Source organism: Oceanobacillus locisalsi (assembly GCF_042675985.1).
GTDB lineage: Bacteria > Bacillota > Bacilli > Bacillales > Amphibacillaceae > Oceanobacillus > Oceanobacillus locisalsi.
In genome coordinates this window covers 1-57,671 of record NZ_JBHTKK010000003.1, presented here as the reverse complement: position 1 = coordinate 57,671, position 57,671 = coordinate 1, and the positions used below count along the sequence as shown (strand labels likewise).

At 40.1% G+C, this 57,671-nt stretch carries 58 protein-coding genes (1 of these 58 running past the window's edge); 52 read left to right on the top strand and 6 right to left on the bottom strand.

From position 1 onward, the window contains the following. The 40 genes from ACFQ19_RS04455 to ACFQ19_RS04260 form a co-directional block, all read left to right on the top strand. Positions 1-373: the 3' portion of a genetic competence negative regulator gene (locus tag ACFQ19_RS04455; RefSeq protein WP_379590870.1), read on the top strand. Its footprint begins 215 nt before the window's first position; the window shows 373 of its 588 coding nt (coding positions 216-588); the start codon falls outside the window, past its left edge; it ends in the stop codon at positions 371-373. A 151-nt stretch (positions 374-524) separates the two neighbouring features. Then, a complete protein-coding gene (locus ACFQ19_RS04450; protein ID WP_379590869.1) occupies positions 525-1,808 on the top strand; it encodes a Glu/Leu/Phe/Val family dehydrogenase in 1,284 nt (427 codons plus the stop codon). A gap of 195 nt (positions 1,809-2,003) precedes the next feature. Continuing rightward, on the top strand, positions 2,004-2,975 hold the full coding sequence (locus ACFQ19_RS04445; protein WP_379590868.1) for a YpdA family putative bacillithiol disulfide reductase: 972 nt from the start codon (positions 2,004-2,006) through the stop codon (positions 2,973-2,975). Between the two features lie 104 nt (positions 2,976-3,079). Then, the gene (locus ACFQ19_RS04440) at positions 3,080-4,045 is read left to right on the top strand and encodes an asparaginase (protein WP_379590867.1); all 966 of its coding nucleotides are present in this window, start codon (positions 3,080-3,082) and stop codon (positions 4,043-4,045) included. Between the two features lie 109 nt (positions 4,046-4,154). Then, positions 4,155-4,832: a glutamic-type intramembrane protease PrsW gene (prsW, locus tag ACFQ19_RS04435; RefSeq protein WP_379590866.1), complete on the top strand. Its 678-nt coding sequence runs from the start codon at positions 4,155-4,157 to the stop codon at positions 4,830-4,832. A 413-nt stretch (positions 4,833-5,245) separates the two neighbouring features. Next, positions 5,246-5,968 carry a spore cortex-lytic enzyme gene (gene sleB, locus ACFQ19_RS04430; protein ID WP_379591071.1) on the top strand — a complete coding sequence of 241 codons (723 nt, stop codon included), beginning with the start codon at positions 5,246-5,248 and terminating at the stop codon, positions 5,966-5,968. A gap of 16 nt (positions 5,969-5,984) precedes the next feature. Continuing rightward, positions 5,985-7,328, top strand: a complete 1,344-nt coding sequence (gene ypeB / locus ACFQ19_RS04425; RefSeq protein ID WP_379590865.1) for a germination protein YpeB — start codon at positions 5,985-5,987, stop codon at positions 7,326-7,328. Between the two features lie 217 nt (positions 7,329-7,545). After that, on the top strand, positions 7,546-8,232 hold the full coding sequence (cmk, locus tag ACFQ19_RS04420) for a (d)CMP kinase (RefSeq protein ID WP_379590864.1): 687 nt from the start codon (positions 7,546-7,548) through the stop codon (positions 8,230-8,232). Between the two features lie 152 nt (positions 8,233-8,384). Continuing rightward, positions 8,385-8,966 (top strand): lysophospholipid acyltransferase family protein, encoded by a 582-nt coding sequence (locus tag ACFQ19_RS04415; protein WP_379590863.1) that lies wholly within the window; start codon positions 8,385-8,387, stop codon positions 8,964-8,966. Positions 8,967-9,083: 117 nt separating this feature from the next. Beyond that, on the top strand, positions 9,084-10,214 hold the full coding sequence (rpsA, locus tag ACFQ19_RS04410; protein ID WP_379590862.1) for a 30S ribosomal protein S1: 1,131 nt from the start codon (positions 9,084-9,086) through the stop codon (positions 10,212-10,214). A gap of 876 nt (positions 10,215-11,090) precedes the next feature. Beyond that, positions 11,091-11,987, top strand: coding sequence for a YIEGIA family protein (locus ACFQ19_RS04405; protein WP_379590861.1), 897 nt, complete (start codon positions 11,091-11,093; stop codon positions 11,985-11,987). After that, positions 11,988-12,173 (top strand): capping complex subunit for YIEGIA, encoded by a 186-nt coding sequence (locus tag ACFQ19_RS04400; protein ID WP_379590860.1) that lies wholly within the window; start codon positions 11,988-11,990, stop codon positions 12,171-12,173. It begins immediately after the preceding gene. Positions 12,174-12,371: 198 nt separating this feature from the next. Then, the gene (gene der / locus ACFQ19_RS04395) at positions 12,372-13,682 is read left to right on the top strand and encodes a ribosome biogenesis GTPase Der (protein WP_379590859.1); all 1,311 of its coding nucleotides are present in this window, start codon (positions 12,372-12,374) and stop codon (positions 13,680-13,682) included. Between the two features lie 16 nt (positions 13,683-13,698). Beyond that, the gene (locus ACFQ19_RS04390) at positions 13,699-14,739 is read left to right on the top strand and encodes an NAD(P)H-dependent glycerol-3-phosphate dehydrogenase (RefSeq protein WP_379590858.1); all 1,041 of its coding nucleotides are present in this window, start codon (positions 13,699-13,701) and stop codon (positions 14,737-14,739) included. Positions 14,740-14,796: 57 nt separating this feature from the next. Continuing rightward, complete coding sequence (locus tag ACFQ19_RS04385) at positions 14,797-15,057, top strand: stage VI sporulation protein F (protein WP_379590857.1); 261 nt, start codon at positions 14,797-14,799, stop codon at positions 15,055-15,057. 467 nt (positions 15,058-15,524) lie between these two features. Further along, positions 15,525-15,722: a DUF2768 family protein gene (locus tag ACFQ19_RS04380; protein ID WP_379590856.1), complete on the top strand. Its 198-nt coding sequence runs from the start codon at positions 15,525-15,527 to the stop codon at positions 15,720-15,722. A 16-nt stretch (positions 15,723-15,738) separates the two neighbouring features. Next, positions 15,739-16,458, top strand: coding sequence for a hypothetical protein (locus ACFQ19_RS04375; RefSeq protein ID WP_379590854.1), 720 nt, complete (start codon positions 15,739-15,741; stop codon positions 16,456-16,458). 222 nt (positions 16,459-16,680) lie between these two features. Continuing rightward, positions 16,681-18,159 (top strand): stage IV sporulation protein A, encoded by a 1,479-nt coding sequence (spoIVA, locus tag ACFQ19_RS04370; RefSeq protein ID WP_379590853.1) that lies wholly within the window; start codon positions 16,681-16,683, stop codon positions 18,157-18,159. 791 nt (positions 18,160-18,950) lie between these two features. Next, entirely contained in the window at positions 18,951-19,223 is a 273-nt protein-coding gene (locus ACFQ19_RS04365) for an HU family DNA-binding protein (RefSeq protein ID WP_080874364.1), read from the top strand. Positions 19,224-19,423: 200 nt separating this feature from the next. Next, a complete protein-coding gene (mtrB, locus tag ACFQ19_RS04360; RefSeq protein WP_379590852.1) occupies positions 19,424-19,648 on the top strand; it encodes a trp RNA-binding attenuation protein MtrB in 225 nt (74 codons plus the stop codon). A gap of 295 nt (positions 19,649-19,943) precedes the next feature. Next, the gene (locus ACFQ19_RS04355) at positions 19,944-20,711 is read left to right on the top strand and encodes a heptaprenyl diphosphate synthase component 1 (RefSeq protein ID WP_379590851.1); all 768 of its coding nucleotides are present in this window, start codon (positions 19,944-19,946) and stop codon (positions 20,709-20,711) included. A gap of 18 nt (positions 20,712-20,729) precedes the next feature. Next, positions 20,730-21,437 (top strand): demethylmenaquinone methyltransferase, encoded by a 708-nt coding sequence (menG, locus tag ACFQ19_RS04350; RefSeq protein ID WP_379590850.1) that lies wholly within the window; start codon positions 20,730-20,732, stop codon positions 21,435-21,437. 38 nt (positions 21,438-21,475) lie between these two features. Then, a complete protein-coding gene (gene hepT, locus ACFQ19_RS04345) occupies positions 21,476-22,447 on the top strand; it encodes a heptaprenyl diphosphate synthase component II (protein ID WP_379590849.1) in 972 nt (323 codons plus the stop codon). 88 nt (positions 22,448-22,535) lie between these two features. After that, positions 22,536-22,982 (top strand): nucleoside-diphosphate kinase, encoded by a 447-nt coding sequence (ndk, locus tag ACFQ19_RS04340; protein WP_379590848.1) that lies wholly within the window; start codon positions 22,536-22,538, stop codon positions 22,980-22,982. A 68-nt stretch (positions 22,983-23,050) separates the two neighbouring features. Continuing rightward, complete coding sequence (locus ACFQ19_RS04335) at positions 23,051-23,824, top strand: CheR family methyltransferase (protein WP_379590846.1); 774 nt, start codon at positions 23,051-23,053, stop codon at positions 23,822-23,824. Between the two features lie 189 nt (positions 23,825-24,013). Next, positions 24,014-25,183, top strand: a complete 1,170-nt coding sequence (aroC, locus tag ACFQ19_RS04330) for a chorismate synthase (RefSeq protein WP_379590845.1) — start codon at positions 24,014-24,016, stop codon at positions 25,181-25,183. Then, a complete protein-coding gene (aroB, locus tag ACFQ19_RS04325; protein ID WP_379590844.1) occupies positions 25,184-26,260 on the top strand; it encodes a 3-dehydroquinate synthase in 1,077 nt (358 codons plus the stop codon). Then, positions 26,257-26,631, top strand: a complete 375-nt coding sequence (gene aroH / locus ACFQ19_RS04320; protein WP_379590843.1) for a chorismate mutase — start codon at positions 26,257-26,259, stop codon at positions 26,629-26,631. Before aroB ends, aroH begins: the two co-directional genes overlap by 4 nt. Positions 26,632-26,634: 3 nt before the next feature. Further along, positions 26,635-27,738, top strand: coding sequence for a histidinol-phosphate transaminase (gene hisC / locus ACFQ19_RS04315; RefSeq protein WP_379590842.1), 1,104 nt, complete (start codon positions 26,635-26,637; stop codon positions 27,736-27,738). 4 nt (positions 27,739-27,742) lie between these two features. Continuing rightward, positions 27,743-28,846 (top strand): prephenate dehydrogenase, encoded by a 1,104-nt coding sequence (locus ACFQ19_RS04310; RefSeq protein WP_379590841.1) that lies wholly within the window; start codon positions 27,743-27,745, stop codon positions 28,844-28,846. 19 nt (positions 28,847-28,865) lie between these two features. After that, complete coding sequence (aroA, locus tag ACFQ19_RS04305) at positions 28,866-30,155, top strand: 3-phosphoshikimate 1-carboxyvinyltransferase (protein WP_379590840.1); 1,290 nt, start codon at positions 28,866-28,868, stop codon at positions 30,153-30,155. Positions 30,156-30,284: 129 nt separating this feature from the next. Beyond that, on the top strand, positions 30,285-31,544 hold the full coding sequence (locus ACFQ19_RS04300) for a tetratricopeptide repeat protein (protein ID WP_379590839.1): 1,260 nt from the start codon (positions 30,285-30,287) through the stop codon (positions 31,542-31,544). A 37-nt stretch (positions 31,545-31,581) separates the two neighbouring features. Then, on the top strand, positions 31,582-32,130 hold the full coding sequence (locus ACFQ19_RS04295) for a ReoY family proteolytic degradation factor (RefSeq protein WP_379590838.1): 549 nt from the start codon (positions 31,582-31,584) through the stop codon (positions 32,128-32,130). A 144-nt stretch (positions 32,131-32,274) separates the two neighbouring features. After that, positions 32,275-32,733, top strand: a complete 459-nt coding sequence (locus ACFQ19_RS04290) for a DUF2487 family protein (RefSeq protein WP_379590837.1) — start codon at positions 32,275-32,277, stop codon at positions 32,731-32,733. Positions 32,734-32,883: 150 nt separating this feature from the next. Further along, the gene (locus tag ACFQ19_RS04285) at positions 32,884-33,399 is read left to right on the top strand and encodes a QcrA and Rieske domain-containing protein (RefSeq protein WP_379590836.1); all 516 of its coding nucleotides are present in this window, start codon (positions 32,884-32,886) and stop codon (positions 33,397-33,399) included. A gap of 6 nt (positions 33,400-33,405) precedes the next feature. Then, complete coding sequence (gene qcrB, locus ACFQ19_RS04280) at positions 33,406-34,080, top strand: menaquinol-cytochrome c reductase cytochrome b subunit (protein ID WP_379590835.1); 675 nt, start codon at positions 33,406-33,408, stop codon at positions 34,078-34,080. 15 nt (positions 34,081-34,095) lie between these two features. Continuing rightward, positions 34,096-34,875 carry a menaquinol-cytochrome c reductase cytochrome b/c subunit gene (locus ACFQ19_RS04275; protein WP_379590834.1) on the top strand — a complete coding sequence of 260 codons (780 nt, stop codon included), beginning with the start codon at positions 34,096-34,098 and terminating at the stop codon, positions 34,873-34,875. A 106-nt stretch (positions 34,876-34,981) separates the two neighbouring features. After that, positions 34,982-35,560 (top strand): DUF1405 domain-containing protein, encoded by a 579-nt coding sequence (locus tag ACFQ19_RS04270; RefSeq protein ID WP_379590833.1) that lies wholly within the window; start codon positions 34,982-34,984, stop codon positions 35,558-35,560. A gap of 331 nt (positions 35,561-35,891) precedes the next feature. Further along, complete coding sequence (locus ACFQ19_RS04265; protein WP_379590831.1) at positions 35,892-36,146, top strand: sporulation protein YpjB; 255 nt, start codon at positions 35,892-35,894, stop codon at positions 36,144-36,146. Between the two features lie 53 nt (positions 36,147-36,199). Continuing rightward, a complete protein-coding gene (locus ACFQ19_RS04260; protein ID WP_379590830.1) occupies positions 36,200-36,874 on the top strand; it encodes a zinc metallopeptidase in 675 nt (224 codons plus the stop codon). Between the two features lie 1,025 nt (positions 36,875-37,899). Here the strand turns inward: ACFQ19_RS04260 and ACFQ19_RS04255 are convergent. The 4 genes from ACFQ19_RS04255 to ACFQ19_RS04240 all read right to left on the bottom strand — a co-directional run bounded on the left by ACFQ19_RS04255 (position 37,900) and on the right by ACFQ19_RS04240 (position 40,773). Beyond that, on the bottom strand, positions 37,900-38,265 hold the full coding sequence (locus ACFQ19_RS04255) for a hypothetical protein (RefSeq protein WP_379590829.1): 366 nt from the start codon (positions 38,263-38,265) through the stop codon (positions 37,900-37,902). Next, the gene (locus ACFQ19_RS04250) at positions 38,246-38,794 is read right to left on the bottom strand and encodes an acyl-CoA thioesterase (protein WP_379590828.1); all 549 of its coding nucleotides are present in this window, start codon (positions 38,792-38,794) and stop codon (positions 38,246-38,248) included. Before ACFQ19_RS04250 ends, ACFQ19_RS04255 begins: the two co-directional genes overlap by 20 nt. 131 nt (positions 38,795-38,925) lie before the next feature. Next, positions 38,926-39,825, bottom strand: coding sequence for a cidABC operon transcriptional activator CidR (gene cidR / locus ACFQ19_RS04245; RefSeq protein WP_379590826.1), 900 nt, complete (start codon positions 39,823-39,825; stop codon positions 38,926-38,928). Between the two features lie 81 nt (positions 39,826-39,906). Beyond that, positions 39,907-40,773 (bottom strand): YitT family protein, encoded by an 867-nt coding sequence (locus tag ACFQ19_RS04240; protein ID WP_379590825.1) that lies wholly within the window; start codon positions 40,771-40,773, stop codon positions 39,907-39,909. A 210-nt stretch (positions 40,774-40,983) separates the two neighbouring features. On the opposite strand from ACFQ19_RS04240, the gene ACFQ19_RS04235 reads away from it, so the two are divergent. From ACFQ19_RS04235 to nth, 11 genes are all read left to right on the top strand, one after another. Then, the gene (locus ACFQ19_RS04235) at positions 40,984-41,337 is read left to right on the top strand and encodes a nucleotide pyrophosphohydrolase (protein ID WP_379590824.1); all 354 of its coding nucleotides are present in this window, start codon (positions 40,984-40,986) and stop codon (positions 41,335-41,337) included. Further along, a complete protein-coding gene (gene dapB, locus ACFQ19_RS04230; RefSeq protein ID WP_379590823.1) occupies positions 41,327-42,124 on the top strand; it encodes a 4-hydroxy-tetrahydrodipicolinate reductase in 798 nt (265 codons plus the stop codon). Before ACFQ19_RS04235 ends, dapB begins: the two co-directional genes overlap by 11 nt. A gap of 34 nt (positions 42,125-42,158) precedes the next feature. Continuing rightward, a complete protein-coding gene (gene mgsA / locus ACFQ19_RS04225) occupies positions 42,159-42,560 on the top strand; it encodes a methylglyoxal synthase (RefSeq protein ID WP_379590822.1) in 402 nt (133 codons plus the stop codon). A gap of 73 nt (positions 42,561-42,633) precedes the next feature. Then, positions 42,634-43,770 (top strand): N-acetyl-alpha-D-glucosaminyl L-malate synthase BshA, encoded by a 1,137-nt coding sequence (gene bshA, locus ACFQ19_RS04220; protein WP_379590821.1) that lies wholly within the window; start codon positions 42,634-42,636, stop codon positions 43,768-43,770. 4 nt (positions 43,771-43,774) lie between these two features. Then, positions 43,775-44,962 (top strand): CCA tRNA nucleotidyltransferase, encoded by a 1,188-nt coding sequence (locus ACFQ19_RS04215; protein ID WP_379590820.1) that lies wholly within the window; start codon positions 43,775-43,777, stop codon positions 44,960-44,962. Further along, positions 44,938-45,918 carry a biotin--[acetyl-CoA-carboxylase] ligase gene (locus ACFQ19_RS04210; RefSeq protein WP_379590819.1) on the top strand — a complete coding sequence of 327 codons (981 nt, stop codon included), beginning with the start codon at positions 44,938-44,940 and terminating at the stop codon, positions 45,916-45,918. The genes ACFQ19_RS04215 and ACFQ19_RS04210 overlap by 25 nt, the downstream gene beginning before the upstream one ends. Before the next feature lie 77 nt (positions 45,919-45,995). Continuing rightward, positions 45,996-48,800, top strand: a complete 2,805-nt coding sequence (dinG, locus tag ACFQ19_RS04205) for an ATP-dependent DNA helicase DinG (RefSeq protein WP_379590818.1) — start codon at positions 45,996-45,998, stop codon at positions 48,798-48,800. A 156-nt stretch (positions 48,801-48,956) separates the two neighbouring features. Next, positions 48,957-49,472, top strand: a complete 516-nt coding sequence (locus ACFQ19_RS04200) for a hypothetical protein (protein WP_379590817.1) — start codon at positions 48,957-48,959, stop codon at positions 49,470-49,472. Between the two features lie 97 nt (positions 49,473-49,569). After that, positions 49,570-50,862 (top strand): asparagine--tRNA ligase, encoded by a 1,293-nt coding sequence (gene asnS / locus ACFQ19_RS04195; protein WP_379590815.1) that lies wholly within the window; start codon positions 49,570-49,572, stop codon positions 50,860-50,862. A gap of 355 nt (positions 50,863-51,217) precedes the next feature. After that, positions 51,218-51,913: a DnaD domain-containing protein gene (locus ACFQ19_RS04190; protein WP_379590814.1), complete on the top strand. Its 696-nt coding sequence runs from the start codon at positions 51,218-51,220 to the stop codon at positions 51,911-51,913. A gap of 4 nt (positions 51,914-51,917) precedes the next feature. Beyond that, positions 51,918-52,571 (top strand): endonuclease III, encoded by a 654-nt coding sequence (gene nth, locus ACFQ19_RS04185; RefSeq protein ID WP_379590813.1) that lies wholly within the window; start codon positions 51,918-51,920, stop codon positions 52,569-52,571. 72 nt (positions 52,572-52,643) lie between these two features. Here the strand turns inward: nth and ACFQ19_RS04180 are convergent, their stop codons facing one another. Both ACFQ19_RS04180 and recU read right to left on the bottom strand, forming a co-directional pair. Further along, positions 52,644-55,679, bottom strand: a complete 3,036-nt coding sequence (locus tag ACFQ19_RS04180) for a PBP1A family penicillin-binding protein (protein ID WP_379590811.1) — start codon at positions 55,677-55,679, stop codon at positions 52,644-52,646. A 17-nt stretch (positions 55,680-55,696) separates the two neighbouring features. Continuing rightward, entirely contained in the window at positions 55,697-56,275 is a 579-nt protein-coding gene (recU, locus tag ACFQ19_RS04175; RefSeq protein WP_379590809.1) for a Holliday junction resolvase RecU, read from the bottom strand. Between the two features lie 685 nt (positions 56,276-56,960). Here recU and ACFQ19_RS04170 point away from each other — a divergent pair. Beyond that, positions 56,961-57,176 (top strand): hypothetical protein, encoded by a 216-nt coding sequence (locus tag ACFQ19_RS04170; protein ID WP_379590808.1) that lies wholly within the window; start codon positions 56,961-56,963, stop codon positions 57,174-57,176. Positions 57,177-57,671: the final 495 nt, after the last annotated feature.

Below are 57,671 nucleotides of genomic sequence, written 5' to 3'. Positions count from 1 at the left end.
GCATATTTTTGTAACGCATCAATATGATGATTTGGATATAGAAGAAGATGATGAATATATTGAAATGAAAGTCACACTGGATGAAAGTAAAGAGCTAATATTCTCCTTTGACGATTTTGAAGATGTTATTGGAGTGGCAAGTTATTTATCAAATATGCACATTAAAGAGTCGAATGTATATTTTATGGAAAATCGTTACTTTATGATGCTGGATCCTTTTGTTCATACAATCAGTCATAAAGAAAATATCATTGGGCTAATGTCTGAATTTGCTCATCCGAGTATCATAACGTCATACCGTCTGCAGGAATATGGAAAAGTCATTTTTGAAAGAGACGCAATTTCTAAAATCAACCATTATTTTGCTTCTTAAAGAAAAGGTTATATCATGGAAATGAAAGGATTATTTTCTGTTATCACCTTATAGCTGTCCAGCCGCCTCTTTCATTGCATATTTTATACGAAAGTGTATACTGAATTTGGAGTGATTAAAACATTGATATCAAGGCAGGGGGTAAATATTGATGGCAAGCGATAAAGCAGAAGATGCTTCTCAAACAAAAAATCAAGAAAATACAGATGTGTTACATTCGACGTTATCCATTGTGGAAACCGCATTAAATAAACTCGGTTACCCTGAAGAAGTATTTGATTTATTAAAAGAACCATTACGTCTGCTTACTGTCCGTATTCCAGTCCGCATGGATGACGGGAAAGTGCAAGTCTTTACCGGCTATAGAGCGCAGCATAATGATGCAATCGGTCCGACAAAAGGAGGTATCCGATTTCATCCGGATGTTACAGAAACGGAAGTGAAAGCACTTTCTATCTGGATGAGTCTCAAAGCCGGTATTGTCGATTTACCTTATGGAGGAGCAAAAGGCGGTATTATATGTGATCCGAGAAAAATGTCCTTTAGAGAATTGGAATCTTTAAGCCGCGGATATGTTCGGGCTGTAAGTCAGATTGTCGGTCCGACAAAAGATATTCCGGCACCGGATGTATTTACAAATTCACAAATCATGGCATGGATGATGGATGAATACAGTAAAATTGATAAATTAAATAATCCCGGATTTATTACCGGAAAACCAATCGTTCTCGGCGGTTCGCACGGCAGAGAATCAGCTACTGCCAAGGGAGTAACGATTGCGTTAAATGAAGCGGCGAAAAAGAAAGGCATTGATTTAAAAGGAGCCCGTGTGGTTATTCAAGGATTTGGAAACGCAGGAAGTTTCCTGTCTAAATTTTTACATGATGCTGGTGCGAAAGTTGTCGCAATTTCAGATGCTTATGGAGCGTTATACGATCCAAAAGGGTTAGACATTGATTATTTATTGGATCGCCGGGATAGCTTCGGTACGGTGACGAAATTATTTGATCAAACAATTACCAATAAAGAGTTATTTGAACTGGATTGCGATATTATTGTTCCAGCAGCCGTTCAAAATCAAATCACAAAAGAAAACGCACATAATATCAAAGCTTCTATTATTGTTGAGGCGGCCAATGGTCCAACGACCATGGAAGCAACTAGAATACTTACAGAAAGAGATATTCTTATCGTTCCCGACGTGCTGGCTTCAGCAGGGGGAGTTACTGTCTCTTACTTTGAATGGGTACAAAATAACCAAGGCTTCTATTGGACAGAAGAAGAAATAGACAGACGGCTTCATGAAATCATGATGAAATCTTTTAATAGTGTATATAATATGTCAAAAACAAGAAAGATTGATATGAGACTGGCCGCTTACATGGTAGGCGTGCGGAAAATGGCAGAAGCCTCCCACTTTAGAGGCTGGGTGTAACCGAAACATCAAAAGACAATATATAAAAAACTCTTCCAAGCAAAGGGTTTTTTATTTTTGTAAACAACGGACCTTTTCTATTTGCCATGCCGTACGCTTCGTTGTACGATAGATAATGAAAAATTTTTATGTGATATATAATATAAAAAGCGAATGTACCGCATTTGCAAGCGATGGATGAAGGAAGGATAAACAATGCTGGATGAAAAAATAATTATTATCGGAGCCGGTCCATGCGGGATGGCATGTGCATTAGAGCTCCAGAAAAAAGGCGAAAACCCATTATTGATTGAAAAAGGAAATGTGGTACAAACCATTAGCAATTTCCCCACACACCAAACCTTCTTTAGTTCAAGTGACCGATTAGAGATTGGCGGTGTACCGTTTGTTTCAGAAAATAAAAAACCGGTGCGAAATCAGGCAATGGTTTACTACCGGGAAGTGGCTGAAAGAAATGCGCTTCGTATCAACGCATATGAAACATTAGTATCTCTTGAAAAAAACGGCGAAAGTTTTTTTCTAAGAACGGTTAAAAAAGATGGCAGCGAAAATGAATATCGTGCGGAGAAAGTCATTATGGCTACAGGGTATTATGATCAGCCTCATTACTTAGATATTCCTGGAGAATCTCTGCCGAAAGTTATGCACTATTTTAAAGAAGCACATGAATATTTTAATCAGAAGGTAGCCGTTATCGGCGGGAAAAACTCTTCTGTCGATGCGACGCTGGAACTGCATAAAGCAGGAGCAGATATTATCGTTATTTATCGCGGCGATGACTATTCAGAGAGTATAAAACCGTGGATTCTCCCCGAATTCGAATCCCTTGTTCGAAACGGGAAAGTAGATATGGTATTTAACGGAACAGTAACGGAAATCACTGACGCATATCTGACCTATGAAAAAAACGGGCAGGAAATGACAATTGAAAATGACTTTGTCTTTGCTATGACTGGCTACCGCCCGGATTACAGCTTATTGGAACAAGCTGGTGTCCAGATTAATCTTGAAAATGGCAAACCTGTTCATGACGAGAAAACAATGGAAACCAATGTACCAAACTTATATATCGCGGGGGTTGTAGCAGCCGGGTATGATAATAATAAAGTATTTATTGAAAACGGCCGTTTTCATGGCGAACAGATTGCTGCGTCTATTTTCTCTTAAACAGGCAGCGGAAGGTTTTATTTCCTCCCGCTGTCAGATATAATTTTGCAAATTAACACCAAGGCGGAATGATATTTACATAAACGGGTAAAGAAGGTATGTACATGAAAAAAATCTTGATGATTGCAACAGGCGGTACGATTGCAAGTGATAAAAACGAAAGCAGCGGGAAATTAGCATCCGGTGTATTGTCTGGCGAAGAAATTATTGAAAAGTGTGATATCCCGTCCGATATTCAAGTGAAAGTGGATTCTTTCGTTCAAAAAGCGAGCATGCATCTACATTTTTCCGATTTGATCCAAATCAAAGAAAGATTGGATGCGTACGTAAAAAAAGAACATGTTGATGGTATTGTTATCACACAAGGTACGGATACGCTAGAAGAGGCCTCTTATTTTATGCATCTTATTTCCAATTACCGTATTCCGATTGTATTTACCGGTTCACAGCGTTCTCCAAAAGAGATTGGTACAGATTCCTTTATCAATATTAAGAATGCGGTCTTGGCAGCCTGCAGTGAAGACCTAAAAGATGTTGGCGTAACAGTTGTATTCAATGAACGTATTTTCCATTCCCGCTATGTCCGAAAAGAACATGCTTCCAATATTCAAGGTTTTAATGCTTTCGGTTATGGCTATTTAGGGATTATTGACAATAATATGGTCCGCGTATTTCAGAAACCGACTTACCGCGAATATCTAGAAATAACTAAAGGTATTCCTCTTGTAGATATTATCAAAGTGTATATGGATGCGGACGGAAAATACATTCAAGCAGCGATAGACAGCGGTGTAGATGGTCTTATTTTGGAAGGCGTCGGCAGAGGTCAAGTGGCAAAAGAGATGATGCCTGCTATTAAAGCATGTATCCGCCAAGGGATAAAAGTAGTGATTACCACTTCAGCAGTAGAAGGTGAAGTATATCCGACTTATGATTATGAAGGAAGTACTTACGATCTGTTGGAAAATGGTGTTCTTTTAGGAAGAGATTATGATAGTAAAAAAGCAAGAATAAAACTGCTTGCTGGTTTGGCAAGTAACGTGGAGCTCAAACATTTATTTGATATATAATTTTTATCGGACTGGCCTGGAGGTATGTGTTTGCAACATGCGGTAAGATGTCTTTTGACATGCATGAGAAATGCTCCTGCCGTCGATGAAAGAAGAGGAGTAAGGACCCATGATAGCTGCTCTATCTGCCGGTATAGCCCCCGCTGTAGCTTTTATGACATTTATTTATTTACGTGATCGCATTACAGAACCGCTTTGGCTGATAGCGCGTATGTTTATTGCCGGTGCTTTAATTGTTTTGCCGATTATGTTTATTCAGTATGGTTTGCACGCGGAACTGGACCATATCCCGAATGTTATGGAAGCATTTTTGTTCAGTGCATTTTTAGAAGAATTTTTTAAGTGGTTTATGTTTATGTTCTTGATTTATCAGCATGAGGAATTTGATAATCATTACGACGGAATTGTATATGCAAGTGCAATCAGTCTTGGGTTTGCTTCCTTGGAGAATATATTTTATTTACTGTCCAATGGCATTGAATTTGCATGGATGCGGGCACTGTACCCGGTTTCTTCGCATGCTCTCTTTGGCATTATTATGGGATATTATTTAGGGAAAGCAAAAATGAATCCTCGATATAAACGCAGATACCTGACAGTTGCCTTTGTCATGCCTTTTTTATTACATGGTATCTATAACTACATATTGCTCGGATTAAATCAATTTATTATTATCTTATCCCTCTTTTTAATTGGTGTATGGACTTTCGCCATTTACCGCTTAAAGCACGCCAGAATGTATGATGTCCGATTTCCTATTCGGAAAATATATGAGAAAGATAGCTGAAAAGCTGATGGACCCTGTCCGTCAGCTTTTTTACTTGTTATAAAATCTTCGGTTGAAAGAAGTATCAAAAATAATCTGTTATCCGCAATCAATATGATTTCTATTGATCATGTATAAAAAGAAGAATTGCACAAAAAATAGCCTTAGATAAATATTACTCTCTTTATTCTTTTTATAGCAGGATGACTGATAAGGACTGGGGCTGCAATTACGCCCCACCGAAAACCATTGCGTTTAGTCGTCCCATTGAAGAGCTCTTGTAAGGTTCCTGCTTCAAGAAATACATGAAAGTAAGATTTCTAAGCGGAAGATTTAAAAAGAAGAAAAGAGGAAGAATTGGAGGCATCAATATGATACATCATCACAGATCCATGATTTACAGCTTCACACTCTTGGCAATTCTATCTGTATTTATGTTCACGAAACCAGAGCAAACAAATGCATTTAGTGATCAAGTGATTCAACAAGGAGCAGTAGGGGACGACGTCATTGAATTACAAGCCAGATTAAAACATATCGGTTTTTATAATGGCGAGATTGACGGTGTTTTCGGCTGGGGAACTTACTGGGCTTTAAGAAATTTCCAATATGAATTTGGTATGGAAATAGACGGCATGGCTGGACAAGCAGCAAAGGATAAGCTCACACAAGCGACAGAATTTGATAAAGAAAAGGTGCAGCAAGAAATGTACGGAACCGGAAATGGTTCTGCTTCATCAGGAGGAAATAATGGAGGCGGGGAAAGTACACCTACGAGTTCAGTAAACGTTCCTCAAGGATATTCTAATAATGATATCCAGCTGATGGCAAATGCAGTATATGGGGAAGCAAGAGGCGAGCCTTATGAAGGGCAAGTAGCCGTTGCGTCGGTTATCCTGAATCGGGTAAACAGCGAATTATTTCCTGATACCGTATCCGGCGTTATCTTTGAACCGAGAGCATTCACAGCCGTTGCAGATGGGCAAATATGGCTGGAACCGAATGAACAAGCCAGAGAAGCAGTGCTTGACGCGATTAATGGGTGGGATCCTTCCGGCAACGCAATCTATTACTTCAATCCGGATACCGCAACATCAGGATGGATTTGGACAAGGCCACAGATTAAAAAAATCGGAAAACATATATTCTGCAATTAGAAAGGTGTGAAAAAGAATGTATCGATGGATTACCATTACATTATTGACTGTAGCTCTTATTTCTGTTTCCATTTGGGGCTACTATACAAATAAACAAAAAAATGATTTATATGTACAAGCAGAAAATGAATATCAGAGATCCTTCCATGAGCTCACCTATAATATGGATGTACTAAACGATCAGATAGGAACCTCATTAGCAATGAATTCACCTGATAAATTATCACCGCAATTTGTGGATATTTGGCGTATCAGTTCGGATGCACACGCCAACACAGGCCAGCTTCCAATGGGATTGCTCCCGATTCACAAAACAGAACAGTTTCTATCTGAATTAGGAGATTTCACTTATCAGACTGCTGTTCGTGACTTGGATGATGACCCGTTAACGGATGAAGAAACAGCGCAACTAGAAGAATTCTACCAACAATCCGGGCAAATACGAGATGAACTTAGGGAAGCGCAGCATGTTTCCTTAAGTGACGGATCAAGGTGGATGGATGCAGAACAGACTTTATTAAATAAGGATGAAGCTGAAGAGAATGATATGGTGAACAGTTTCCAAACAGTGGAAGACTCTTTTGATACTTCTACGGAAGAAACACCAGAAGACAGTACAACCAGCACGAGAACAGAAGATCATTCTTATAAAAATGTAACAGGTGACGAACTCACAGAAGAAGAGGCATTAAAAGAAGCTGAAAAGATTTTTGGCAAGGAAAATGAGACGGATTGGTCGATTACGAAATCAGGTGATGGAGCAATAACACCGATGTACAGCGTTTCGTATGATGAAAATGGAGAAAGAGGCTATGCAGATTTAACCGTGCAGGGGGGTCACCCGCTTCACTTGTTAGTTTCCAGAGATATAGGAGAAAAACAGATCAGTTTGAATGAAGGCAATGACATTGCCGAAAATTACCTTTCCGAACTCGAGTTCAATGACATGGAGCTTTTCCAAAGCAGTGAATATGATCAGGTCGGTGTATATTCCTTTGTTTATGAAGATAATGGCGTGCGGGTATTCTCGGATGCTGTGGAAGTAAAAGTAGCTTTGGACAATGGAGACATTACAGGGTTGACGGCAAATAATTACTTTAAAAATCATACAGAACGGGAAATACCAGAACCTGATATTTCAGAAGAAGAAGCCCGTGAGGCAGTGAACCAGGACGTTACTATTCAAGAGAATCATTTAGCGATTGTTGATGATGACCAGGGTGAAGAAGTTCTCGTCTATGAATTTTTAGGAACCAGGGATGACGCGACATATCGAATATTTATTAATGCAGAGACAGGAGAAGAAGAGAAAATTGAGAAGTTGACGGATGCAGAAATTAATTATAATTCTGTGTTATAAAGGATTTACAATGAAACAGCTTTCGAAAAGGGATTTTTCTTATTTTCGAAAGCTGTTTTATCAATATTTTAGAAATGCCGGAGCAATGACGTCGGAATATTCCCATGTAATTCCTGTCATGCTCACGGCTGTTTAATCAATTGCAGATATGTTATGATAATAAAGTGAAGAACTTGCTTGGCATTCGTCAGGCTTTTTAATGGCAGGAGTGAAAAGAATGGAAAGTATTTCGATTGCAATTGACGGCCCGGCGGCAGCTGGAAAGAGTACAGTTGCCAAGCAGATTGCAAAAAAACTGGGAATTATTTATGTGGATACAGGAGCGATGTATAGAGCTCTCACTTATCAAGCGCTGCTAGATAATATCAATTTGGAAGATGAAAAAGCAGTGATGGAAATGTTGAAAAAAATCGATATCAGACTTGCACAACACGAAGAAGGGCAACACGTATTTATCAACGAAAAGGATGTCACCGAAGCTATCCGCTATCCCGATGTGACAGCATCCGTTTCAGTGATTGCAAAACACCCGCTGGTTCGAAAAGAGATGGTGACAGCACAACAGGAACTTGCACAAGATCATAGTGTAGTAATGGATGGACGCGATATAGGATCCCATGTTCTGCCGAATGCAGATGTAAAAATATTCCTTGTTGCTTCTGTAACCGAGCGGGCCAAACGCCGCTTCGAGGAAAACAAACAAAAAGGCATCCCCGCTGACTTACATACACTGGAAAAAGAAATAGAGAAACGGGATGAATTAGATTCTACCCGTGAAGCATCCCCATTAGTTCAAGCAGATGATGCGATTGAATTGGATACGACGTCCTTGTCCATTGAAGAAGTGACAGAGAAAATTCTCGGCATTTGCCAGCCATTTATCAAGAAACCTGGTGTCCAGTAAGCTCAAACAAATGTCTTCGATATACCTGTATGAACGCATATTGAGGTCCGGAGACTGCAATGACAAGTCGCCTGAATGTATTCGGGAGAGTTTCTTTCAACGTTAAGTCTGTCCTGTTAAACAGAAAAGCGTGAGAGAGCAGGAGGGATTAAATGTTATATCATCTGGCGAAAAATCTCATCATGATTCTTTTTTATCCATTATTCCGGATTAAAGTAACTGGAAAGCATCATATCCCAAAAGAAGGGCCGGTTATTATTTGTACTAACCATACTTCTAATCTGGATCCTCCTGTAGTAGGAATTACAGCTTCCAGGACCATTTATTTTATGGCAAAGGAAGAGCTTTTTGAAGGGAAATTTTTCGGAAGGTTATTACGAAAAGTTCATGCTTTTCCTGTTAAAAGAGGATTAGCTGATCGAAATGCTTTAAGAAGCGGCTTAAAATTTTTAAAAGACGGGGAAACACTCGGTTTATTTCCCGAGGGAACTAGAAGTAAGGATGGGAAACCGGGACAAGCGTTGCCTGGCGTCGGATTTTTTGCACTCCGGTCACAAGCAGAAGTTGTTCCTTGTGTGATTATCAGTGATTATAAATTATTTCGGCGGACGAAAGTTGTTTACGGAAAACCAATGGATGTAGAATCATTTCGAAAAAACAAAGCTTCTGCAAAAGAAATGTCAGAGGGAATTATGGAAGAAATCAGAAATTTATACGAAATTCATAAAAATTAATTGTCTTTACTTGACAAATAATACGAATTATTAGAAGTTATATGTAAGAGTATAATGAATCATCATTTTACTATTCGAATGTGTGAATAGGTGAACTGTAACTAGGAGGCTAAGGATATGAGTGAAGAAAATAAAGACCTTCAGGTGTTAGAAGTTGGCACAACGGTAACAGGGACTGTGGTGAAATTAGAAGAAAAGCAGGTTCTTGTAGATATCGGTTACAAAACAGAAGGTATTTTACCGATAAGCGAACTTTCCACACTTCATGTAGAATCTACTACTGATGTACTATCAGAAGGAGAAGAAGTGACTTTAAAAGTGAAAAAAATCGATGATGATGAAGTAGTTTTATCCAAAAAAGCGGTCGATGCAGAGCAATCCTGGGACGAACTTGAAAGAAAATATGAACAGGGAGAAGCTTTCGAAACAACCGTTAAAGAAGTTGTTAAAGGCGGTCTTGTTGTAGACGTCGGTGTACGGGGCTTTATCCCGGCATCATTAGTAGAAACGTATTACGTGGAAGATTTCAGTGATTATCTGGATCGTACTTTAAAAGTAAAAATTACAGATATTGACCGCTCTCAGAACCGTGTTATTCTTTCTCATCGTGCTATTGTGGAAGATGAAGAAAAAGAAAGAAAAGAAAAAGTGCTGCAGTCATTAAATCCTGGAGATGTGATTGATGGGGTTGTTCAACGCATTACCAATTTTGGTGTGTTTGTAGATTTAGGGGGCGTTGACGGACTTGTCCATATCTCTCAACTAGCACATGAACATGTTGAAAAAGCTTCAGATGTTGTTGCAGAAGGAGACACTATGAAGGTGGAGGTTATTTCTGTCGATTTAGACAGTGAACGTATCTCTCTATCTCATAAGAACACCTTGCCTGGACCTTGGGCAGAGGTAAGTGAAAAAATTAAACCTGGCGCTACGGCAGAAGGCGTTGTAAAAAGACTGGTCAGCTTCGGAGCATTCGTGGAACTGTTACCTGGAGTTGAAGGGCTTGTTCATATTTCTCAAATCGCTAACCGTCATATCGGTACGCCGCAGGAAGTCTTGGAAATCGGACAAACTGTGACGGTAAAAGTATTGGATGTAAATGAAGAAGAGCAGCGTATCTCCCTTAGCATGAAAGAACTGGAGCAAGAACAAGAAGAGAAAGATTATAAGCAATATGAAAAATCCGAAGATCAGCCAGGCTTCCAACTTGGTGATGTTATCGGCGATCAATTGGACAAATACAAATAAAGAAAAATCAAAAGCTGTACATGTCTATGTGCAGCTTTTTTTGATTAAAAAAAAGATTTAAATTCACTGACAATTTTTTATAGGAAGAGTAAGCGCAGCAGCGGTTTTAATAGACCGAGTAATCAAAGGTCTCAATGTTGTCAGGTTAATGAATTTTGTGAAATTTACTCAAATTATGCGCTTAAGAATAAGCATATAAACCTTGCTGTTCCAGGATAAACATGCTCTCTATTATTATGCTTGCTTTTGGTTAGAGCCTCCTTCTATTTTTTGAACAGGATATGGTGTATAGCTTCCGCTCCGGCCAAGCCCTACGCTTTCCGACGTACAACTCTTTTAGATGGAGCGAGTAAGCGCAGCTCCAGCCCCAGGACGTGCAAGTGCAGGCGTTGTGACAACTCTTTTAGATGGGGTGAGTAATCGCAACCCCAGGAGTCACGGTTTTAGCCTGCAAACTACTTAGGAGTCTACGTGGTTGGCCTGCGCTCTAATAGGATGCTACAGCGTTTGGAAGAAATAACATCCTAATGGAGTTAAATGATTTTATTTGTTCAACTATTTCATGTATAGAATACCCTACTAGCGGAGGCGGACCGTTTTGACTCCTGAGGGATCAGCACCCTCTGAAGATCCACTTTTGCCAAGCGATCTTCTTGGAAAAAGTTAGCTGAAGAGCGTGCCCCTAGGAAAGCAAAACGGTCCGCCGCAGCGGTTATACTAACCTAACAACATTGGTAAGCGCAATGGTTTTCGGTGGGGCGAGTAAACGCAGCCCCAGTCCCATCCAAGGAAAAGAATCATGCTTTTGCTAAGTTTTCTTTAAATAATCCGCTTAAAATGAGCCATACTAACACGTAAGAAAAAGAGGTGATATGTATGGAAATTGAATCTTACCTGAATGTTATTTTATTTGGGGTTGTTGCAGGGACACTGTCCAGGTTAATCACTTTGCGGAGCGATTACAGGCAGTATCCTACATATCTGCATGGGCGGATTATTCATGTATCATTAGGTTTTATTTCTGCAGCGCTAGGCGCGCTAGCTATCCCTGCGCTGTTAGAATTAGAATTTACCGCTGTTACTTTTTTAACGGTGGCCGCAACACAGTTTAGAGATGTCCGAAATATGGAAAGAACAACGTTAACGGAACTTGATCAATTTGAACTGGTTCCCCGAGGAAATACGTACATTGAAGGAATCGCTATTTCCTTTGAAGGAAGGAACTATCTTGTGATGTTTACTGCCTTTTTAACTTCTCTGGCTTATGTGACATGGGGATGGTTTCCTTCCACAGTGGTCGGCGTATTAGCAATCGTTGCGTCACTCAGCTTCATGAGCGGTTCTACATTAAAAGATATTGTCGAAATAGAAGAATCCGAGCTCTCTTTTGATGGAGCGGGCCTGTATGTCGATAATATTTACATTATGAATATCGGGCTGGATGAAAGGCAAGAGGAAATTTCAAAATATGGAATGGGCTTCATATTAAAACCAAAAAACTTAAATATTGTTACTACACTAAGTAATTTAGGGCAGCAACAGGCCATTTTACATGATGCTTCCGCTACGCTGGGAGTCTATAAAGACGCAGGAACTCCTGCATTAACTCCTTTAATAAAACGAGATCTAGACGATGGCAGATTGGGCGTTTTTATCCTGCCGCTTGTGCGGGATACAGAACTGGCTAAAAAGGTGATCGGCTCTGTACCGGTTTTGGAGAATGCCATTAAAATGCCTTCTGAAGCAACATTTTTAAAAGGAGGGAAAAAGTAAATGATTGTCGAAAAAGCAATTTTGGCTGTGGTTACGACAAAAGAAGAAAGCGTTGGAGGAGGCGCCCCTATTTTTATCTGCTCATCAAAGGAAGAACTGGCCTTATTTGCAAACAATCTGGAAGCCATAATAGATGGAATTGCTCACCGATTGAGTGAGGAAGTCTATATTATTGTCAAACATTAACGATGAAACCGAAAATCCAAAAGCCTGTTCGGTATTCTTGTAACAAGCTTTTTAAAGATGCGCTTATATATTTCGTTGTGGAACTTTCTTACTTTTGCTAGAATAAGACTGAGGTGCAGTCAGACTTCTATTGTACTGCACGTTAGTACCTACTGTTATATTGAGAAGGAATTTTGAAAAAGAGAGGATGTTCCTTACGTGAGGAAATCTGTAGTAGCGATTGTTGGTAGACCAAATGTTGGTAAATCAACCATCTTTAATCGATTAGTTGGAGAAAGGATATCCATCGTGGAAGATACACCTGGTGTTACCCGCGATCGTATTTATTCGGAAGCAGAATGGTTAAATCAACCATTTAACATAATAGATACTGGTGGTATTGAAATGGTCGATGAGCCATTAATAAATCAAATGAGACAGCAGGCTGAAATTGCGATTGATGAAGCAGATGTTATTGTTTTTATGCTGAATGGCAGAGAAGGCATCACTGCAGCCGATGAAGAGGTTGCAAAGCTTTTATTCAAATCAAACAAGCCTGTTGTCTTAGCGGTAAATAAAATGGATAATCCAGATATGCATGAAATGATTTATGAATTTTACGCATTAGGATTCGGACAGCCATTCCCTATTTCCGGGACACATGGGCTAGGCCTGGGGGATATGCTCGATGAAGTGTTCAAATATTTCCCGGATAATACAGGAACCGAAAAAGACGATGATACCATTTATTTCAGTGTCATCGGCCGTCCAAATGTAGGGAAATCATCCCTGGTGAATGCCTTATTAAATGAAAACCGTGTTATCGTCAGTGAGATAGAAGGTACGACACGGGATGCTGTTGATACCAAATTACGCAAAGATGAACAGGATTTTGTCATTACTGATACAGCAGGAATGCGTAAACGCGGCAAAGTATATGAAGGCACTGAAAAATATAGTGTTTTAAGGGCTATGCGGGCGATTGAACGCTCTGACGTTGTTCTGGTACTGATTGATGCAGAAACAGGCATCAGAGAGCAGGATAAAAAGATTGCCGGGTATGCACATGAAGCAGGACGGGCCATTGTTATTGTTGTGAATAAATGGGATACCGTTAACAGTGATGAAAAAGCAATGAAAGATTTTGAAACAAAAGTCCGAGCACATTTTCAATATTTAGATTATGCTCCTATTGTATTTTTATCGGCGAAAACAAAAAAACGGCTGCATACGTTGATTCCAATGGTTAAATTAGCAAGTGAAAGCCATGCCAGACGTATCCCGACAAATGTCCTGAACGATGTAATTATGGATGCCATCGCAATGAATCCGACACCTACACTGAAAGGAAAAAGGCTGAAAGTGTTATATGCTACTCAGGTAGCTGTGGAACCGCCGAGCTTTGTTGTGTTTGTCAATGATCCGGAATTAATGCATTTCTCTTATAGAAGATTTTTAGAAAATAAAATTAGAGACGCTTTTGATTTTACAGGAACACCGATTAAATTATTTGCACGCGAGAGACGATAAAAAGGGGAGATATATGATGAGTAAGGTTGTAGTACTTGGTGCAGGGAGCTGGGGGACAGCACTTGCAATTGCTTTAGCTGATAACGGGCATGAAGTGCGCATGTGGGCACACCGGAAAGAACATGTAGATGAAATAAACCGCACACATCGGAACGACAAATACCTGGATGTGGATATTCCAAATAACATCACTGCATTTCACCACATGGAAGAAGCAACAAAAGATGCCGAAGCAGTGATTGTCGTAGTGCCGACCAAGGCCATACGAGAAGTTTGCGGGCAGCTTAAAAATTATATCACGTCAAGTACGCAAGTTATTCATGCCACAAAAGGAATCGAACCTGGCACGCTAAAGCGTGTATCCGAAATGATTGCTGAGGAAATGCCTGATTTCCCTTATGAAAATATTGTGGTTTTATCCGGACCGAGTCACGCGGAAGAAGTGGCACTGCGCCATCCAACAACGGTATCTGCATCAGCACTTAACTTGGACAGTGCACGTCAGGCTCAGGATTTATTCAATAGTGAAAATTTACGTGTTTATACGAGTGACGACATCGTAGGTATCGAAGTAGGCGGAGCGCTCAAAAATATCATTGCTCTGGGAGCTGGTATATCAGACGGTCTCGGCTACGGAGATAATGCAAAAGCTGCACTGATTACACGCGGTCTGGCTGAAATTGCTCGCCTCGGTACAACACTTGGAGCAAATCCATTAAGTTTCCTCGGACTTTCTGGTGTAGGTGATTTAATCGTTACCTGTACGAGTCCGCATAGCCGAAATTGGAGAGCGGGAAACCTGTTAGGCAAAGGAATGATCCTGGATCAAGTATTAGAGGAAATGGGCATGGTTGTAGAAGGCGTTCGTACGGTTCAAGCAGCCAATCAATTTGCGAAAGAACAAAATGTAGAAATGCCGATTACCCAAGGTCTTTATCAAGTGCTTTTTGAAGATAAAGCCCCTAAAGACGTTGTAGATGAATTAATGACCCGTTCCAAACGTCAAGAAATAGATGATATCAGCAACCTTTTAAAAGAACGTTATTCGGATAAGTAACACATCATAATCCTCCTGGCATATACTGTGATGAATGAAATGCAAGGAGGAAATCATGTGAATAATTTTCAAAAAGGTATGTTTGATAAAATACAAAAAAACAGCAATATTAACCCGGAGGAAGTATACAAAGTAGCTGATTCGGTAAAGCATGCTGATTTTTCGGATGAAAAAACCGTACGGAATCTAGTTAACCAGCTTTCAAAAATGGCGAACAAACCCCTTTCCAAAGAACAAGAAGACAAAATTGTAAAATCCGTCGTTAATGGGAAAATGCCCGGTGACGCCAACTCGCTAAATAACCTGTTTAAAAAATAGGGTTATGCTGCAGTGTAACTGGCTGAGACATCGAAAGCCAGTAACGAGGGATGCGTTCTTGCCTGCAAAATGCAGGTCACCATGGTGTCTGAGATACGACGCCGTGAACTTCGTTTTTGTTCCTTTCATATTCAGCGGGATTGAAAAAATCCCTGCTGAATAAAGTTTTACTTTATAGGCAATTGAGTATACGAATTTTGAAAATGATGCATAAGATAAATCGCACCAGCATTCAAGGAATAGAGTTGCTGAGGATTTTATTTAGTCAGCCTATGGTAAAGTTGCCCCCTTTGCCATAGGCTTTTTACACGCCTCTGTTTGTTTCCATTATATTCTGTATGTAAGCCTGTGGACAGTTTTTCGGTGTTGTTCAATGTTTCGTCAGTAAAGGGGAAGCATATTGTTTAAAAATTATGTTATAATAACGTCTGGCAGAATGTATTTTGATTGAAATAGGGGTGAAAGCTTTGTCAGTATCCATGTTAATGATGTATATATCCTTTGTCGGGATGTTTTTATTAATCTTAGCTACCGGCTTGATTGTTTGGAGCAGAACGAAATTAAAAGGCTGGTTTGGCAGTATTGTTACTTTGATAGCTTACTTAAGTCTTGTCAGCGGAGCTTTGATTATTTTATTTGTTACGTTTAGCGGACCAACCAGATAGGAAAGGGAGTTTCATGATGAGATATACATATTTAGCGGCAATACCCTTCATTCTCCTGCTCTTAAGCGGCTGTATGTACCCGCAGAGTGAACGGACAGAAAATCAGGTTTCGAATGAGGAGCAGTTAACTGTTGTCCAACAAGCTGTTGAATCGTACAGAGAAGGAGAAGACGGTTTAGTGCCAATCCAGACCAAAGACAATGATACGCATATTTATGAAAAATATTTAATCGATTTCAGACCAATGCAGGAAAAAGGCTATATTTCAGAAATACCGGGAAATGCTTTTGAAGAGGGTGGTGTCTATCAATATACCATTGTTGATCCAGAAGAGGACCTTAAAGTCAGACTGATTGATTTACAGACTACAGAAGAATTACGAAGTGTAAACATTCGACTGGATACTTATAGACAAGAACACACGTATCCGGCTTTTGGACAGAAAATCACAGACCAGGTATATTCCGTAGATTATGAAAAACTTGGATTACAAGAAGCGCCGACAGTGCAAAGCCCTTTTACACAAGCTGATTTGCCAATTGTAATGGATTTGGAAGGCAATTTATATATTGATTATGCTTATGATTTGAATCAGGCGCTGGAAGAAACAGACCATGATTATGAAGAAGGCGATGATATCCGTCCCCTCTTAGTAGATGATTCGTCATTTGTCCCTGCATATTCCATGCCATATACCGTGGAAGATGGACAAGCCGTATTTATGGAAGACGAATAAACAAACAGCCGTACAATGAATGTGCGGCTGTTTTTATGCGTGAAAACAAAATAGAATAAATAAATTCAGGCTGCATACACATGAACTATAAGGTTTGTTTTATCTGATGCAAATAAAAATATGTGAAACCAGTCATAATCCATTAGGACAACATCATAGACTGTTATTGTCCAACTATTACGGGTGATGTATATCAAAGTACGGAGATCGGGAGGGGATCTTTTGGAAAAAACAGATATTTTTAAAGATATATCGAAACGTACAAATGGCGACATATATCTTGGAATCGTCGGAGCAGTCCGTACGGGAAAGTCCACCTTTATTAAGAAATTCATGGAGTTAGTTGTGCTTCCTAATATTGAAAGCGAAAGCGAAAGAGCAAGAGCACATGATGAATTACCGCAAAGTGCTGCAGGGAAAACCATTATGACAACAGAGCCAAAATTTGTTCCGAATCAAGCCGTTCAAGTGAATGTAGAAGATGGATTAGATGTCAATGTCCGTCTCGTTGACTGTGTTGGATACGCTGTAGAAGGTGCGAAAGGGTTTGAGGATGAAAACGGTCCGCGTATGATTCATACACCATGGTACGAGGACCCGATCCCGTTTCATGATGCAGCGGAAATCGGAACACGTAAAGTTATTCAGGAGCATTCTACCATTGGTGTTGTCGTAACTACAGATGGGACCATTGGAGAAATAGACAGAGAAGACTACATCGAAGCAGAAACGAGGGTTATTGAAGAGTTAAAAGAGGTTGGCAAACCTTTTATTATGGTAATTAACTCAACAGAACCGCACAGCCAAAAAACGGCCCTGCTTCGGGAAGAGCTGATAGAGGAACATGATATTCCTGTGTTGGCTATGAGTGTTGAAACAATGACGGATCATGACGTTTACAGTGTATTACGTGAAGCATTATTTGAATTCCCGGTTCTTGAAGTAAATGTGAACCTGCCCAGCTGGGTCATGGTATTAAACGAAAATCACTGGCTTCGAAAGAATTATCAAGAAGCCATTCAAGATACAGTGAAGGATATCAAACGCTTGCGTGATGTCGACCATATTGTCGGCTATTTCAGAGATTATGAATATATTGAAGGGGCTAACTTAGCTGGTATGGAAATGGGAGATGGTATTGCTGAAATTGATTTACATGCTCCCGATCAATTATATGATCATGTCCTAAAGGAAATCGTTGGAGAAGAAATTCGCGGGAAAGATCATTTACTAGAGTTGATGCAGGACTTTGCCTATGCAAAGCGTGAATACGATCAAGTTTCCGGGGCTTTGCAAATGGTAAAACAAACTGGTTATGGTATTGCTGCACCAACTTTAGAAGATATGCAGCTGGATGAACCGGAAATCATCCGTCAGGGATCCAGGTTTGGTGTCCGTTTAAAAGCGGTTGCTCCGTCTATTCATATGATTCGGGTCGAAGTGGAATCGGAATTTTCCCCGATTATCGGAACGGAGAAGCAAAGTGAAGAGCTGGTCCGCTATCTGATGCAAGACTTTGAAGAGGACCCGCTATCAATTTGGGAATCTGATATTTTTGGACGATCGCTCAGTTCGATTGTCAGAGAGGGAATCCAGGCTAAAATTTCCCTAATGCCGGAAAATGCAAGATATAAATTAAAAGATACGCTGGAGAGAATTATTAATGAAGGCTCAGGCGGTTTAATCGCTATTATATTATAAGTTCGTGTTCCAATAGTTCGATAAGAAGCACCATAATAAACATTCTTACTCAACTTTCGCACTAAAGAATAAGTATATAAACCTTGCTGTTCTAGGGTGAATATGTTCTCTATTATCGTGTTAAGTTCAATCACCCTGCTATTTTTTGAACAGGGTATGGTGTATAGCTACCGCTCCGGCCAAGCCCTACGCTTTCCGCTGCAGCGGTAGCCTTACACCTTACCTTCCCATGTTTGTCAACAGGGAGATGAAAGAAACGATTAAGCCCCTGTTCCTGTGGAAAGGAAGTTACTTTTTAAAGTGCGAAAGTTAAGATTCTTATAAAACAAAATGCCATGCCATGGGAGTTCACAAGCGGTTCTCCGTAAATAAATGCATATTTCTTGGATAAGCAGCTGAATGGATAGCTGCTTATTTTTTGTTGTATTGTTCTGCCCGGCGCAGAGGCTGATATAAAAATTTAGCTAAAAAAGAAACCAATGACAGGTTTTTCAAGAAAATATTTTTCAAGAACGGCAAAAAAATCTTGTACACGCCGTATAGATTTATGGAAAGGTGACAATGCTTGTTGCATAAGAGTTTCCCTTGGTTCTCTTCAGAAAAAGGAATTTTTATGTAAAATCTCAATAAATTCTAGAGAAATCGATACTTATTGTTGAATTTTATTTAAAACTCGTTTATTATAAGCCTTGTCATCACATATTAGGGTGACTTTAATGAAACAGACCATGGGATAGACAGACAATGTCAGTCTATTTGTCTAAAGAACATCCTGGGAGGAGGTGAATGTCATGAATAAAACAGATTTAGTAAATGCTGTGGCTGAAAAAAGCGATCTTTCTAAAAAAGATGCAACAAAAGCTGTAGATGCAGTATTTGATGCAGTCATGGATTCACTTAAAGACGGTGAAAAAGTACAACTAATCGGTTTTGGTAACTTTGAAGTACGTGAACGTTCTGCACGCAAAGGACGCAATCCGCAAACAGGAGAAGAAATCGAAATTCCTGCAAGCAAAGTTCCTGCTTTCAAACCAGGTAAAGCCCTTAAGGATAGTGTAAAATAATATTTTACATATCCGAAAAGGAATGTACAAAAAGGGAGGGGCACGTTCATAAACGTGCCCCTTTCCTTGTTTTTGATAAGAAAAACGATTTAAATAGATTTGCGGTATAGGCAAGTCATGAAGCCATTCGACAATATCGATTGGAAGATGAGAACATCTTTCAACAAATTTCTATTTTTGCAATGAAGGAGGATTACAAGATGGACATAAAAAACACAACAGCAGATTATTTTGTTATTAAAGCGTTAGAAGACGGTGTTCATGTTATCGGGCTGACGCGCGGCAGTGATACCAAATTCCATCATTCGGAAAAACTGGATCAAGGGGAAATTATGATTGCTCAATTCACAGAGCATACTTCTGCCATTAAAGTCCGCGGTAAAGCACTTATCCAGACAAGTCACGGCGAAATCGAAAATGAATAATTGAAGGAAGCTCTTTCAGCCGGATGCGGTTCGTCAGGTTCCCGAATGGCTCTTCCTTCAGCTGAGAAAACTTGATACTGCGATTACATAACCCTCTAAAAGATGTCGCAGCAGTCACTATACATCCTGATTATGATGTACTCATTCACCCTGGATTTTGATGAAGAGCCTGAAAAAAAGGGGATTATTATTTACACACGTATGATAATAGAATAAGTTCTTTCATTTTTATAACGTATAAAATGTGCTATAATAGCTAAAGTGATGAAAGGCTGAAAGGATCCAGGTGATAGTGTTGACTACATTTATGAGAACAGATAGCGGTTATAGAAAAATACTGGAAAATAAATTGTATGATTCATACATTCATAAGCATATACGCTATCCGGTTATTGACGAAGAAAAATGGAAATTATTACTATTTCTCGTTGAACAACATCAATCATTAACTCCCTTGCAACGTGAAAAGTATATTATTTCAACTATGCTTGTTCAAATTGCCTTGGATACACATGATTTTGTTCCAATTAAACAAAAAGCCGATACAGAAAATGAAATGGTTAAAAAACAACTTCAAGTTCTTTCGGGGGACTACTATAGCGGGTTATATTATTTATTGCTTTCAGAGGCAGGAGAGATAGCTTTTATCCGGACACTCGCAAATGCCATCCGGGAAATAAATGAATGGAAAGTTACTTTATATTATGAAGAACACCTGCCGCTTGAAACATGGCTGGATATAAAAATGAAATTAAATGCATCTGTACTGGTACATGTTGCAAAATATCTGCACGGGCCCGAATTGGAATCCGTTATCCAAAATTGGCTGATGTACCGCCGTTTAGACACAGAAGAAGCTGATTATGGCTATTCTTTATTGCGTACAGAATGGGAAGCACGTAATAACAAGGCAACTTCTATGCCTCAAATCGATGATAAATTAATCCGGGATTATGGAAATGCAGTATATGATGCGCTCTCTCAATTATCCGGTTCCAATTTATTTATGGAGCAATTTATTTATTCCCAGGAAACGAACGAACCAAGAACGTCAAGACTCTAGAAGGAAGTGTAAAGAATAATGGGGTATTCATCAAAAGAAGAACGTGTCCATCACGTTTTTGAAAATATATATAAAAACTACGATGCGATGAATTCTGTAATTTCGTTTAAACAGCACATATTATGGCGTGAGGATGTTATGAAACGGATGCACGTATCCCCGGGTGACAGTGCGTTAGACGTATGCTGCGGTACGGGAGACTGGTCTATTTCTTTAGCAAAAGCCGTCGGGCCGGAGGGAAACGTTGTCGGTCTGGATTTCAGCGAGAACATGCTGTCTATTGCGAAAGAAAAAGGAAGCCGGGAGCAGTTAAATGACATCAAATGGATACATGGCAATGCAATGGAGCTTCCTTTTGAAGACAATCAATTTGATTATGTAACCATTGGATTTGGTTTAAGGAACGTACCGGATTATATGACCGTTTTAAAAGAAATGTACCGGGTAGTAAAACCGGGCGGGCAGGTTGTTTGCCTCGAAACATCACAACCTACTTTAATCGGTTACCGACAACTTTATTATTTTTATTTCCGGTTTATCATGCCGTTTCTTGGTAAAATATTTGCCAAAAGTTATCAGGAGTATTCCTGGCTGCAAGAATCTGCAAAAGATTTTCCGGGTAAGGAACAACTGAAGCAAATGTTTTTTGATGCAGGCTTCAAATTTGTTGATGTCAAAACGTATGCCGGCGGTGGTGCTGCTATGCATATGGGGCATAAATCTTAAATAAAGAATGAATTTACTAGTAAAATAAGGTGACGTACATGAGACTACCAAAGATTTATGGTTTTTTAACGAAAGATATGGACGCTATTGAGAAAACTTTACAACAGAGTATTCAGGCTGAACATCCCGTACTTCGAGACGCTTCCACAGCACTTTTGAAAGCAGGGGGGAAAAGGATTCGTCCTGTTTTTGTTTTGCTTTCATGTCAATTAGGAAATTATGATTTTGAAAAAATACAGAAAGTGGCTGTAACGTTGGAACTGATTCATATGGCAACACTTGTTCATGATGACGTCATAGATGAAGCAGAGCTCCGCCGCGGAAAACCGACAACCGCTTCTCAATATGGCAACCGGATTGCGATGTATACAGGAGATTTTATCCTCGCAAGAGCTCTGGAAGAAATAACAAATATAGAAGACCCAAGAATACATACATTATTATCAAAAACGCTTGTGGAAGTATCGGTAGGCGAGATTGAACAAATTCAATTTAAGTACCATTGGAATCAAAATTTGCGTGACTACCTTCGCCGGATAAAACGAAAAACAGCATTATTAATTGCGTGCAGTTGTAAACTGGGGGCGCTTGTTGGCGGTTTAAGTGATCAGGATGCTGACAAATTATATCGTTATGGTTACAACGTCGGCATGTCTTATCAAATTATTGACGATATTCTTGATTTCACTTCTACGGAAAAAGAACTGGGCAAGCCCGCTGGTAATGATTTATTACAAGGGAATATTACACTGCCTGTTCTTTATGCAATGGAGGATGAAGAATTAAAAAATCAATTGATGACGTTGATTACCAGCAACCAAGATATTGACAAAAAAACCATGCAGAAACTGGTTGCTTGTTTGAAAAACACAGATGCTATCCGAAGAAGTTATGCTGTCAGTGATCTTTATTTACAAAAGGCATTAAAGGCTTTAGATGGATTGGAAACATCCAGAGCAAAAAAAAGTTTGCAGGATATTGCCGCTTTTATCGGAAAAAGACGCTCCTGATCAAATTAAGATATTGTTATTTGACTGATAATTTGTTACTATTTTAGAGGTTGTATATTTTTAATTACATAGAGATAGGGTGATTTGAATGGAAAAAACATTTTTGATGGTAAAACCAGATGGTGTGCAACGTAATTTAATTGGAGATATCGTTGCAAGATTTGAACAAAAGGGATTTAAATTAGCAGGAGCTAAACTGATGACAGTATCTGCTGATTTAGCTGAACAACATTACGCAGAACATAAAGAGCGCCCGTTTTTTGGTGAACTGGTTGACTTTATTACTTCCGGACCGGTATTTGCAATGGTTTGGGAAGGAGAGAATGTTATTGCTTCCGCCCGTACTATCATGGGAAAAACCAATCCTTCCGAGGCACTGCCTGGGACCATCCGTGGAGATTACGGCGTTAATGTCGGCAAAAATATTATTCACGGTTCAGATTCTTCGGAAAGCGCTTCGAGAGAAATTAATCTGTTTTTTAACGAAGAAGAGCTGAACGATTACAGCAAGCAGAACGAAGCATGGGTTTATTAAAGTGAAGTGTTGTGGAAACCTCCGTTAAACATACGGAGGTTTTTATGTACGGACAGGGAGGGTCATGGATGAAAGATGATTACGATTTAATGAAACAAAATGTACATCAGTCACTTCAATTAAATTTGAGCTTATATAAAGAAGCGCAAATGAAACGGCGGATAACGACATTAAGGGATAAACACGGTTTTAAAAGTTATGTGGATTATTTTTCAGCTTGTCAAAAAGACGAGCAATTCTTAAAAGAATTTACAGAAAAGTTAACCATTAATGTTTCCGAATTTTATCGAAATCCGAATCGCTGGGACGTACTGCAGAAAAAAATTATTCCGGAACTGATGAAAAACAAAAGAAAACTGACGATTTGGAGCGCTGCTTGTTCCACAGGAGAAGAACCTTACAGTCTGGCGATGATGCTGGAAGAACACTTTCCCGGTTTAAATTACCAGATTCGTGCTACAGATTTTGATCAGACAGTATTAAATGCAGCAAAACAAGGGAACTACCAGGAACGCGCTTTAAAAGCATTACCACCTGCTTTAAAGAAAAAATATTTCACCTCTAATGGGACGATTTTTCAGGTGGATCCGTCGTTAAGAAAGCATATCCGTTTTGAACGACATAATTTATTAGAAGACCGTTATCCGAAAGAGGTGGACTTGATTGTCTGCCGGAATGTGTTAATCTATTTTACAGAAGAAGCCAAAAAGAATTTATTTCATCTCTTTCATCAATCCTTAATACAAGGCGGGTGCCTGTTTGTCGGCAGCACAGAGCAGATATTTAACGCCGGGGAATACGGTTTTTATCTGGAAGACAGCTTTTTTTACCGGAAACAGTAATTAACACTACCCGAAGTGCAGGAATATATGATATAGTAATTAGAAAACTTTCAACTATTTAAATGAGTGAAGTATATTCGATATTATCTAAAAAATATGACACGTTCGTTTTTACGAAATTATTTAGAAGATAACAGCGATTATAAAAATCTCTTTTTCATAGTTTATAAAGGTAAAGGAGAATGTATAGTGCGTTATTTAACAGCTGGAGAATCACATGGAAAACAATTAACGACAATTATCGAAGGACTGCCTTCCCAGATGGAATTAAAAGCGGAAGATATCAATAACAGTCTGCGCAGACGACAAGGCGGGCACGGCAGAGGAAAACGAATGCAAATTGAAAAAGATACAGTAGATATTACCAGCGGTGTGCGTCACGGGTATACGCTCGGATCTCCTGTTTCACTGGTGATACATAATGATGATTTCAAGCATTGGACAGACATCATGGGTGCAGATCCTCTGGAAGAAGAGGCAAAAATGCGGAGAGTCGTTACCAAACCACGTCCGGGTCACGCTGACTTAAATGGCGGTTTGAAATATGGCCATCGTGATATGCGGAATGTTTTAGAACGTTCTTCTGCAAGAGAAACAGCAGCAAGAGTTGCAGCAGGTGCAGTGGCAAAATCACTTTTAGAACAATTGGGCATTTATGTTACCGGATATGTTAAAGAAATCGGCGGTATCCGCGCAGAAGAAAAATCAGATTTAAATGCAAAAGAACGCGCGGAAGTTTCTGAGAATTCGCCTGTGATGGTGTTAGACTCCAATGTTGAACAACCTATGGGTGAAGCTATAGACGAAGCAAAAAAAGTAGGAGATTCCATCGGCGGTGTCTGTGAGGTTTATGTAGAAGGATTACCAGCCGGAATTGGTTCCTATGTGCATTATGACAGAAAGCTAGATAGCAAACTTGCTGCAAGCGTAGTCAGCATTAATGCGTTTAAAGGCGTGGAATTCGGTATCGGATTTGAAGCAGCCCGTTTAAATGGTAGTGAAGTCCATGATGAAATTACCTGGAATGAAACGGAAGGGTACCACCGCACGACAAACCGTCTGGGCGGTTTAGAAGGCGGCATGAGTACAGGAATGCCTCTTATTGTACGCGGCGTGATGAAGCCTATCCCGACGCTGATGAAACGTCCATTGCAAAGTGTGGATATTGAAACGAAAGAACCTTTTAAAGCAACGGTTGAAAGGTCCGATGCTTGTGCAGTTCCTGCTGCTTCTGTCGTGATGGAACATGTCGTTGCTTTTGAAGTAGCCAAAGCTGTCACAGAACAATTTTCAAGCGACCGTTTTTCACAGCTGAAAGAAGCTATAGATGCATACAGAGAGGAAAACAGGTGCTTCTAAATGAAACAATTAACCATTCGCTCAACGCAGCGTAACTACCCGATTGTGATGGAGTCCGGACTGCGTTTTCAATTGAAGCGGCGGCTGGGCAATGACTACAGTTCGATTTTAATTATAACGGACGAACATATAGCTGATTATTATTTGGAAGATGTCATAAGCAGCCTGCAAGATAATGCAGTGTATACTTCGGTTGTTTCGTCTGGCGAAGCTTCTAAAAATATAGATGAATATTATAAATTACAGTCAAAAGCAATTGAAAGCGGACTGGATCGCAAATCACTCATTATTGCCCTTGGCGGCGGAGTGATAGGCGATTTGGGAGGATTTGTTGCTGCCACTTTTATGCGGGGAATCGATTACGTGCAAATGCCGACGACGATTTTGGCTCATGACAGCAGTGTCGGCGGAAAAGTAGCCATTAATCATGCATCTGGAAAGAACTTAATCGGATGCTTTTACCCGCCGGCAGCGGTTTTATATGATACGGAAACACTAGCAACCTTGCCTTATCAGGAAGTCCGCAGCGGCTACGCAGAAATTTTAAAAGAGGGGCTTATTGCTGACGCTGCTTTAGCTGAAGAATTATTGCCGCTCTCTTTACAACACATTTCTTCTGAACAGCTGGAAAATCACCTGGAAGCAGGTATACAAGTAAAAGCCGATATCGTAGAAGCAGATGAGAGAGAAGCCGGTGTTCGTAAATATCTGAATTTCGGCCACACATTGGGCCATGCTTTGGAAGCAACGCTCGGATACGGACAGGTGACACATGGAGAAGCTGTCGCAAACGGGATGTTATTTGCCCTTCATGTGAGTGAAAATGTATACACACAGCAGCTTCCATTTAATGAACTCTATCACTGGATGACTAGGAATGCATATCCTGTTATCGATATAGAAGAAGCGCATATAGATAAACTCATTAAAAGTATGAAGTCGGATAAAAAATCCGTTTCCGGCCATATTCAAATGGTTTTACTCCATCAAGTTGGAGAGCCGACTGTCGAAAACTTAGATGATTCCTCTGTGGAGGCTTATATCAAAACATATATAGAGAGGATGAACAAGCAGTGACAAGAGGCGTACGAGGAGCTACAACAGTAGAAAATAATACAGCAAACGAAATCATTGAACACACTAGAACATTAGTGCTGGAAATGGCAGAAAATAATCAAATTCAGCCGGAAGATGTTTCCCATGCTTTTATTTCCGTAACCAAGGAGGTTGATGCAGCTTTTCCGGCAAAAGCCTTGCGGGAAATTGACGGGTGGAAATATGTGCCTGTTATGTGTATGCAGGAAATTGATGTTCCCGGAAGTCTGCCAAATTGCATCCGGATTATGATGATTGTGAATACTGATACAGCGCAAAAAGAAGTCGTGCATACATTCCAGAGAGAGGCCGTAAAACTCCGTCCGGATCTTGTAGAAGGAAAGGATAGGTAAGTAATGAGAAGTAAAGAAGTTTTAAAACAGCTCAGTCCATATAAACAAGGAAAGCAGACAAAGGACATTCAAAAAGAATTTGGACTTGATTATATCGTTAAATTGGCATCGAATGAGAATCCTTATGGCTTTTCAGATAAGGTGAAAAATGTATTTCAGGCAAATGAACCTGCATTTCATATTTATCCTGACGGCTATACGGCAGAGCTCCGTTATTTAATCAGCGAAAAATTAAATATCCGTCCGGAATCGCTTATTTTCGGAAGCGGGTCGGAAGAGATTATCCAAATGCTGTGCCGCTCTTATCTGACCGCAGAAGACCAGGTTATTATGGCAACACCTACATTTCCGCAGTATAAGCATTATTCCTTAATAGAAGGCGCAGAAATTATCGAACATCCGGTGAATACAGACGGCAGTCACCCTCTTGAAAAGATGCTTGCTTCTGTACAGGAAAATACAAAAATCATCTGGATTTGTACACCGAATAACCCAACTGGAATGTCCCTTTCCAAAGAAGAATTAGAGAGCTTTTTAAAGGATTGTCCTTCTGACGTTCTGGTTGTTTTAGATGAAGCGTATGTTGAATTTTTGGATCCTGAAAAAGATCCCGATGCGCTGGAACTGTTAGATAAATATACAAACCTGATTGTGTTGCGTACATTTTCAAAAGCTTATGGTCTGGCTGGCCTCCGGATTGGTTACGGTATCGCAGACCCGTTGATTGTCGAAACATTGGATAAAGTGCGCGGTCCGTTTAATACAACATCGGTAGCTCAACAGGCAGCTGTTATTGCTTTTTCAGACCAGGATTTTATCCGGCATACGTATCAGGAAAATAAAAAGGTATTGCAGCAATTTCAAGCTTTTTTAACTTCTATTGGCTGGGACTACTATGAATCAGAAGCGAATTTTCTGCTTGTGAAAACGCCTGGAAGCGGTATAGATGTGTATGATTATTTAATCAGACATGGTTTTATCGTCCGTCCGGGAGAATTATTAGGCATCCCCAATACCGCCCGTGTCACCATTGGAAAAGAAGAAGACATGAAGGTGTTGGAGAATGCTTTAAAAGAATATCAAGAACAATTCAATCAGGTAAGGTGAACGTATGGAAAAGCAACAGGTATTAATAGCTGGACTCGGTCTTATTGGCGGGTCCATTGCGAAAGCGATAAGAAAAGAATCTGACCATGATATCACCGGTTTTGATGTCAATGAAGATACATTGCAATTTGCTTTGAATCACGAAATCATTGATCAAGCTTTCACAGATTTTGAAGAAGCGGCATTACAGGCGGATATCATCATTATCTCTGCACCAATTTCAGAAACGATTCAACTAGTTACAAGATTGGATGACATTCCTTTTACCAAGGAGGTCATCGTCTCAGATACAGCATCAGTAAAGGGTTCTGTACTTATTGCTGCAAATCATTTAACCAATAAAGCTATCCGGTTTATCGGCGGACACCCTATGGCAGGTTCGCATAAAAAAGGAATTGAAGCAGCCAAAGAACATTTATTTGAAAATGCCATTTATGTGCTGTCACCGCTCGATTATGCTACAGAAGAAAATGTCGGTATATTGCGGGAAGTTTTATCTGCAACCAAAAGTAATTTTGTTGTATTAAATTCGGATGAACATGATGAAATGACCGGGGTTATCTCTCATTTTCCGCATCTGATTGCGTCCTCGCTTGTTCATCAGGCGAGGAAATGGGAGCAGAAGCATGCTTTCCTTCCTAACTTAGCTGCTGGCGGGTTCCGTGATATTACACGTATTGCTTCCAGTAACCCGGTCATGTGGCAGGATATCTTCTACCATAACCAGACCAAAATGTCAGCAATGCTGGATGATTGGATTACGGAGATGGAACAGCTGAAGAAGCGGATTGAAGATAATGAAAAAGAAGAAGTAATTACGTATTTAAATAGTGCCAAAAATTATCGGGATGGTTTAAACGAAGGTCAGCGCGGGGCAATCCCTGCATTTTATGATGTTATTGTCGATATTGCTGACCAGCCGGGGGCTATTGCTGAGGTTGCACTAATTCTGGCAAATGCATCATTAAGTATTAAAAATATTGAAATTCTTGAAGTTCGTGAAGGGATTACTGGTGCATTGCGCTTAAGCTTTTATTCAAAAGAAGCCCAATTCGCCGGCCAGAAGATATTAAAACAACGCGGATTTGAAACGATGATTCCATCTTAATGACAGGGAGGCGAATAGCATGTCATATGTTCAATTCGAATATACTTCACCCAGATTAGAAGGAGAAGTAAAGGTGCCTGGAGATAAATCCATCTCCCATCGTTCGATTATTTTCGGAAGTATTTCACATGGAATAACCAAAGTATTGAATTTTCTTGATGGAGAGGATTGTCTTCGGACCATTGATGCTTTTCGTGAAATGGGTGTGCAGATTGATATAGAAGGAAATACGGTACATGTTCATGGTAATGGCTTAGAAGGTTTGAAAAAACCCGACAAAGCCATTGATTTTGGTAATTCGGGGACGACAACACGTTTAATGCTTGGTCTCTTAGCCGGGCTTCCATTTGAGACAAACATTTTTGGAGATCCCTCTCTTACCAAACGTCCGATGGATCGCGTAGTTGTTCCATTAAGAAAAATGGGAGCATCCATTTATGGAGATGCAAATGGGAACTTTCTTCCAATTACCATCCACGGGGGAGCGCTGCAAGGCATCACTTATCAGCTTCCAGTGAAAAGTGCCCAAGTAAAATCTGCTGTTTTGTTAGCGGGGCTGCTTGCTGAAGGAGAAACAATTGTTCAAGAAGAAACAGAAACAAGAAATCACACTGAAGTAATGCTTCAAGCATTCGGAGCTGATTTAAAACAGACGGAGAAAGGCATCACTGTAACAAATAAAGGGAATTTAACAGCTTGCGATGTGGAAGTTCCCGGTGATATTTCTTCCGCTGCGTTCTTTTTAGCTGCCGGGGCAATTGTGCCTGGAAGCACAGTCACATTAAAAAATGTCGGTCTAAACGATTCCAGAACCGGCATTCTGGATGTATTAAAACAGATGGGAGCTGCCATTACGATTGCAAATGAACGGACAACCGGCGGCGAAAAAATTGGTGATTTAACCATTCAATATACGGCTTTAGAGGGAATAACAATCGAGGGAAATATAATCCCCCGTCTTATTGACGAAATTCCGATACTAGCATTATTGGCAACCCAGGCGGATGGTAAAACAGTCATTAAAGATGCAGAAGAATTAAAAGTAAAAGAAACAGATCGTATCGAAGCTGTCTGCCAAAATTTACAAGCACTCGGAGCAAACATTACTCCCACCGATGACGGCATGATTATCGAAGGTCCGACCAAACTGACCGGCGGAACGATTTCTTCCTATATGGACCACCGTATCGCCATGATGGGTGTCATCGCAGCACTTGTATCTGAAAATCCAGTAAAAATGGATGAAAAAGACAGTATCAACATCTCTTATCCGGCATTTTTCGATGACCTGGAAACCATCTTACAATAAATAATTGTGGATTTTTCATTCAATACCAACTTATATCCCGGCTACAGTTCTAGTTATTTGAACTGTAGCCGTCTTTTTTGTATGATAAATTGGAGGCAAAAGAAACACAAAAGAGAGGGGTTCTTTTAGATGAACACCATACAACAAGCAATCGAATTAGCAGAAAAAAATGAAACAGAAAAGGCATTAGCATTATTAAGAGACCATCAAAAAAATGCAGATGACGATTCCTTGTTTCAAATAGCCGAACTATACCTGCAGTGGGGCTTTCTAGTCGAGTCAAGAACGATTCTCGAACAGTTGATTGAAAAATACCCTGAAGAAACCTCTTTAAAGCTCACATTATCAGATATTTTTATTGAGTCTGAAGAAGATGAGCTGGCAATAACGATATTAAATGAAATTCCGGAAGAGGACGAAGGCTATGTGCAAGCACTTATCCAGCTGGCTGACTTATACCAGGCACAGGGGCTATTTGAAGTTTCCGAGCAAAAGTTGATGGAAGCAAAACAAATTGACCCGCAGGAAAGTGTGATTGACTTTGCACTTGGCGAACTGTTCTTTTCTATTGGTGAATATATGAAAGCTATTAACTATTATGAGCACGTCTATGCGAAAACCAAAGAAGTAGCAAATGTATCTATTGAGGATCGGCTTGGGGAAGCATATGCAGCTGCCGGTGATTACGAGAAAGCTCTGACGTTTTATAAAGAAGAGGAAGATCCGGACCCTGAAAAATTATTTAAATATGGCATTACAGCGCATCAGGCGGATCGTGATGATATTGCAATTAAAGCATGGGAACATGCACTGGAAATTGATCAGGACTATTATGCCGCTTATACACAGCTTGCCAATGTATATAAAGAGCAAGGCATGCTTGAAGAAGCCTATAAGATTGCCCAACAGGGACTGGAAAGGAATTCCTATCAAAAAGAACTCTATTTCCTTGCCGGAGAAATTGCGCATCAATTAGGAAGGGAAGCAGAAAGTGAAGAGCATGTCAGAGAAGCGATTGCATTAGAGCCAGATTATAAAGAAGCTGTTCTGTTTCTAATCGAACTGCTAAAAGCAAGAGAAGCATCTGATGAGATTGTTGACTTGATCCAAAGCATTAAAAACACCGGTGCAGAGGATCCGCTCTATGATTGGGAACTGGCTAAAGCCAATGTGGAAATAGAATCATTTGATGATGCATTAAACAGCTATCAGGAAGCATATACTAATTTACAACATGACAGTGACTTTTTAAAAGAGTATGGCTATTTCCTGACGGAGGAAGGAAGAGTGCAAGAAGCCATTCCGGTCCTGAAAGCATATCTCGAACAGCAGCCGATTGATGAGGATGTGCAGGAGCATGTGGAACGCTTGGAACAAGATTTATTGTAATACCAGTATACCAAGCTTTTAGAGAGGGGAGAGTGGAATGCTATCATCTGTAACTGCAAAAGATAAGAAGAAGTTTATCCAATGGTTTTTAAATCATTATCGCTTAAAAAAAAGAGAGAGTGTATGGATACTTAATTATTTAGTGAACCATATGGATATTCTGGAACATGTGCATTTTGTAAGAGATGTAAAGTATTGTCCCAGAGGCGTCATGATTTCCAGTCGCTGTTCGGAAAAAATCCCGTTCCGGTTTTATAAGAATCATTTGGTAACGACGGATGCAGAGAAAACATTTCATGACATCCGGCTGAATAAGCAGGAAGCATTATTTATTCAATTGAATTTCCACCAGGCAAACCAAAGCTCTTATTACGCTGCTGTATTAGAAGAAAATCCATACTTGCCGGACGATTACTACCTGACCAAAGATGACAAACAGACAACCGCTGAATTATTGGATCAACTTATCATCAAACAACAACAGGAACAGCTGCGGGAAAAGATTGACGACGCGTTGGATACCGGAAACCAAGAAAAGTTTTTGGAGTTAACAAAAGAGCTGGAAAAACTGCTGAATAAATCATAAAATGAAAATTTTAATCAATCTATTCCATAACAACCTGTATTTTTACGGGTTGTTATTTTGGTTATGGCTCGGATTTCATTTATTTCTTTCAGCACTATTAAAAAATTGTTACAATATAAACAAGCATGTGAAGGGGGAATTTGTATGAAATGGACAAGTGTTGATTTGCAGAAATATGAACAGGCAAAGGAGTATGTTGATACGGTCATTGTACCATTAGCTCCTTTTCAAATTGGTGCATTGGACGCTTCTGCAAAACAGGCTGATCAGTATGATGTTTTAACACTTCTTTCCAGAGAGCTGGAAAAAGAACTTATGGGGAGAATTATGCTTACGCCTATATATACATATATGAACACGGCTGAAAAATCCGAAGAAGCAGAAAGATTGAATAAATGGTCCAGCCATTTGAAAGAGCAACCATTTAACCACATACTTTATATCAGTTTTGATCCGGCTTGGCGCAAGGTAGCGGATAGCTTAGATGGGGAATTTATCTGGCTGCCGTCTATTCCTTTAAAAGACGCTGATTCGGGTGCTGTAAAAGGATTGATAAGAGATCAGACCATGCAGACAGCTGAGTTAGTGAAGTCTTTTTGGTAGATGTATGACAAAATTATCAAAACATTTGTCTTGAACCTTGGGATATATATTGACCCAAACAATAGTTTACGCTATCATTGTTAGTGTCCTAGTAATTTGATTTTATTTGAATAATGTCCGTGACTATTTGAACACAGAGGGGGGAAAAACATGAGTGATGAAAAGCGAGACATATCCCGCAGGCAATTTTTAAATTATACGCTTACAGGTGTAGGCGGATTCATGGCTGCCGGTTTGTTAATTTCACCTGTCAGGATGGCTATTGACCCTGTATTGAGGGAAGATGGAGAAGGCGGTGACTTTACAAATGTCGGTCTGGAAGTTTCAGAAATTACGTCTGATCCGCAGCGTGTCGATTGGACTGTTGACCAGGTAGACGGCTGGTACGAATCAGAAGTGAATCAAACAGCTTGGGTGTATCGGAATGAAGATGATGAAATTGTTGCCTTTTCCCCGATTTGTAAACATTTAGGTTGTTTCGTTTCTTGGGAGGGCAGTGAAGATTATCCGGAAGAATATTTCTGCCCTTGTCATAACGGCCGTTATTACAAAAATGGTGTAAATGTTCCCGGAACACCGCCGTTGGAACCGCTTGATGTTTATGAACAGGAAGAAAGAGATGGCATGCTGTTCCTGGGCAATATTAGACCACACGAGGAGGCGTAATGAACAATGTTACAAAAGATTTATGATTGGATCGATGATCGCATTGATATTACGCCGATTTGGCGGGATATTGCCGATCATGAAGTTCCAGAGCACGTTAATCCGGCCCATCATTTTTCCGCATTCGTTTATTGTTTCGGCGGATTAACATTCTTTGTTGTTGTGATTCAAATTCTTTCCGGTATGTTTTTAACAATGTATTATGTACCGGATATTGAAAACGCTTGGCAGTCTGTATATTATTTACAAACTGAAGTAGCACATGCTCAAATAGTACGAGGCATGCATCACTGGGGTGCAAGTGTTGTTGTCGTAATGCTTTTATTACATACTTTACGAGTATTTTTCCAAGGGGCCTATAAGAAACCTCGTGAGCTGAACTGGATGGTAGGAGTCCTTATCTTCTTTATTATCCTGGGACTGGGCTTTACCGGTTACCTGCTTCCTTGGGACAACAAAGCATATTTTGCAACACAAGTTGGATTAGACATTGCTGAACAGGTTCCATTTATCGGAGAGGCGTTAAAAACACTCTTAGCCGGGGATGCTACCATTATTGGAGCACAAACCCTGACCCGTTTCTTTGCGATTCATGTCTTCTTCTTACCGGGAGCATTGTTTGCACTATTGGCAATTCACTTTATCTTAATCCGTAGACAAGGTATTTCTGGACCACTATAAAAAGGAGGGCAACCCATGCGTAGAGGTAAAGGTATGAAGTTCGTCGGCGATTCTCGAATCCCGGCGGAGAGAACATCCAAGGTACCAAAAGATTATTCCGAGTATCCTGGCAGAACAGAAGCATTTTGGCCCAACTTTTTATTAAAAGAATGGTTGGCCGGAGCTGTTTTCCTTGTAGGGTTTTTATGCTTAGTGTTGGCGCATCCGTCTCCGCTGGAAGGAATGGCTGATCCGACAGACTCATCATACATTCCGTTACCGGACTGGTATTTCTTATTCTTGTACGAGTTATTAAAGTATCAATTTGCAAGTGGTAATTGGATTATTATGGGGATTCTGGTTATTCCGGGAATTGCATTTGGGGCACTATTTCTCGCTCCATTCTTGGACAATGGACCGGGACGGCGCCCGCGTCAACGTCCAATTGCTGTTGGCATGATGCTGGCAGGACTAGCATCTGTTATCTGGTTAACGTACACTTCTGCAGCACCAGTTGATTGGGAAGAGCGTTCAGAACAGAACCAGCCAATTCCTCCGGGTGAATCTGTTGTTGATGAGAGTCACCCTGGATTCGCAGCATATGAAACCAGCTGTCTAAGCTGTCATGGCGGTGAATTAGAAGGAGGAGCAGGTCCTGCATTAGTAGGTGAAAGCGAGTTTTCCAGAGAGGAAATTATGGATATTGCTGTGAATGGTATTGGTTCAATGCCTGCCGATCAGTTCCAAGGAACAGATGAAGAATTGGAACAATTAGCAGATTTCATCGTTGAAACAAATGAAGCAGCAGATGAGTAAGCATAAAATAAAACATTGATAAATAAAAGCACCTTTGACCATAATAAGGCAAAGGTGCTTTCTTCTATGGCTAACTACTAAGAACAGAAGGAGAAGTCGAAAAGAAATGTTGTCATACATATTATTAGATAAAAAATTTTTGATACTGCTTTTCATTATAAACTTTCTGGGCACCATATATGGCTTTTACTGGTACGGTGGCCAGCTTGAAATAACTCCGGCCATATTTATTCCGTTTGTACCGGACAGCCCGACAGCGAGTTTATTTTTCACCATTTTTTTGTTGTTTTTCATTTTTGGTAAAAACATTCCTTATATCGAAGCATTAGCGATTGTTTCTTTATTTAAATATGGTATCTGGGCTGTTGTGATGAATGTATTAACGTTAATTGTCAGCGGAGGTATCGGGCCGGCAGGATTTATGTTAATTGCATCGCATTTCGGAATGGCTGTTCAAGGTTTGCTTTATGCACCTTTTTATAAAATAAAATTACGGCATTTAACTGTTGCAGGTATCGTTGTATTACATAATGATATTATTGACTATGTCTTCGGACAAATGCCTGTCTATTCTGATTTAACAACGTATATGAACGAAATTGGCTATTTTACATTTTGGCTAAGTATTATTTCTATCCTTCTGGCCTACTACTTAACAATTCATCGAAAAAAATCATCCTTGTAAGCAGAAAAGGAGACTTGCGGAGTCTAATGTTGTCAGGTTAATGAATTTTATAAAATACACTCAACTTTCGCAGCTAAGAATAAGCATAAGTATATAAACGTTGCTGTTCCAAGATGAACATGCTCTCTATTACCATGCTTGTAGCTTCCTTCTATTTTTTTGAATAGTTTACATTGATTTTCAGATGAAGGGCGGGACTGCGGTTGTCTTTCCTGCCGAAACAGTTACAAGATTTCATATTTTCTTACTTATCCTTACGGCTTACCGTCATACCTGTTCACCTCCCATCATAAACTTAGAGTACATATTAAAAAGATCAGAGGTGATCTCTATGGGTAAGAAACTGCTTCATGTGATGACAATCGGAATCATAGGGATGTTTTACCATGTAAAAGCTGTCCATGCTGCCTCTATTCCTTCATCAAATATTTATTACAACAGTTTAGCGCCGTCTCCATTTATTTTAGGTGTTATGATTGTAGGCGGTTGCATTATTGTTACATTATCTTATGTAAGTTGGAAAAAATACAAAGGGGAGAAACCAGGAAATAAGCCTTCTCGCAAAAACGACAAATCAGTTGACTAAAATAAAAAAACTGACTAAAATTGACCTTAAGATATAGTAATGGGGGTATAAAAATGGGTGCTTATCTAATTTATTTTGGACTACTAATGATCATTCCAATGCTTGCTTCAGGGAAAGTTAAAAGCACATATACCAAATTTTCTAAAAAACCGACTTCTTCCGGTATGACCGGTGCAGATGTTGCTAGAAAAATACTGGATGATAACGGTTTGCATGATGTACAGATCGGTATGGTTAAAGGGGACTTAACAGACCATTATGATCCCCGCAAAAAACAAGTGAATCTCTCTGAAAATAATTATCAGGGCAGATCAATGGCTTCATCTGCCATAGCAGCACATGAAGTAGGCCATGCGATACAAGATCAGGAAGAATATGCGTTTTTACGCTTTCGAAGTGCTTTAGTACCATTAGCAAGTACTGGTTCGAATATCTCGATGATTTTAATTATTGCAGGTATGCTTTTAGGGACAATGAATTTAATGTTAGTGGGGATTGTCTTCTTCGCCTTTGCAGTACTATTTCAACTGGTCACCTTGCCGGTGGAATTTGATGCTTCCAACAGAGCGATGACCCAGCTGGTCTCTACAGGCATAATTCGTAATAATGAAGAACGCGAGACCAAAAAAGTATTAAATGCTGCCGCATTAACTTACGTTGCAGCTGCATTGGTTGCCGTAGCTGAATTACTGCGCTTTATTCTTATCTTTGCAGCAAACAGAGAATAGAAAGTATAAAAAGATGATTCCAAGAAGGGGTCATCTTTTTTTATTATCAAGGAAATTATAAAATTAATTGCTTGTGTATAACTGGTTAGAGATAAACGGCCACGTCCAGCTCCAAGCGCCAAAAACTAAGAGCCAACACGTGAGTGCCCTACGATAAAGAAGACTTGGCGATTGGCAAGCCGTCAGGCGCAGACAGAGTTAAATTTGGGACTTCGCTTACCAATGTTGTCAGGTTAGTATAACCGCTGCGGCGGACCGTTTTGCTTTCCTAGGGGCACGCTCTTCAGCTAACTTTTGCCAAGAAGAGCACTTGGCAAAAGTGGATCTTCAGATGGTGCTGATCCCTCAGGAGTCAAAACGGTCCGCCTCCGCTAGTGGGATGTTCTATACATGAAATAGTTGAGCAAATAAAATCATTTAGCTCCATTAAGATGTTATTTCTTCCAAACGCTGTAGCATCCCATCAGAGCGCAGGCCAACCACGTAGACTCCTATGGGAACAGGGCGAGCTGAAGATCCACTTGAAAAGCGGGTTTCTTTTCAAGTTAGCTGAAGCCGTCCCCATGGAAAGCGGAGTGGTTGGCCGGAGCGGAAGCTATACACCATATCTTGTTCAAAAAATAGAAGGAGGCTCTAACCAAAAGCAAGCATAATAATAGAGAGTATGTTTATCCTGGAAGAGCAAGGATTATATGCTTATTCTTAAGCGCATAATTTGAGTAAATTTCACAAAATTCATTAACCTGACAACATTGAGACCTGCGATTACTCGGTCTATTAAAACCGCTGCTTCGCTTACTCGTCCCATCAAAATCGCCGCACTTATGCCCTGCGGGTGAAAGTCATCATCGGTTCGTCACCTCACCGTGATTCCTTTATCTCAGTTACGCCGCTCCAGTCTCTACGTTTTTAAGCAGGTGCTTTGCGCTTTTGTTCTTGGTAGTACAGTACAACATTTCAGAATAAACGTGCACTTAAAATTAAAAATGGGCAATCACTCTAAAGCTGGTGATTGCCCATTTTTTTTATTTAATAATGGTATTGACGCGGATGAACTCCGGTTTTGCTCCCAACACTAACAGGAATACTTGTGAATAGGAGATACGGTCCAGTTGCCGAAGAATCGATAACAACTTATCAATATCCTCGCGTTTTCGTAATGACTGCACTTCATGTTGATAAAGGTGTAAAACCGAATCGCGAATAAAAGGAGGTTGGATCGTACCTTCTTCTCCTGTCACTAACAAATCCCCTAAATATTTATAAGGAATTTGCAATTGTCTGGTCAAGCTTACCACATGCTGTAAATGCTCATATAATTCTTCGTTCTGATCATGAAGCTGTTCAAATTCTTCTTTGATTTGATATAAGTTATTCAGATTTACGAACATGGATATCTCCTCTTTCCCATGGTTTTTCCAAACCAATAATTTGCGTCAGTTCTTTACTGTGTTCTCTTCTTTTACGACGCATCGCAGCGCGTTTTTCTCCAGATTCAAATAAATATTTTTCTTCTGCGGATTCCGGAACAATATTTGGCACTTGAATTGCTTTTTTGTCCTCATCCAAGGCTACAAAAGTCAGAAAAGCCGTTGCAGCAATTTTTCTTTCTCCTGTCATCATGTCTTCCGCAATAACCTTACAAAAAATTTCCATAGACGTCGTGCCTGTATAGGAAACAAATGATTCAATACAGACGGAATCGGTCTGACGAACCGGATGAAGAAAATCGATTGAATCTGTCGAAGCTGTGACGCATTCCTTTACTCTGGCATGTCTTCTTGCAGACAAGGTAGCATTATTATCTAATTTTTTCATCAATACACCTCCAAAGAGAGTATTGTAATTATTTAAATCATTCACTAGTACTTGGTCCGTACTAACTACTCTGCTGTCATTTGGATGTTTATAATTAGTCATGTTGTTACGTTCCTTTCTTTAACAAGATGGGTTTGTTTTAACTCCATTAATCATTCTAAATCGTATTTGTCTGCAATAAAAATAGTTATTCTTCATTCAACCTATAGACCAAATCTATGAAAACGCCACAATTAATTATTATTTTTTCGTTGGAACATTAATTGCTCTTGTATATATTTCAACCATTCCTTTGTCACAAAAGAAGTATAGCTGTTCTTTTTCCAAATGATTGCTAACTGCCAGGAAATCGATGGATTCTCAATTTCAACACCAACAACATCTTCTTTTAACATATTGATAATACTTTCCGGGAGGATACTTACTCCGAGACTGGAGAGAATCATTTGTTCAATAAAATACCACTGAGAACTTTCCGCAATCACCTTTGGAATAAATCCTGCCGTCTTACATACCTCTGTGATACGATCGTTTAAGACAAAGTCTTCGCTGAATAAAATAAAATCATCTTCTTTTAATTCAATAAGCTCTATCTTTTCTCTGCCTGCAAATTTATGAGAGCGGGGGACTACAAGCTTCAGCTGCTCCTCAAGCCAAAAGAATTGGTGAAATGCCTCTGTGTCTGTCGGCAGCACTGTAACGCCGACATCGAGCTCCTCATTCCTGATACTTTCTTCAATTTTTTTACTGCCGCTCTCTAATAATTCAAAACTGATATCCGGGTAACTTTCGTGAAATTTCCCAAGCAGGTGGGTGAACAGAGTGACATTCATTATCGTAGGTAAGCCTATTTTAATATGTCCTTGCCTGATTCCTAATAAATTATCCATTTCTGCAGGAAGATTTTCATACAATCGAACAATTTCCTTTGCCTGATGCAAGAATGCTTCTCCTGCGTCCGTTAGAATCATTTTGCGTTTATGACGGTCAAATAGTTCTACTTCTAGCTCTGCTTCTAAATCCCGCAGAAGCTTACTAATCGTAGGCTGGGAAATATATAAATTTTCCGCCGCCTTCGTCATACTTCCAGTTTTGACAATTTCTATAAAATAAATCATATGTTTAATCTCCATATTCTTTCCCCTTTATTAATGACATTGCTTTTCCTGTTTTTTGAAAAGAGCCCGGAATGTTTCCGGGCTCTTTTTACAGCATTATTCGTTTAGCGGCTTTTTATTTTCATCCAGGGTAAATCCTTCTCCCATCACCTCATGGACCGTGGTCAAAGAAACAAAAGCAGAAGGATCCGTCTGGTTAATAATACTTTTCATTCGCGGAACTTCATTCCGTGCTACTACACAATACAGTACATTTCTTTTTTCTTTGGAGAAACTTCCTTCCCCATTTAAAATAGTCACGCCCCGATCCATCTTTTTCATAATCTGACTAGCGATTTCTTCGCTTTGATCAGAAATGATAAAGGCTCCCTTGGCAGCGTAGGCACCTTCCTGAATAAAATCAATCACCCTTGCTCCAATAAAGACAGCGACAAGCGTGTACATCCCTTCTGACAGTTCAAGGAACGTCAAAATAGAGGTAACAATGACAAGAAAATCAAATGCAAACATCGCTCTTCCAATACTCCAGGAAGTATATTTGTTGATAATGCGGGCGATAATGTCAACGCCGCCGGTTGTCCCGCCAAAACGGAAGATAATTCCTAACCCGATACCAATGAATACACCTGCAAATAAAGCAACGAGCGTCATATCATCCTCTAAACCAATTGGAATTTGATATATTTGAAAAATCCAGAGAAATAAAGACACGGAAAAAGTTCCAACCAATGTATAGACAAACGCATTTCTTCCGAGTATTTTCCATCCAATCAGAAATACCGGAATATTAAGGACAAGATTCGTTATCGCAGGATCTATATTCCATAAAAAATAAAATAATAGGGTTATCCCTGTGAAACCGCCCTCGCCAAGGTTATGCTGCATATTAAAATGAACAAGACCAAAAGAAAATATAGCCGATCCCAATAATATAAATATGATGTTCTTTACCCGAATACCCAATGAACCAATCCCTCCTGTTTCATGGAAGTATGTAATATTAAAAATTATCATCCTATTGTAATAATGCACATTTCGACGGAATCTATTATAGACAATTTCCATCACGATGACAATCCGCATACTGTACCAATTAGTTGTCAAAATCCTTGCTTTTAGCTAACATTAGAGAAGAGAAAAGTATATTGATTGAAAATGAAATGAGGTGTCAAAATGGAGAATACCCATCTTAACTTAGAAGATGTTCAAAAAAGGGTGGATGCATACATATCCCAATTTAAAGAAGGATACTTTTCCCCGCTCTCTCTTATAGCAAGGTTATCAGAGGAAACAGGGGAATTAGCGCGAGAGGTAAATCATTATTACGGAGAAAAACCGAAGAAAAAAACAGAAAAAGAAAATACAGTCGAAGAAGAAGTAGGTGATATGATTTTTGTATTAGCCTGCTTAGCAAATTCATTGGATTTTGACCTGTCGGATTCCTTTGAGAAATCAATGCAAAAATTTGAAACGAGAGATAAAAATCGCTGGACAAAGAAAGAGGAGGATGACCACCATGGCAATTAAAATCATTGTAGCTGGTCCAAGAGGAAGAATGGGGAAAGAAGCCGTTCATATGATTCATAATACAGAGGACTTTGCATTAACAGCTTGCTTGGACCATAAAAATGAAGGCATGAAATTGAGTGATTTAGAAGCGTTTCAGGATGATTTGAACGTGCCTGTATACACAGATATCGAAAAGTGTTTTTCTGAGCAGCAGGCTGATGTATTTGTTGATTTAACCGTCCCGGAAGCAGCTTATAAGCATACAAAAGCGGCATTGAATCATCAAATCCGTCCGGTTATCGGAACAACAGGGTATACGGAAGAACAGTTAGAAGAGTTAAAACAACTGGCAAAAGAAAAACAAACCGGTTGTATTATTGCGCCTAACTTTGCTGTCGGTGCTGTTTTAATGATGAAATTCGCCAAAATGGCAGCTTCCTATTTCCCAGATGTAGAAATTATTGAGAAGCACCATGATCAAAAGCTGGATGCACCGTCCGGGACAGCAAAGAAAACAGCTGAGCTGATTCAGGAAGCAAGAAGTCCGAAAAAACAAGGCCATCCGGATGAAGAAGAAACTATTCCTGGAGCGCGCGGCGGAGACTTTGACGGCATGCGTATTCACAGTATGCGCCTTCCCGGTCTGGTGGCTCATCAGGAGATTGTTTTCGGCAGTGCCGGCCAAACATTAACGATACAGCATGATTCCATGAACAGAGCATCGTTTATGGACGGTGTAAAAGAATGCGTGTATCAGGTGATGGATATGGATGAGCTTATTTACGGTTTAGAGAATATCTTATAGAAAATAGGTGTACAAAACAGGGGAGGAAGTTGCCGTGAATATTGCTTTAATTGCACATGATAAGAAAAAAGATGATATGGTCGGGTTTACAACCGCCTATGCGCACATACTAAAGAAACATGATTTATTTGCTACAGGAACCACAGGGAGCAGAATAGAAGAAGCAACCGGGCTTCCGGTACATCGTTTCCAATCCGGTCCGCTCGGCGGCGATCAGCAAATAGGAAGTTTGATTGCCAACAATGAAATGGATATGGTTATTTTCTTCCGCGATCCGTTAACTGCTCAGCCGCATGAGCCGGATATCAGCGCTTTAATGCGGCTATGTGATGTTTATCAAATTCCTTTAGCAACCAATATTGCCGCCGGAGAAATTTACATGCATGGCTTGAAGCGGGGCGATTTTCACTGGAGAGATATTATAAAAGAAGAATAAACCGTATGAATAAATGTATTCCGGCTATGATTGTTTCAACGGCAGAGTACAGTTGCAGGAAAGAAGGGGAATTGTGAAGAAAATAGGAATTACGTGTTATCCGACGATTGGCGGTTCGGGAGTTATCGCAACGGAACTAGGGAAGAAATTAGCAGAAAAAGGACATGAAATACATTTTATTACTTCCAGTATGCCTTTTCGCTTAGAAAAAGTATATGTCAATGTGTATTATCATCAAGTGGAAATAAGTCATTATCCTGTATTTCAATACCCGCCCTATGATCTCGCTTTAGCTGCAAAGATGGCAGAGGTGATCGATCGGGAAAAATTGGACATCCTTCATGTGCACTATGCCATGCCGCATGCTATTTGCGGCATTTTAGCCAGAGATATGGCAAAACATCCGGTGAAAATTGTCACAACGTTACATGGAACGGATATTACTGTCCTGGGTATTGATAATACGTTAAAACCTATTATCCGCCATGGTATTGAACAATCAGATGCAGTGACCACCGTTTCCGATAGTTTACGAAAACAGACCGTAGATATGGTGGACATCAAGAAAGAAATGCATGTGATTTATAACTTTATCAATGAAAATGAATATTACCCAAAAAAAGACGAGGAGCTGCGTCATCAATTTCAAATAAAGGCATCGGATAAAATATTGGTGCATATATCTAACTTCCGAAAAGTCAAACGGGTTCAGGATATTATCGATACATTTAAAATCGTGAACGAGAATATCCCTTCCAAATTGTTATTAATTGGAGATGGTCCGGAATTTGCTGATATGGCACAGCATGTTCATGATTTAGGTTTGGAGACAGAGATTCAGTTTCTGGGAAAACAAAATAATGTCAGCGATATTGTAGCAATGGCAGATCTCATGCTGCTGATGTCTGAAAAAGAAAGCTTCGGGTTAGTATTATTAGAAGCGATGGCTTGCGGCGTACCTGGAATTGGAACGGATGTCGGCGGTATTCCGGAAGTATTAACCCACGGAGAGACAGGGTATATCGTTGAACTTGGAGACGTCAGGCAAGCTGCGGCTTATGCAGTAGAATTACTATCTGATCCGGATATGCAAAAACAGTTTTCTCAAGCAGCTTTGGACCATGCGCGTACACACTTCTCATCCGAGAAAATTGTCAATCAATATGAAGATTTATATGACCGGGTACTGGAAGAAGGAGAAAGAGGGTAGAAAAATGTTACCACCAATTTTTCAAAAGGCGTCCAAAATCATATCCGTCCTGGAAGAAAACCAATACGAAGCATATTTTGTCGGCGGCTGTGTACGGGATTATATGACCGGGCGTCCGATTCATGATGTGGATATTGCTTCATCCGCCCTTCCTTCCGAAGTTCAAAAGATTTTTCCGAAAGTCATTCCGGTTGGTTTGGAACACGGCACTGTCATTGTCCGCTATGAACAGGAATCATTTGAAGTCACTACGTACCGGACTGAAGGGGAATACAGTGACCACCGCCGGCCGGATGATGTTCGTTTTGTCCGTGATATCAAGGAAGACTTGAAACGCAGAGATTTCACCATGAATGCCATAGCGATGGATACGAACGGGAAGATCCTGGATCCTTTTGGCGGAAAACAAGCGATTGAGAGCGGGCTGATTCAGACGGTAGGTCATGCAGCAGATCGTTTTGAAGAGGATGCTTTACGTATTATCCGCGCTCTCCGCTTTTGCAGCCAATTAGGTTTTTCCATTGAAGAGGACACCAAGAAAGCAATGCAACGTTGCGGAGCACAAATCGATTACTTAGCAGTGGAACGGTTAACTGCAGAATTAGAAAAAATGGTTGCAGGACCTTTTTTCAACCAGGCAGTGGATTATCTATTTGCATTAGAATTGTATCACTATCTGCCTATTTTTAAGGAAGAACCTTTGCTGTTAAAGGAATTAGAGCCGGTTTCTTCGCTCGCACCTGTGTTTGCATTGGTCGAATTGAAGAGCGCAGCCTTGACAGCAGCGGCTTGTATCCAGGCTTACAAATGTTCCAATCAACTGAAACGCCAGGCTCTCAACCTGGTGGAAGGTTACCATCTCTATCAAAAGAATGGTATCGATGCATGGTTCGTCTATCAACTGCCCAAACAACAATGGGAAGACTTTATATACTTAGTAAGACAAATCGATCAGGCTACAATCGATCGACAAGCATTGCATCGGATACGGAATAAGCTCCCGATTTTGTCTAAAAAAGAGCTTTGTGTGAATGGCTATGATATCATAGAATGGTTTCCGGAACGTCCAAAAGGAAAATGGATAAAAGATGTATTGGATAAAATCGAATATCATGTCGTGATTTCTAAACTTGCAAATGAAAAATCGAAAATAAAGGAATGGATACAATGGAATCTACCCGCTCAAGGTTAATTAGACTTCTATCTAAAAGTAAAGAAAGCTATATCTCAGGTCAGACGCTTTCCGAAGCATTGGGTATTTCTCGGAATGCCATTTGGAAACATATGAAAGACTTGGAGAATGACGGCTATACCATTGATGCAAAGAGAAGTCAGGGGTATCGTATCGTTTCCTTTCCCGATAAAGTCAGCAGCAATACCATCCGCTGGGGACTTGAAACAACATGGATGGGGCATCACATTATTCACAGAACGTCGGTTCTTTCTACCCAATTAATCGGACATGAAGCGGCCCGGGACAATGCACCGGATGGAACAATGATTATTGCGGAAGAACAGACTGCAGGCAGAGGCCGGATGAAGAAAAATTGGTTTTCGGATAAAGAAGGGTTATGGTCCACGCTGCTTCTCCGACCGCCAATCCCTCCGAATAAAGCATCTGAGCTTACTTTATTAGCAGCGGTTGCGTTGAGAGAAGCACTGCATGAGCTGACCGGTCTGTCCATCGGTATCAAATGGCCCAATGATTTATTAATCGGCGACAAAAAGCTTTGTGGTATTTTAACCGAAATGCAGGGAGAGCAGGATCGAATTGATTATGTTTTAATTGGTTCCGGCTTAAATGTGAATCAGGATGAAGCAAGCTGGGATGCATCTATCCGTGATATCGCAACCTCATTAAAAATAGAATCCGGAAAACAATGGGATAAAAAAGAAATCGTCCAGCGCATATTAAAACACTTTGAAAATATGTACGAGTTATATTTAGAAGCGGGCTTTCAAGCCATTAAACCCAAATGGGAAGAACATGCTTTCAAAATAGGAGAAAACATTAACATTAAAACCTTTCATCAGGCATGGTCAGGTAAATTTCTGGGCATCACAGATGAAGGAGCTTTAATTGCTGAATCCCCAGACGGCACCCCTGTAACACTGTACTCTGCAGAAATAGCATGGTTTGACCGGTAAATAAGGGATACACATTCGGTCAGAGCACGGGATGATACGGTATGATCCTATCCAATGAAAAGAATGGAGGTGGTCTTATGAAGTATGTTGTGATTGATTTAGAAACAACCGGAAATTCACCGGCCAAAGCAGGAAAAATCATTGAAATAGGAATGGTTGTCATTGAAAATGATGAAATTAAAGAAACAAAAACGGCCTTATTTAATCCAAATCAGCCTATACCGCCTTTTATTTCTCAGCTGACAGGTATTTATGATGAAGAAGTAGCGGATGCGCCATTTTTTATAGATGAAGCAGAGGAAATCAGCGGGATATTACAAGACAGTTATATTATTGCGCATAACGCAACCTTTGATGTCGGTTTTCTCAATACAGAATTAACCTCGAATGGTTTTCCTGCCTTGAAAAACCGGGTCATCGATACGGTGGAACTGTCCAGAATTTTATTTCCGGGCATATCCAGTTATAAATTAAGTTATCTGGCAACGTATTTTGAACTGTATCACGATGATCCGCATCGCGCTTTATCTGATGCGTATGTAACAGCAAAGCTATTTTTAAAACTGAAGGAAAAATTAGGCCATCTGCCATATGAAACATTATATAAACTGAACATGCTTGAAGATAAATTACAATCCGATTTAGCAGCTATCCTTGATGACCGTTTAGAAGAATTAGCCTTTCAGGAGCATCCAGATGATCAAATAAAACATTATCAGGGACTGGCTTTTCGTATGTCTGAAAAAAAGAATGGAGATGACTCCCGGATCGATTTATCATTCGGGGAATATTTAGATGCGATTTATCAGGAACAGGGCGCACTGGCGCAAGCATTTGCTTCCTATGAACCAAGAGAAGGACAGCGGCAAATGTCTGAAACGATTTACGATGCTTTTTCTGCCAAAAAACATGCATTTATCGAGGCAGGAACCGGAACAGGAAAATCATTGGCTTATTTATTGCCCGCTATTTATCAGGCTGTCAATCACAGGGAGCGCCTTCTTATCAGTACATATACCACACAGTTGCAAAGCCAGCTGCTTGAAGAAGAAATTCCGTTATTAAAAAAGATTTTGGACACCCACTTTAACGTAGCACTAATGAAAGGGAAAAATCATTATTTAAACCTGGAGAAATTTCTTTATGAGCTGGATTATGGATCCAACGATAATTATGATTTTGTTTTAACCAAAGCAATTCTGCTCGTGTGGATTACGGAAACAGAAACAGGGGATATTGACGAAATTCAGTTACCGGCAGGAGGATATATTTTCTTTCAAAAGGTTTCTGCTGATGCAGAAAGGAACATAAATCCCAAATCGCCTTGGTTCCATCATTCCTATTATCAATTGGCCAGACGCCGGGCTCAAAAAGCAGATATCATTATTACCAACCACGCCTTACTATGTACCGATATGTTTAATGATTATGCTTTTTTACCAAGCTACCAAAAGGTCATTATCGATGAAGCGCATCACTTTGAAGAAACAGCATCCCATCATTACGGTCTCAAACTGGATTATATCCAGATGCAGTTCACTTGTAATTATTTAGGAACAGCAGAAGAGGATAAACAATTCCGCACCGTATTGAAAGCTTTTAATATGGAACAAAAGCAGAAACTGGCGGATCAGTGGAATGCCGCGATCAAAGAAGCAAAATATGATATTGATGAACTTTTTCATCTTATTGAGCGCTTTGTGATGTCTCAACAGAAGAATGACAAAGCTACCAGTGATTTGGGGAGGGTACAATACCGTATCAAGCCGGAAACATATCAACAGGATTCCTGGCAGCTTGCTCAGGATATGGCAGCACGTCTGCGTATGCATTTCCAAAAGCAATTAGATGTTCTATTTCAGTTAAAGAGCCATTACTCTTCGACGAACGGAGACGAAAAACAATTTCTTGAAGAGATTGCCCAGATGCAGGATGCTTTAGAAAATTACAGGGAAGATTTACAGATGATGTTTCAGGAAGAGAATGAAGTGACATTAATAAAGTGGGCTGAAATCGATTTAAAAGGAAGTCATCATAGTGTATTTCTTTACAGTGAACCATCTGATATTGCTCCCATCTTGGCAGAAGACTTTTTCTCTAAAAAAAACAGTGTGATTTTCACCAGTGCCACGTTAACCATGGGAAGTTCCTTTTCCTTTATCAAAGAGCGGTTGGGCGTATCGGAAGACAATTTATTAACAAAACAAATTGCATCTCCTTTTCATTATGATAAACAAGTGCAGCTGTTAATCCCGACGGATTTTCCAGATATTAAACACGGAAATATGGATGATTTTGTTTATGCAGTATGTGAAGCGATATTATCGCTCGCAGATGTCACTTCCGGGAGAATGCTTGTATTGTTTACGTCGTATGATATGCTAAAAAAAGCGAATCATCTCCTAAAAGAAATGATGACAGACCAGCAATATGTGATTATTGCACAAGGTGTGACAAGCGGCAGCCGAAGCAGGTTGAAGAAAAATTTCCAATCCTATGACCAGGCTATTCTGCTTGGGACAAGTTCTTTCTGGGAAGGTGTGGATATACCCGGAGAAGATTTATCGGCCCTCGTAATGGCAAGACTGCCGTTTCAACCGCCGAATCATCCTGTTTTTGAAGCGAAATCACATCAGATGAAAGAAGAAGGAAGAAATCCGTTTATGGATTTATCTTTGCCCCAGGCTGTTCTTAAATTTAAACAAGGGTTTGGACGGTTAATCCGTTCTTCGGACGACAGAGGAATTGTATTTATTTGTGACGTACGTATTAAAACAGCTAGATACGGGAAATACTTTCTGGACTCCATTCCGGACGTTCCTGTTCATTATGATACGACAAATCACTTGATGAACACCGCAGAAAATTGGTTTCATCAGTAACCTGTTGGACGCGCGCACCAAAATCGATTGCAGGAACCGGAACAGATGAGCCGGTTTACCGGCGTGAAAGTTTTCAGGGGTATTTGTTTACAGAAACCGGACATCTAGGTATAGTAAATGATGAAAGATAATCTTATAAGAAACGGATGGAATGCCATGAGGGAATCAAATAATAGATGGGTATTATGGACGCTTATCGCCGTTCTGCTTCTCTTGCTTGCAGGGATAGGTTACAGCATTTATTTGTATCAAGTCATCAACGATAATCGCACAGCAGGGTTTGATGAAACGAAAGAAGAGATAGAAACGCAAACCTCTTATCATAATGTGCATTCAATACAAGGTTACTATGGAGAAAATAACTATCATGTATTTTACGCAAGCAATGAAGATAATGAAGAGCGGCTGATTTTTCTTCCGTTAGAAGGAGAAGAACGCGAATTAATTGTGATTAATACAGAGGATATAATGCGTGAAGAAGCTATGGTAGATGCCTGGTCTTCCAACTGTGATACATGTCAATTTGCAGATATCAGCCCTGCCTACGAAGATGGGGAGGCTTTATGGGAGATTACTTACTATGATCAAGATAACCATTTTGTCATGGATTACTATTCCATTAACGGAGAAAGTTTAGAAGAACGATACACGTATAACCATATGTTCCCTTAAGCAGGAGAGACTGTCTAAAACAGGGGGAGCATCTCATATTTCACAGAAAAACATCCATCATAACTGGATGTCTACTAATGAGTTGGAGGATTTGAAGATGAAGATAACCATTCAAGAAGCGCCGAAACACGTAGAAGAGGAGGTAACCATTGGCGGCTGGCTGGCCAATAAACGTTCCAGCGGTAAAATTGCCTTCTTGCAACTTCGTGATGGTACCGGCTTTATGCAAGGAATTGTTGTGAAAAGCGATGTTTCCGAGGAAGTATTCACCAACGCCAAGAACCTGACGCAAGAAACGTCTTTATATGTCACTGGGAAAATTGTCGAAGATACCCGTTCTGATTTCGGCTATGAAATGCAAGTATCTGATTTAGAAGTGATTCACGAAGCAACAGATTACCCGATTACGCCGAAAAACCATGGAACAGAGTTTTTAATGGACCACCGTCATCTGTGGCTGCGTTCGAAAAAACAGCATGCCGTGATGAAAATTCGTAATGAAATCATCCGGGCTACCTACGAATTTTTTAATACCAATGGTTTCGTCAAGGTAGACCCGCCTATTTTAACCGGATCCTCCGCAGAAGGAACAACGGAATTGTTTCATACCAAATACTTTGATGAGGAAGCATACTTATCCCAGAGCGGACAGCTTTACATGGAAGCAGCAGCAATGGCGCTTGGAAAAGTATTTTCATTTGGCCCTACTTTCCGTGCAGAAAAATCCAAAACAAGAAGACATCTGATTGAATTTTGGATGATTGAACCGGAAATGGCATTTATGGATCATGAAGACAGCTTACAAGTTCAAGAAAACTACGTCAGCTTTGTTGTACAGGCAGTTCTTGAAAACTGTGCTTTAGAACTAAAAACGCTGGAAAGAGATACATCGAAATTAGAACAAATTCAAGCTCCATTCCCGCGTATCAGTTATGATGAAGCTGTAGAATTCTTAAAAGAAAAAGGGTTTGATGATATTGAATGGGGAGAAGACTTCGGTGCACCGCATGAAACAGCCATTGCTGAAAGTTATGACAAACCTGTCTTCATTACAAACTATCCAAAAGACATCAAAGCATTCTATATGAAGCCGGATCCGGAAAGATCGGATGTTGTCCTTTGTGCCGATTTAATTGCTCCTGAAGGCTATGGAGAGATTATCGGCGGTTCCCAGCGGATTGATGATCTGGCCTTAATGGAACAAAGGTATAAAGAACATGACTTGACCGGCCCTGCTTACGAGTGGTACTTGGAATTGCGTAAATACGGCAGTGTCCCGCATAGTGGATTCGGTTTAGGACTGGAGAGAACGGTAGCCTGGTTATCCGGCGTGGAACATGTTCGCGAGACCATTCCGTTCCCAAGACTGTTGAATCGTTTATATCCTTAAGAACGAAAAGCGCAGGAGCGCCCGTTTAAAAACGTAGAGACTGCGCGTTGTAACTGAGATAAAGGAATCATGCCCCTTTAGGGGTATGCCGACGTTAGGCTTTAGCCTGGTCTTAGTCGGCCTTCCTTCACCTTAAACCGATGATGAATAAAAATTAAATTTTACAAAATTATATACTTTCTTATTCCATAAAAAAGGTATCTGAACAACCACGTTCTGACTGTTTCATTTTTGACTATCAGAACTTGAATAGAATGATTTCTTATACGCAAAATAATCCCTTGCTGTCAAAGCGAGGGATTTCCTTTCTTCTTGATGAAAGAAAGATGCTATACTGTTATCTGAGGTGTTAGAAATGAATAAAAAAATGAATTATCAAGCTATTATCCAAGATCAAATGACTATTTCCAAAAAATTGCTGGCTGACTATCATCAATTAGGACTTCATGAAACGGAACTTATTTTACTATTACAGCTTTCCCGATTTGCAGATGAGGGAAATCATTTTCCTACGCCTTTTGAGCTGGCACAAACAGCCAGTTTTTCAGAAGAAGAAGCAGCCAATATGCTCCGGAAACTCGTACAAAGAGGATTCTTATCGATTGAAAAAAACGACTCCGATCAAACACCTATCAGTGAATCATACTCTCTGGAACCCTTGCTGGAAAAACTATACGAGGAACAAACCGCTGTTATAAATAAAGAAGAGGAAGAACACATCGGTAATATTTTTATTTTATTTGAACAAGAGTTTGGCCGGCCGTTATCGCCTTTTGAAATAGAAACGGTTAACAGCTGGCTGGATGAAGATGAAATAGAGCCTTCCTTGATAAAAGCGGGATTGCGCGAGTCTGTATTGATGAGCAAATTAAACTTTAAATATATTGATCGGATTTTAAGAGAATGGAAGAAAAAAGGGATTCATACAGTACAAGATGCTAGAAAAGCAAGCCGACAATTTCATCAGAATAAACCAGATACGAATCAAACGGACGATACACGTCCAAAAAGAGATACATCCTTTTATTATAATTGGCTGGAAGGGGAATAAGGTAATGTTGAATAATACACAAATTAGACGATGTTTAGATGCCATGGCTGAAATGTTTCCAAATGCCAAAGGAGAACTTATCCATTCCAATCCATTTGAATTAGTCATCGCTGTTTTACTATCTGCACAGTGTACGGACAAACTGGTTAACAAAGTAACAGCGGATTTATTTAAAAAATATAAAACGCCGGAGGATTACCTCGCTGTCTCTTTAGAAGAATTGGAAAATGATATCCGCTCCATCGGTTTGTACCGATCCAAAGCTAAAAATATTCAAAAGCTTTGCCGCACCTTAATCGACAAATTTGACGGGGTAGTGCCGCAAACCAAAGAGGAACTGGTACAATTGGCCGGTGTCGGCAGAAAAACTGCTAATGTGGTTGCTTCGGTCGCTTTTGATGAACCTTCCATCGCCGTTGATACCCATGTCGAACGTGTGTCAAAACGACTAGGTATCTGCAGATGGAAAGACAGCGTGACAGAAGTGGAAAATACGTTGATGCGTAAAGTTCCGAGAGATGAGTGGAGTGTCACGCATCACCGGATGATTTTCTTTGGCCGCTACCATTGTAAAGCAAGAAACCCGGAATGTCCGAAATGTCCATTACTGGATATTTGCCGGGAAGGTAAAAAACGTATGAAGAAAATAGAGGAGTAAAATAATCTTTTTGTACAATTATTCCTTAAATAAAACAACCCCGATCTGAATCAACAGATCGGGGTTGTTTATTTATTCTTCATCTTCAGGACTGCTGTCCTCGTCACCATTATCTTCATTTTGAGGTGAAACATCATCTGAACCTTCATCCGAACTATCGGAATCTTCCTCGGAATCGCCGGAATTATCAGAGCTATCATCGCTTTCACTCTCTTGTTCTTCCTGATTTTCAGTGTCATCAGGTTCATTGCCTTCATTGTCTCCGTTGCTATCGTTACTATTGTCTGTGTCATTGCTGCTGTCATTTTCATTACCGGAATCATTATTATCGTTGTTGTCGTTATTATTGTCTTCATTACCATCCGAATCATTGCCATTTTCTTCTCCGGATGATTCTGAATCAGAATCTGCATCCGTATCTGCGTCAGATTCTGAGTCAGATCCATTTTCTTCTTCCGGCTGTTCTTCCTCTTCAGATTCTTCTTCCTCATCCCCGCCTTCTTCTTCAGGGACGGTCACGCTTGTAGAGGAGGAAGGGCCTTGCACATTGCTGTCTTCTTCACTGGTTGGAGTTACTGAAATATCGTAATCTCCCGGAGTAACGCCGCTGACAGCAATACTTTCGGAGCCGACATTTTGGGTATCGCCATTCACACTTACTTCAAAATTGGCAGATGGCCCATCATAACTCCAGGAAACATCAATCGTATCTTCGCCGTTATATTCAGCAGAAAGACCGCTCACGCCTGGTATATCTTCTTGTTCCTCTTCATCCTCATCACCGCCGGGTACTTGAACTGTTGTTGTTGCCGGATCGCTGGATGTAGATCCACTTTCAGCAACAACTTGTATCGTATACTCAGCACCTTCTTCCACATCCGATATGTCCATGGATGTGTCGCTGGTAGAAGAGAGGGACTGCATGCTGCCGCCATCAATGCTGGCACTTACATCAAAGTTCACATCATCATCTGAATCAGCGTCATAATCCCAAGATACTTCAATGGAATTATCATCTTCATTATAGCTTCCGGACAGTCCGCTTACGCCATCTAATTCTTCATAGCGCTCAGAAACCTCATTTGGCTCTGTACCTTCGACAAATAACTCGGTTACTTTGTTGTCACTAGGTGTGCTGTCGCTTGCTAAAGCAGCCGGGTTGGTACCTTTCTCCACCTCTACATCTACGACAGAGTCAGGACGGTTAAAGTCAGCTGTTTCAACGCCTTCTGATAATTGGCTCATTGTCTGCTGGAACATTTGCTGGGATAAGGTTGTGTCCTGAAGCGGAACACGGGAGCCATCTGATTGATAACCGCCAGTCCAGGATGCAATGGTATAGTTCGTCGTATACCCGACAAACCAGGCGTCCCGGCTTCCTTCTTGGCCATCCATCGTTGTTGTTCCAGTCTTACCGGCCATATCCAGATCAGGAACATTCGCATTCGTGCCTGTACCGGATTGGACGACTGACTTCAGCATATCCGTCACCATATAGGCTGTATAATCTTCCATAACTTTTTCCGTATCAGGCGTTAAATCTACTTCGCGTCCATCTGAAAATTCAACCTTTGTTACAGCATATGGCTCTGTATAATTCCCTTCATTACCAAAAGCACTGTATGCTCCTGCCATCTGTATCGGGGTAACCTCTGTACTTGTTCCGCCAATGGCTTCACGCAGGTCAAGGTAATCTGAATCAAATTCAAACCCGAGATTTTCAGCAAATTCTTTGGAGTTTTCCGGACCGACTTCTTCCATCAATTTGACTGCCGGAACGTTTAGAGATTGTTGCAATGCATAACGGGCAGTTACCCAGCCGTTGTAACTTCTGGTAGCATTCCGTACTGGATTGGAGCCTTCAAGTTCATAAGGGCCTTCATCATCCAGCTGGTGGTACGTTGACATTTGATTATATTCTACTGCAGGTCCATACGACATAATCGGTTTCGCAGTAGAACCAGCTTGTGTGGTACCTCTGGTTGCGTAATTAAAGTCAGATTCATTATTGATACTGCCGCCAATTGCTTGAATAGCTCCGGACTGTGTATCTAAAACAACCATTGCTCCTTGTGTATCTTCTGGATAATTAATCGGACTCGAGTCGCTTCTTTCCATTACGTCCTCCACATATGGCTGTGCATCCGGATCAAGTGTGGTATGGACTTTCAAGCCGTCCGAATCAAGATCGACGTCTTCCAATTTTTCGTTGACTTCTTTACGAACTTGATCAACAAACGCATCATATGGTGATGGGTCAGGACGCTCTTCAGTTAGCAGGGAAGGGATATCAACACTTTTAGCTTCTTCTGCTTCTTCTTCTGTAATCTTGCCATGACGAACCATTAGATTTAATACAGTATTCATCCGTTCTTCTGTTAATTCCGGATTTTCAATCGGATTATAGGCTGTTGGACGCTGCGGTAAACCGGCTAAAATAGCAGCTTCCGGCAAGGTCAAATCATCTAAATCCTCTTTGCCGAAATAGGTTTCTGCCGCTTGGGCAACACCGTATGCATGATTACCATAAAAAATTGTGTTTAAGTACATTTCCATAATCTCTTCTTTACTGTACTGTCTTTCTAATTTCATAGCCATCCACATTTCCTGGACTTTGATGCTCACCTTTTTTTCATTACTTAAAAACGCACGTTCGACAACCTGTTGCGTGATGGTGCTGGCACCTTGGGAGCCAAATCCGCCTGTGAAGTTACCTTGAATTGCTCCGCCGATACGTCTGATGTCTATACCATTATGATCAAAGAATCGAACATCCTCTGTCGCAGTAACCGCATCTATCAGTAAATCCGGCAATTCTTCAAAGTTAACTTCCTGTCTTTTTTCATCGGAGCTTAAATTGGTAAAAGGCTCTCCGTTTTTATCATAAAGGGTCGAAGCAAAAGGAACATTCAATTGTTCTTCATCAATATCAGGTGCTTGTGCTATCCAATAAGCACCGACTGCGGCTCCGCCTAAAAATAAAATCAAGAATAATAAAAGAATAATCTTTATGACTTTCTTCCACATCGGCTGTTTCTTTTTATTCTTTGTCTTCTTTCCTTGCTGCTTTCTCCTCGCAGCTCTTGTCTGGCTATTTTGATCTGCCATTCTTTATACCTCCATATCTATAGGTAGAGCTTATCAACAACAGGTAAAAAATCAACCTTTTTCTGATAATGAAAGGGAATAAGATATCCCAATTGTTTGACATAATCATAGGAAATGGATTTTTTACCACCATCAAACTGCTCCTGCCAGCAAACAAATAAATCTTTTGCATCAAATAGATAAGTTTCTTCGTAAGCTCTAAACCGTAAAATAATAAAGCTGATTCCGCCGTGCTTTATTACTTGCTGCATGTGATGCACTTGATGTTCGTGAATGTTTGCAAGAGGAAAGGACTTTTTATTTTTGGTTTCCTTTGCCTCAAAATCAATATGTTTTCCCTTGTAAATACCGTTGTAATCCGTCGTTGATGCTTGTTTAAAGTATGCTTCGGTAATTACTGCAGCACTGCGCTTCGGGTAATGAACATTTACAATTTGCACGGGTGTCGGTTTTTTATGAATCACTGCTTGTCCTTGTATTCGATAGAACTCGGTGGTTTCATTTATTTCTTCTTCCAGCGTCATTCCTCTCCTGCTAAAACTTGTTTGCTTTGGTTTTATGGTTAGTGGTTTCCGCTGACCATTCGGATAATTCATATTTACAAGCCTCCTAACAATATACCCTAAACACCCATTAACTATATAGAAACTTCTTTGTCCCGTGTAGGATACATATAAAACCAGTACATCATATATTATAATATAAATTCAAGACGGAAACGAATTATAGCATTTAAAATTTTAAAACATATGGACAAAATATGGAGAAAGAAAAATGAAGCACAGCTGCATCAACCTTACATAATCTACGCATACAAACTTTTATTCATAAGGGTCGAAGGTTAAAAAGAACCTAATTATCATTCTGTCGGTACGTATACCTGCAAAATATAATTAGGCTAATTAATGACAGCATATTTCCAATTTAAGTGGAAGGGCGGTCAGGACCCGCTATTTTCTTATCTCTTGTTTTTTCATTATTATTCTTTTTGTTATTTGCATTCGTTTTTTGCTGGGCTTTTGACGGTTTCATCATCCATAACCTCCTTTTTTTGCTATAAAAATGCTGTCGCTGTTTACCTTACTGTAAAACTTCAGCCAACATGAAGTTTCACAATATAGTTTGTCTCATTTTGTGTAAATCATTACAGATTTGCACTAGTTTTGTTTGGATTATTCTACTTTTGTCGAACAGGCAGGAGGTTATCTTTATTATGTGGAATAAATAATATAACAAGATGTGAATCATATGATTTTATTTTACAATAGGAGGAGAAACCATATGCTTCTTTCCCAATCAAGCCTTCCCGAAGAGAATCAAGGATACAGTAAACAAGAGATGGAAAAACGAATCGAACAAATACAAGATCAGCTCGATCTCATTTACCTTAAACTAAAAGCAAATGTAGACAACGAAGTATGGGTGCGTTTTCAAACACAAACAAACAACTTGAAACAGACAAAAGCGGAAATTCAAAGATGGAAGCAGCTCTTATAATAAGAAGCTGCTTCTTTCGTGAGTGATTGATGACTTTTCCAGCTGTTATATGATAAACTTAGATTAATCTATCTATATAAATTGAAATTAATATTTTATCTTCTAACGCTCGCTACGGAAAAACACTACGCTTTCCATGGGCTTGTCCTCAGCCTCCTCGATAAAGGAGACTTAGCGACTGGCAAGCCGTCAGGCGCAGACAGAGCTGAAGTCGCTCTTTCATCGACTAAGAACGGTCACGTCCTGTGACCAACGTCGATACTAGGACGTCGTGTCCGTCGTGCCCCGCGGGTAAAAAAAGAAGTTCACTTTTTTCTGCGGGGTCTTCACACTGGGACTGTGATTACCAATGTTGTCAGGTTAACATGACCGCTGCGGCGGACCGTTTTGCTTTCCTAGGGGCACGCTCTTCAGCTAACTTTTGCCAAGAAGAGCGCTTGGCAAAAGTGGATCTTCAGAGGGTGCTGATCCCTCAGGAGTCAAAACGGTCCGCCT

Excerpts from the sequence above, each read along its gene's own strand:
- mtrB (WP_379590852.1), top strand. The coding sequence starts at position 19,424 with ATGGACATAAAAAACACAACAGCAGATTATTTTGTTATTAAAGCGTTA.
- ACFQ19_RS04235 (WP_379590824.1), top strand. The coding sequence starts at position 40,984 with ATGGAGAATACCCATCTTAACTTAGAAGATGTTCAAAAAAGGGTGGAT.
- asnS (WP_379590815.1), top strand. The coding sequence starts at position 49,570 with ATGAAGATAACCATTCAAGAAGCGCCGAAACACGTAGAAGAGGAGGTA.
- ACFQ19_RS04450 (WP_379590869.1), top strand. The coding sequence starts at position 525 with ATGGCAAGCGATAAAGCAGAAGATGCTTCTCAAACAAAAAATCAAGAA.
- ACFQ19_RS04445 (WP_379590868.1), top strand. The coding sequence starts at position 2,004 with ATGCTGGATGAAAAAATAATTATTATCGGAGCCGGTCCATGCGGGATG.
- ACFQ19_RS04415 (WP_379590863.1), top strand. The coding sequence starts at position 8,385 with ATGTTATATCATCTGGCGAAAAATCTCATCATGATTCTTTTTTATCCA.
- ACFQ19_RS04270 (WP_379590833.1), top strand. The coding sequence starts at position 34,982 with ATGTTGTCATACATATTATTAGATAAAAAATTTTTGATACTGCTTTTC.
- cidR (WP_379590826.1), bottom strand. The coding sequence starts at position 39,825 with ATGGAGATTAAACATATGATTTATTTTATAGAAATTGTCAAAACTGGA.
- ACFQ19_RS04190 (WP_379590814.1), top strand. The coding sequence starts at position 51,218 with ATGAATAAAAAAATGAATTATCAAGCTATTATCCAAGATCAAATGACT.
- ACFQ19_RS04295 (WP_379590838.1), top strand. The coding sequence starts at position 31,582 with ATGCTATCATCTGTAACTGCAAAAGATAAGAAGAAGTTTATCCAATGG.
- dapB (WP_379590823.1), top strand. The coding sequence starts at position 41,327 with ATGGCAATTAAAATCATTGTAGCTGGTCCAAGAGGAAGAATGGGGAAA.
- ACFQ19_RS04405 (WP_379590861.1), top strand. The coding sequence starts at position 11,091 with ATGGAAATTGAATCTTACCTGAATGTTATTTTATTTGGGGTTGTTGCA.
- ACFQ19_RS04180 (WP_379590811.1), bottom strand. The coding sequence starts at position 55,679 with ATGGCAGATCAAAATAGCCAGACAAGAGCTGCGAGGAGAAAGCAGCAA.
- sleB (WP_379591071.1), top strand. The coding sequence starts at position 5,246 with ATGTTCACGAAACCAGAGCAAACAAATGCATTTAGTGATCAAGTGATT.
- ACFQ19_RS04390 (WP_379590858.1), top strand. The coding sequence starts at position 13,699 with ATGAGTAAGGTTGTAGTACTTGGTGCAGGGAGCTGGGGGACAGCACTT.
- hepT (WP_379590849.1), top strand. The coding sequence starts at position 21,476 with ATGAGACTACCAAAGATTTATGGTTTTTTAACGAAAGATATGGACGCT.
- ACFQ19_RS04200 (WP_379590817.1), top strand. The coding sequence starts at position 48,957 with ATGAGGGAATCAAATAATAGATGGGTATTATGGACGCTTATCGCCGTT.
- ACFQ19_RS04210 (WP_379590819.1), top strand. The coding sequence starts at position 44,938 with ATGGAATCTACCCGCTCAAGGTTAATTAGACTTCTATCTAAAAGTAAA.
- ACFQ19_RS04440 (WP_379590867.1), top strand. The coding sequence starts at position 3,080 with ATGAAAAAAATCTTGATGATTGCAACAGGCGGTACGATTGCAAGTGAT.
- ndk (WP_379590848.1), top strand. The coding sequence starts at position 22,536 with ATGGAAAAAACATTTTTGATGGTAAAACCAGATGGTGTGCAACGTAAT.
- ACFQ19_RS04300 (WP_379590839.1), top strand. The coding sequence starts at position 30,285 with ATGAACACCATACAACAAGCAATCGAATTAGCAGAAAAAAATGAAACA.
- ACFQ19_RS04285 (WP_379590836.1), top strand. The coding sequence starts at position 32,884 with ATGAGTGATGAAAAGCGAGACATATCCCGCAGGCAATTTTTAAATTAT.
- ACFQ19_RS04335 (WP_379590846.1), top strand. The coding sequence starts at position 23,051 with ATGAAAGATGATTACGATTTAATGAAACAAAATGTACATCAGTCACTT.
- nth (WP_379590813.1), top strand. The coding sequence starts at position 51,918 with ATGTTGAATAATACACAAATTAGACGATGTTTAGATGCCATGGCTGAA.
- recU (WP_379590809.1), bottom strand. The coding sequence starts at position 56,275 with ATGAATTATCCGAATGGTCAGCGGAAACCACTAACCATAAAACCAAAG.
- ACFQ19_RS04250 (WP_379590828.1), bottom strand. The coding sequence starts at position 38,794 with ATGACTAATTATAAACATCCAAATGACAGCAGAGTAGTTAGTACGGAC.
- rpsA (WP_379590862.1), top strand. The coding sequence starts at position 9,084 with ATGAGTGAAGAAAATAAAGACCTTCAGGTGTTAGAAGTTGGCACAACG.
- aroB (WP_379590844.1), top strand. The coding sequence starts at position 25,184 with ATGAAACAATTAACCATTCGCTCAACGCAGCGTAACTACCCGATTGTG.
- cmk (WP_379590864.1), top strand. The coding sequence starts at position 7,546 with ATGGAAAGTATTTCGATTGCAATTGACGGCCCGGCGGCAGCTGGAAAG.
- ACFQ19_RS04290 (WP_379590837.1), top strand. The coding sequence starts at position 32,275 with ATGAAATGGACAAGTGTTGATTTGCAGAAATATGAACAGGCAAAGGAG.
- ACFQ19_RS04310 (WP_379590841.1), top strand. The coding sequence starts at position 27,743 with ATGGAAAAGCAACAGGTATTAATAGCTGGACTCGGTCTTATTGGCGGG.
- prsW (WP_379590866.1), top strand. The coding sequence starts at position 4,155 with ATGATAGCTGCTCTATCTGCCGGTATAGCCCCCGCTGTAGCTTTTATG.
- hisC (WP_379590842.1), top strand. The coding sequence starts at position 26,635 with ATGAGAAGTAAAGAAGTTTTAAAACAGCTCAGTCCATATAAACAAGGA.
- aroA (WP_379590840.1), top strand. The coding sequence starts at position 28,866 with ATGTCATATGTTCAATTCGAATATACTTCACCCAGATTAGAAGGAGAA.
- ACFQ19_RS04265 (WP_379590831.1), top strand. The coding sequence starts at position 35,892 with ATGGGTAAGAAACTGCTTCATGTGATGACAATCGGAATCATAGGGATG.
- ACFQ19_RS04375 (WP_379590854.1), top strand. The coding sequence starts at position 15,739 with ATGAGATATACATATTTAGCGGCAATACCCTTCATTCTCCTGCTCTTA.
- ACFQ19_RS04260 (WP_379590830.1), top strand. The coding sequence starts at position 36,200 with ATGGGTGCTTATCTAATTTATTTTGGACTACTAATGATCATTCCAATG.
- ACFQ19_RS04170 (WP_379590808.1), top strand. The coding sequence starts at position 56,961 with ATGCTTCTTTCCCAATCAAGCCTTCCCGAAGAGAATCAAGGATACAGT.
- ACFQ19_RS04365 (WP_080874364.1), top strand. The coding sequence starts at position 18,951 with ATGAATAAAACAGATTTAGTAAATGCTGTGGCTGAAAAAAGCGATCTT.
- dinG (WP_379590818.1), top strand. The coding sequence starts at position 45,996 with ATGAAGTATGTTGTGATTGATTTAGAAACAACCGGAAATTCACCGGCC.
- menG (WP_379590850.1), top strand. The coding sequence starts at position 20,730 with ATGGGGTATTCATCAAAAGAAGAACGTGTCCATCACGTTTTTGAAAAT.
- ACFQ19_RS04215 (WP_379590820.1), top strand. The coding sequence starts at position 43,775 with ATGTTACCACCAATTTTTCAAAAGGCGTCCAAAATCATATCCGTCCTG.
- qcrB (WP_379590835.1), top strand. The coding sequence starts at position 33,406 with ATGTTACAAAAGATTTATGATTGGATCGATGATCGCATTGATATTACG.
- ACFQ19_RS04275 (WP_379590834.1), top strand. The coding sequence starts at position 34,096 with ATGCGTAGAGGTAAAGGTATGAAGTTCGTCGGCGATTCTCGAATCCCG.
- ACFQ19_RS04255 (WP_379590829.1), bottom strand. The coding sequence starts at position 38,265 with ATGTTCGTAAATCTGAATAACTTATATCAAATCAAAGAAGAATTTGAA.
- ACFQ19_RS04400 (WP_379590860.1), top strand. The coding sequence starts at position 11,988 with ATGATTGTCGAAAAAGCAATTTTGGCTGTGGTTACGACAAAAGAAGAA.
- ypeB (WP_379590865.1), top strand. The coding sequence starts at position 5,985 with ATGTATCGATGGATTACCATTACATTATTGACTGTAGCTCTTATTTCT.